This window comes from Streptococcus sp. 596553, assembly GCF_900411395.1.
Taxonomy (GTDB): Bacteria; Bacillota; Bacilli; order Lactobacillales; family Streptococcaceae; genus Streptococcus; species Streptococcus mitis_BA.
Genome location: NZ_OXCQ01000011.1, coordinates 1 through 52,700, shown reverse-complemented (window position 1 = coordinate 52,700; position 52,700 = coordinate 1). Strand labels below are relative to the sequence as shown.

The following is a 52,700-nucleotide window of genomic DNA, read 5'->3' as shown; positions in this document are numbered from 1 at the left end:
GCCCTGCACATTGGTTCGTCTTGTTCAGTTTTCAAAGGTCTTTGTCACTCGCTTCTCTCAAGCGACAACTATATTAGTATATCACAGTCACTTTCGCTTGTCAACACTTTTTTGAAACTTTTTTAAACTTTTTTTCATCAAGTGTTACAACCGCAACATACCATAGTCCGTACGGGATTCGAACCCGTGTTACCGCCGTGAAAAGGCGGTGTCTTAACCCCTTGACCAACGGACCAGAGTTGTTATTTTCAACTCTTACTATTATACAGGCTTTTTAAACTTTGTCAACACCTTTTTTAAACTTTTTTTATTTTTTTGCATGAATTCCTAATGAGTACGGATGTCAAACTCTTTAAACACAATGCGTAAGTCCTTTAGCACTCTTTGACGCCCTCGGAAGCGTTCATCTCTTAAGACGCGTTCTAGTTCTTCTTGTTTCTCTTTACTTTGTTTGTTTCTATAATCTCTTAGTGTTTCATGAAAGAGATAATAATCATCTAGCCACAGACCGCCCTCACTTATACGATGACTTATATCACCCACTTCTTCATAAAGTTCTTTATTATATCTTCGTTTGTAGCTTTCTTGTTTACGGATATAGTCTAAAATTCGATTTCGAAACTTGGTTTTGAAATATTTCCTTAAACGTGGAATATCGTCTACTAGTCCTTCTTCTCTACTAATCAATTCATGTAAGCAAATCATACCCTCTTGGTTCCAATCCGATAGCTCCCACAAATGAAGGTAATATTCATTTCTACACTTGTATACAATTCCTTGGACTTCTTCATACATTTTTTTAAGCATAATCTTCCCCTTTCTAGATACAGTCTAACAGATTCAGAAACACTTTTGGCACATTTCATCCATTCTGCACCCTTTAGCTCCTCAACTGCACAAAAAGAGAGGTCTTGCCTCTCTTTGGGTCATAATTCTGCGATTTGGTTTAGGTTTACTTCTGCAACTGTGTCATTACCAAACATAGAGATAATCATTTTTACTTTGTTATTATCAATTTCTGTAATCTTACCAGTGTAGTCTGCAAAAGCACCATCAATAATACGTACAGTTTGACCAACCTCAACATCGAAATCAAATTCTTGAACAGTTTGTCCCATAGATATCAAAATGTCACGAATTTCTTGTTCCAATAATGGAGTTGGTTTTGATCTGTTCCCGTGTGATCCGACAAATCCTGTAACATTTGGTGTGTTTCGAACAACAAACCAAGCTTCATCTGTCATGACCATTTCTACAAGAACATAACCTGGAAAGCGATTTTCTTCTACTTCTTTTCTCTTTCCATTTTTTTCAACTTGCACTGTTTGTGTTGGAATTTCAACACGTAGAATATTATCCAACATATTGTAGGTTTGTGCACGTTGTAATAGATTTTCTTTTACCTTATTTTCATAACCAGAATAAGTTTGTAAAACAAACCATCCTTTATCAAAACTATCCATGATATTTCCTTTCATAAATAGAAGATTTCTAGTGTAAATAACTCCACTAGCCTTCTAAAAAATGTTAATAAATCGAATCAAACCTGAAACAATCAACTGGTCAAAAATGTAAATAATTACTACAAAGAAAGCTGTGTATTCCATGATAGAACGAAAATCTCTCCAGCTTTCCTTGCGAGTTGGCCATGTTGTGTCTTTAAGAAGTCTAAAAATATCTCCAATAAAACGCATCGCTCTCTCCTATCTCGTTTCTCTGTGTGTAGTGTACTTACCACAATGCTTACAAAATTTATTTACTTCTAGCCGTGTAGGCTTGGGGTTTCCACTAATCTTGATTGAATAGTTTCTCGAACCACAAACCGCACAAGCTAGGCTTGCTTTTTTTAGTGCCATAACGCCTCCATCCTATCTATTATAACAAGAAAGCTAGGCTTTGACAAGCATCTTAGCGAAATAGATTGACTACCGAATCCCATATCGTTTGAGCCTTTTCCTTAATCTTAGCATCCGAGATAGCCCGACTAGCCTCATCTACTAGACTTTGCGCACGTCCTCGAATATCAGACAAATTATCATCTGTCTGGCTATTATCATTGGTTTGTACTTGTCTTTTTGTGTTAGCTGGTGCAATTCCATTTTTCTTATATGCATTTTCAACTGTAAAGGTACTTCCTGGGGTATAAGGTAAAATGGTATTTGCAATATTTCTGAAGACATGGGCTGCACCGTTTGAAGTAGATCCTGCTAGATAGTGATTTTCATCAGTGGTCGGAAAACCAAGCCAGTGACTAATCACCACATCCGGAGTATAACCAATTACCCACTGGTCACTTGTGTATTCTGGATTAAAAACTGCTTCGGTTGTACCAGTTTTCCCTGCCATGACATAATCTGCAGGCGATGAACTAATACCAGTACCGTTGGTGAAAGTCCCCAACATCATACTGGTCATCTTATCAGCTACAGACTTATCAATCACCCGTTTTTGTGAATTTTTATGGCTCGCAATAACCTGACCACTAGCATTTTCAATTCTACTAATAAAATGAGCTTCCGGCATTAAACCTTCATTTGCAAAGGCAGCATATGCTTGAGCCATTTGAAGAGGATTGGTTTCGACACCACTTCCCAAGGCGACACCAAGAACACGGTCTACCTTTTCCATGTTGAGTCCAAATTTTTCGCCTGCCTCAAAAGCCTTATCAACACCCAAATCATTAACAGTAGCAACAGCAGGTAGATTAAGCGATTCTGCCAAGGCTTGATACATAGGAACTTCTCGACTCGTTTTGATTCCTGCATAGTTATCTACCTTATAGCTGTTATACTGCATGGTATGGTTATCCAAGAGCTTATTCAAAGCCCAACCTGCCTCAACTGCTGGCGTATAAACAACTAAAGGCTTAATTGTAGAACCAGGGCTACGTTTTGATTGGGTTGCATAGTTGAAATTCCGGAATCCAGTTTTATCATTGTCAGCAACTTGACCGACAACTCCACGAACTCCCCCTGTTTTCGGTTCGAGAGCGACACTTCCTGATTGAGCAAATGTTCCATCCTCTGCCCTCGGAAATAGCACTTTATTTTCATAGACAACCTGCATATTTGCTTGGTAGTTTTGGTCCAGCTCTGTGTAAATGCGGTAGCCATTATTGACAATTTCTTCCTCTGTTAGATTATACTTGGAAACGGCTTCGTTAACCACCGCATCAAAGTAAGAAGGATAGCGGTAATCAGAGATTTTTCCTTCATACTTATCGTGCAATTGCGAAGTCATATCAACTTCTGCAGCTTCGGTTTCTTGGTTTTTATCAATATATCCTGCTGCAACCATATTTTGTAAGACAGTGTCGCGACGATTAGTCGAATCTTGTACGGAATTCAAAGGATTATACAATTCCGGTCCTTTGAGCATCCCTGCCAGAGTCGCAGCTTGATCCAGACTCACCTCTGATGCAGAAACTCCAAAGTATTTCTTACTCGCATCTTCTACACCCCACACACCATTTCCAAAATAAGCGTTGTTAAGGTACATGGTTAGAATTTGATCCTTACTATATTTTTTGGTTAATTCTAAAGCAAGGAAAAATTCTTTCGCTTTTCTCTCAACGGTTTGATCCTGTGACAAATAGGCGTTTTTAGCTAGCTGCTGGGTAATAGTAGATCCACCACCTGAACGTCCAGCAGTGACAATCGCCAAGAAGAAACGACCATAGTTAATCCCGTCATTTTTATAGAAAGAGCGGTCTTCTGTCGCAATAACGGCATTCTGCAAATTTTTACTGATATCAGTCAATTCAACGTAGGTTCCCTTTTGACCAGACAAGGCACCAGCCTCTTTTTCTTCACGGTCAAAAATGATAGTCCGAGTTTTCAAGGCGTTTTGCAAATCGTTAACATTGGTTGACTTAGCTACAGCAAACAAATAGGTTCCAACTAGCAAGCCTGCACTCAAACCTAGTATAAGGACAATCTTTGTTAGATGATAGCGACGCCAGAATTTTCGAATTGGACCTACTTGGGCTAATTTTTTTCGATCACTACGAGAGCGACGTAAGCTAGTAGAATCAGAGTCCTCTGATTCACTTGTTTCTTTTTTAAAAAGAGAAAGAAACTTCTCAAATAATTTATCTAATTTCATGCGTTTATTTTATCATCTTCATCATAGGAAGACAAGAATTTAGCTATTTCCTATCCAAATAAGGCTTTTTTTGTTACAATATCTGTATGAAATTCACTTTTACTTTACCAGACTCTCTACCTCAAATGACGGTAAAGCAATTACTTGAGGAACAACTCCTCATCCCTAGAAAAATCCGTCATTTTTTGAGAATCAAGAAACACATTTTGATTAATCAGCGAGAAGTTCATTGGAACGAGACGGTGAAGCCTGGAGATGTTTGCCAATTGACTTTTGACGAAGAAGATTATCCCGAAAAAGAAATTCCTTGGGGCAACCCAAACCTCATTCAGGAAGTTTATCAAGATCAACACTTAATTATTGTCAACAAACCAGAGGGGATGAAAACGCATGGTAATCAGCCAAGCGAAATCGCCCTTCTTAACCATGTCAGTGCCTATGTTGGCCAAACCTGCTATGTCGTTCATCGTCTGGACATGGAAACCAGTGGTTTGGTTCTCTTTGCCAAAAATCCTTTTATCCTGCCTATTCTCAATCGCTTACTGGAGAAAAAAGAGATTTCTAGGGAATACTGGGCACTAGTTGATGGAAATATCAGCAGCAAAGAGCTTGTTTTCAGGGACAAAATCGGACGTGATCGCCATGACCGCAGAAAACGAGTAGTTGATACAAAAAATGGGCAATATGCTGAAACAAATGTAAGCAGATTAAAGCAATTCCCAAACAAAACTTCCTTGGTTCGTTGCAAACTAAAGACCGGGCGAACCCATCAGATTCGTGTGCACCTTTCGCATCATAACTTCCCTATTTTAGGCGACCCTCTCTATAATAGTAAAGGAAAATCAAATCGACTTATGCTTCATGCCTTTCGACTTTCCTTTACCCATCCACTTACATTAGAAAAATTAAGCTTCACTGCCCTTTCAGATACTTTCGAAAGAGAAATAAAAAAGAATGGATGATTGTGTCATCCATTTTTAAATATTTAAAAAGCAAGACCAGAGGCCTTGCTTTTCTATCGACTCAAGAATTATTTAGCGATTTTTGCGAAGTATTCAAGAGTACGAACAAGTTGTGCAGTGTATGACATTTCGTTGTCGTACCATGATACAACTTTAACCAATTGTTTACCGTCAACGTCAAGAACTTTAGTTTGAGTTGCGTCAAACAATGAACCGTAAGACATACCTAGGATATCTGAAGATACGATTGGATCTTCAGTGTATCCGTATGATTCGTTTGAAGCTGCTTTCATAGCTGCGTTCACTTCGTCAACAGTAACGTTCTTTTCAAGAACTGCTACCAACTCAGTTACAGAACCTGCTGGAACAGGAACACGTTGAGCAGCTCCGTCCAATTTACCGTTCAATTCTGGGATTACAAGACCGATAGCTTTTGCAGCACCAGTTGAGTTAGGAACAATGTTTACAGCACCAGCGCGAGCACGGCGAAGGTCACCACCACGGTGTGGTCCGTCAAGGATCATTTGGTCACCAGTGTAAGCGTGGATAGTAGTCATCAATCCTTCTACAACACCAAAGTTATCTTGAAGAGCTTTAGCCATAGGAGCCAAGCAGTTTGTAGTACATGAAGCACCTGAGATAACTGTTTCAGTACCGTCAAGAACGTCGTGGTTAGTGTTGAATACAACTGTTTTAACGTCGTTTCCACCAGGAGCAGTGATAACAACTTTTTTAGCTCCACCAGCGTGCAAGTGTTTTTCAGCAGCTGCTTTCTTAGCAAAGAAACCAGTAGCTTCAAGAACGATTTCTACACCGTCGTTAGCCCAGTCGATTTGTTCTGGATCACGTTCAGCAGAAACTTTGATGAATTTACCGTTAACTTCAAATCCGCCTTCTTTAACTTCAACAGTACCGTCGAAACGACCTTGAGTTGTGTCGTATTTCAACAAGTGTGCAAGCATGACTGGATCTGTAAGGTCGTTGATACGAGTAACTTCAACACCTTCTACGTTTTGGATACGACGGAAAGCAAGACGACCGATACGTCCGAAACCGTTAATACCAACTTTAACTACCATTAGTGATTTCCTCCTTATGAAAATCATGAAATTTTTATTGTGAAAAGAGTAACTTGAATCACTACAAATCACCTTTCAACAAACCTATTATATAACTATTTGAGTTGAATTGCAAGTACGGGCATTGTTTTTCTATGTTAGTTTCTTTTTAAGACTGTAAATCAAGGAAATCCCTTACTATTCATATCGTAGCGATTCTACAGGATCCATTTTACTAATTTTACGTGCTGGGAAGTAGGCTGAGACATAGCCAAGTAAGAGAGCGAAAGCTAGAGTTCCTAAAACAGATAACAAATTTAATTCAAAAACCTTCGTGATGGATGGGTAAAAGTGACTTACAATCACATTCGCCAAACTTCCCACCCCTTGTGCAACCAAAAATGCCAGCAGCAAGGCAATGCCTACAATCCAAATAGCCTCGTAAATAAAAATCCCTTTGACATCGCGATTTTGATAACCAACTGCCTTCATGACACCTATTTCCTTAGAACGTTGCATGATATTGATGTAAATGATGATACCAATCATGACCGCTGCTACCACAATAGCTTGTGATGAAAGTACAATCAACAATCCCTGAATGACACGAATAAAAGTAATCACAATATCAAGAACCTTCTGTTGAGAAAGAACAGTATACTTCTTGTTTTTCTGCAATTCTTCTGTTATCGCTTTTGTTTGTGATGGATCTTTGAGTTCCAAGATAAAATAAGATACAGCTTTTGTAAATCCAGCCTCTTTCAAAATCGTTTCCATTTGATGAGACGGCATGAAACTGTTGCTGTCCTCCAAGTCATCTTCATCATTGATTACACGTACAATCTTTGTTTGAAATTGAGCAGTCTTGCTAGCTTCAGCATCATTTTCTACAATGCTGGCTGAGACTGATTTGCCAATAATATCACTAGCTGTCAGATTTTTTCCTGTCTGTTCATTCCAATTTTTTAGTAAACTGCTTGGAATCGTCAATCCCTGTTCATTTGAATCAGTATAGAGGGAACCGGCTAATACTTTGTCCGCCTCATTACTACTAACAGAGATACTTGTATCCTCATAGAGACTCACCACTTGAGCATAAGAAGGCATCGTTTGACTCAGATCCATTTCTTGACCATCTATAGTAATATTTGACATGATCATCCCAAAAGGACTCTCCAAATATTTAATAGTTTCTTTGCCAACTGTATCCGTGATATAGTTCTTATCATCTTGGTTCAAAAAGCCTCGTCCAACATTTTTTGTGTTTAAAGCAATCTGAACTTGAGAAGGGATTTGACCTCCATTCGTATTTTCATCAATCATCGAAATCAATGCATTTCCCAAGCCGAAAGAAATTAAGACTCCTACAAAACCGATTGAAGTTGCTAGCGCAATCAATAGGTTACGCCACTTTCTTTCCATAAAGTTATTTAAAGAAAGCTTGAATTTATTTTTCAATGATAATCCTTTATTTTTTGACTTCTTCAACGACTTCACCATCCTTCATTTTGATAATCACATCTGCATATTCGGCAACCTCTGGATTATGGGTTACAATCAGTACTGTTTTCCCTGTTTGGGCTAATTTTTTAAATACTTCCAATACCATTTCTTGGGATTGAGAATCCAGCGAACCCGTTGGCTCATCTGCTACAATCATATCTGGCTGATTTACCAGTGCACGCGCGATTGCTACGCGTTGCTTTTGCCCGCCAGAAAGCTGTTTAACATTTTTAGCTACAAAAGGCTCCATGCCTAAGTTACTTAATTGCTCCTTTGCAATCATTGTCATCTCCCTGTCAGATAAATCTTTGACATAGAGAGGTAATTTGACATTGTCCAAGACAGACTGATGAGGAATGAGGTTAAAGTTTTGAAACACAAATCCAATCTTATCTTTACGAAATTGAGTTAGTTCAATCTCTGATAAGTCACGGAGGGATTCCCCTTTAAACTCTAAATCTCCTTCATATTGTCTATCTAAACCACTGATGATGTTTAGTAGACTGGTTTTGCCACAGCCTGACGGACCATAAATCGCTGTAATTTTACCTTTTGCAATCTGCAGGTTTATATTTCTTAGAGCCTGCTCTTGATGTTTACCGTCCAAAGTGTAAAACTTTGAAATATTTTTAATGGATAAAATGGACATTCTTTCCCCCTTATTTAAAACTGTTATCGTCATACATCATAATTATAGAAAAGCCTTCAAGCGACATCAGCACTGATTGCCACTATGAACCTACTGCTTAGAATTTTTTCTCTATTGCCTAGTTTGCTTCTGGATGTATATCAAGTAATACTCTTCGAAAATCAAATTCAAACCACGTCAACGTCGCCTTGCCGTACTCAAGTACAGCCTGCGGCTAGTTTCCTAATTTGCTCTTTGATTTTCATTGAGTATAAAATTCATTGTAACAAAAAAGCGGCATTCCCTCAATGACAGAAATGTCACTCCTATAAAGCATTTAACAATACCTTTCTAAGTCTTCGCTCCATTCCTTATCTAAACTAACGAGTAACTTCTCATTACCAAACATCCTCGCCATCATTTTTGCTTCTTCATACTTTTGTTTGGCTGTATCATAATCCGTCTGAATATAATATTTCCACTCCACCATCAAGACAATCGGTTGTTTTTGAAAATCTCGTGTTTTTTGCCCTATTTTATTTAAGGTCTTGACTGCCCTCTTAAAATAATGAAACAGCCCCATAATTTCTATACAAGCTAAAGAAGCTAACAAGGAATCTCTAAGTAAGTCCAAACAATCGAACTCTATCTTATCAACCTGAGAACTTAGTTTGTCATGAAAACAAAGAATGGTTTCATGCTCAGATTCTTTTATCTCACCCATATTTAAACCATCCATTAACTGACAGTTGAAATACAGTCTCAGTTTCAACAAGTCCTCAGCCCTATATACATCTCTGGATAGTAAATCTTGAAGACTGTCCTCAATCACACTGCTTCCATATAAAGAATTACTAGTCATTCTCACTGCATCTATAGCTTGAAGACAATCCACTAGCACTTTCTCATCACGTGGCAAATCATCATAAAAGCTCTCAAAAATCTCATCAAAATATTCTTCCTTTTGTTCTTGCAACTCCTTGTCTCCGTAGTCAGGGTGATGTAAAAGAAAGTACTTTAATTCTTGATAACGCTTGGGTAATTCCTTATAATCTGGCATCAAGACGTAGGACGGAATTTCTAATCGATCTGCAATATATTCTAGTGTTTTTATCGTCGGGCGAAATTCTCCTTTTTCAATCCGCACCAACTGACGCACTGATAATTCAGACTCATCCCCGCAAAAAACTGGACGACTAAGTCCTTTTTCTTCTCTTAAGCCTCTTACTTTTTCACCAAAACTGTTCATTCCTTCGGTTTTCTCCTATATTTTAAAAATATAATTTTTTATATTCTATCATAGTTTGGTGAAAACGACAAAAAAGAGACAGGAAATTCCTGTCTCTAGGCTGATAACAATTATTTACGGCGTCCTGGTCTTTCTTTGTAGCCATAGTAAGAATCTTCGATGATTTCTTGCATGTGGTCAACCATTGGAAGACGTGGGTTAGCTGGTGAACATTGGTCTTCATAAGCAAGGAAGGCCAATTCACGTGAATGCTCTTTCCATTCTTTTTCATCAATTCCTTGTGCTTTGAAGTTCATTTGGATACCTACGCGCTCACCAAGTTCGTAGACAGCTTTTGCGTAAGATTCCACACCTTCTTCTGGAGTAGAAGCTGGAAGGCCAAGCATGCGTGCGATATCTTGGTATTTTTCATCTGCACGGTAGTAGTTGTACTTAGGCCATGTTGCTGTCTTAGCTGGACGTGTACCGTTGTAGCGGATGACGTATGGAAGCAAGATAGCATTTGTACGACCGTGGATTGTGTGGAATTGCGCACCAATCTTATGAGCCATTGAGTGAGAAATACCTAGGAAGGCATTGGCAAAGGCCATACCAGCAATAGTTGAAGCGTTATGCATTTTCTCACGTGAGTGGAAGTCTGCATTCTTAACTGAGCTTTCAAGGTTTTCGAATACAAGCTTGATAGCTTGAAGTGCAAGACCGTCAGTGTAGTCGCTAGCCATTTGTGATACGTAAGCTTCAGTCGCGTGGGTCAATACGTCCATACCAGTATCAGCAGCAACAAATCCAGGAACTGTCAATACCAAAGCAGGGTCTACGATTGCCACAGTTGGTGTCAATGAGTAGTCAGCGATTGGGTATTTACGGTTATTCGCTTTATCAGAGATAACGGCAAATGGTGTTACTTCAGACCCTGTACCAGATGTAGTTGGAATCGCGATGAATTTAGTCTTCTTACCAAGCAATGGGAATTTGAAGGCACGTTTACGGATATCCATGAATTTTTGAACAAGGTCACGGAAGTCCACTTCTGGTTGTTCGTAGAAGAGCCACATTACTTTAGCAGCATCCATTGGAGATCCACCACCGAGAGCGATGATTGTATCTGGTTTGAAGGCACGCATAATCTCAGTACCACGGTTGACAGTTGTGATATCTGGATCTGGTTCTACATCAGCAAAGATTTGGTAAACAACCTTATTGCGACGAAGGTCAAGTTGCTCGATGATACGATCAAGGAAACCAAGCTCTACCATGGCATGGTCAGTAACGATCATGACACGTTCAACGTCACGACATTTTTGAAGGTATTGAATTGAATCACGTTCAAAGTATGTTTTTGAAGGAAGTTTCATCCATTGCATGTTATTTCTCCGTCTTCCGACTTTTTTGATATTCAAGAGGTTAATGGCACTAACGTTATCCCCAACTGAGTTGCGTCCGTAAGAACCACATCCAAGTGTCAATGATGGCAAGAAGGCATTGTAAACGTCCCCGATACCACCGAAAGTAGAAGGTGAGTTACAGATAACACGAATAGCTTTAACAGCTTTACCAAATTCTTTAGTCAATTCTTCGTCAGCTGTATGGATGGCTGCTGAGTGACCAAGACCGTTAAATTCAACCATTTGACGAGCCTTAGTAATACCATCTTCACGGCTTTCAGATTTCAAAACTGCGATAACTGGTGACAATTTTTCACGAGTCAATGGCTCGTTTTCACCAACTTCTTTACATTCTGCAGCAAGAATGTTTGTTCCTTCTGGAACTGTAAATCCTGCTTGTTCTGCAATCCAAGTTGCTGGTTTACCAACGATGTCAGCGTTCAATTTTGCACCAGCACAGTTTTTGCTGTTTGCTTTCACGCCGAAGCAGAATTCTTCAAGAAGAGCTTTTTCTTTCTTGTTTACAAAGTAAGTGTGGTAAGATTTGAACTCTGCTACAAATTCATCGTAAATTTCTTTGTCAATGATAACTGCTTGTTCAGATGCACAGACCATACCGTTATCAAATGATTTAGACATAACGATATCGTGTGCTGCTTGACGGATATTTGCTGATTTTTCAACATAAGCTGGAACGTTACCAGCACCTACCCCAAGAGCTGGTTTACCACATGAGTATGCGGCTTTAACCATAGCATTACCACCTGTTGCAAGGATTGTTGCAATACCTTCGTGGTTCATAAGGGCACTAGTTGCTTCCATAGATGGTTCAGTGATCCACTGTACACAGTTTTCAGGAGCTCCAGCTGCGATAGCTGCATCGCGGACGATACGAGCTGCATGAGCAGATGATTCTTGTGCTGATGGGTGGAAAGCAAAGACGATTGGATTACGTGTCTTCAATGAAATCAATGATTTGAAGATTGCTGTTGATGTTGGGTTTGTTGTAGGAGTAATACCACAAACAACACCAACTGGTTCAGCAATCAGGGTCAATCCTGTTACATCGTCTTCTTCAATAACACCAACTGTTTTAGTGTGGCGCATGTTGTTTACTACGTGTTCACAAGCAAACAAGTTCTTAGTTGCCTTATCTTCGAATACACCACGTCCTGTTTCTTCAAAGGCATGTAAAGCCAATTCTCCGTGGGCATCCAAAGCTGCTACTGACGCTTTAGCTACGATGTAGTCAACCTGCTCTTGATCCAACTTACGCATTTCTTCAAGGGCAACTAGAGCTTTTTGCACCAATCCATCGACATGCTTTTCAGCAGCGAGTTTCTTTTCCTCTGGTGTCACAGTTTTTTTATCAGCCATATTTTCCTCCATAGCTTTCAAGGATTCAATCCTTTGTTAATTTTTTCACAAGTTTATTATAACGTATTATTTCAACTTTGTAAACAGTTTCATAAACATTTCACAAAGAATTTTTAGCACCTTGTGAAATGTTTGTTATTTTCTTTGCTTATCAAGTTTTTTCTTTAGAGTTTGTGAAATTTATTTCAAATATTTTTTTATTTCACAAACTTGCTTGGAAGAGAGACTTGGAAAGAAAGGGATTTGCAGGTAAGCGCTTACTTTAACATTCTAACAATACCTCCTTTGATAAGGAGGCTTTATTTTTGTTGAAAAACGCCTTGTTTAAAAGTCCCTTCATAAACGACTTCTTGTTCTGTTGTTAGTTTTCCTTTTCCTTCAGCCTGACCATTTACAAAATCACCTTCGTAGGTCCAGCCTTCTTTGGATTGAAAGGTGCCTTTTCCGTTGAAGGCTCCATTGTTGAAACCACCTGTATATTGGTCTCCATTTTGGAAGGTAATGGTACCTTGCCCATTCATTTTACCACGGACAAGACTGCCATCGTAAACAATCGTTCCATTATCAAGCTTTAGAACACCTTTTCCGGGAATATTTAGAAAAAAGACGAGTACAGCACAGAAAACAATGGTAACTACTGCCAAAAGCTCTAAACGTGGACGAGTCAGATAGACACGATACTTTTCGTAAAAATTCTTAAGATTTTCCACCTTCACTCTCCTTTTCTAAACGTTTTAACCAAGCTTGACAACCCTCCTGAACACGCTGATAGGTTTCCTCAAAATCTCCTGTATACCAAGGATCTGGAACACTTTCAGATGCAAATGAGTAAATCTTATCTTGACAGTCTACTGGACACATCTGACGTAAGTCAGAAACATTTGAAGCATCCATGCCGATAATATAATCAAAGGCTTCAAAATCTTCCTTACTAATCTGAAGCGATGTTTTGGCTTTGTTATAAGGAATCTCATACTCTTGAAAAATCCCTTGAGTTCCCTTATGAATCGGATTGCCATGTTCCCAAGAAGAAGTCGCTCGACTTTGGATTTCATAATTATCTGTCATTGATTTCATCACAAACTCGGCCATAGGGCTGCGGCAAATATTTCCTAGACAGACAAAGACTAATTTTTTCATCCCATTTCCTTTCTTTTATAGAAAAACGGGAGTTCGTAATCCCGTCTTATTTTTCAATTGCACCTTCGAGTGAAGCTGTTTCTTTAAGTGGTAATACGGTCTTGATAGCAGCTAGTTCAAAAGTCAAGTAAACTCCATCTACATCAAGAACAATTGTTTTCTTCTCCGTATCTACTTCATCGACTGTTCCATAAAGTCCACCGATTGTAATCACTTCATAGCCTTTTTGTAGTTTATTCAAGCTTTCCATACGTTTTTGCGCTTGTTTCTTTTGAGAGCGTTGCGTAAAGAACATCAAGCCCACCATAGCCACAAGAATGATTAAAAATGTATATTGTGATTCCATTATATTCTCCTTTGTCTTTTACATAGGACTACTATATCAAATTTCGGCTACTTTTACAAGATTGTACCTTACTTTTCTGGTAAGAAAAACCAGAGCTTACGCCCTGATTTTTAGGATTATTTCAAGTTTTGAACCACTTTTACAAGATTTTCTACAGTAAAGCCATATTCTGCCAATACTTTTGGTGCTGGGGCAGAGGCTCCGAAGGTATCAATACCGAGAACGGCACCATCGAGACCAACGTATTTGTACCAGTTTTGACTTGCACCCATTTCGACTGCAACACGACGGCGAACTGCATTTGGAAGAATTTCTTCCTTGTAAGCTACATCTTGTTTATCAAAGACATCTGTAGATGGCATGCTGACTACGCGGACTTTTTCACCTTGACTAGCCAATTCTTTGGCAGCTGAGACAGCAAGATTGACCTCTGAACCTGTCGCAATCAAGATGGTATCAAAGTCTGCTGCATTTTCATAGACAACATAGGCACCTTTTGCAACCTTGTCGAAGTCTGTTCCCTCTTCAACAGTCAAGTTTTGACGTGTCAAGACAAGGGCAGTTGGTGTTTTCTCACTTGTCACTGCAAGGTACCAAGCTGCTTGCGTTTCACGCGCATCTGCTGGACGGAAAACGTTTAGATTTGGCATGGCACGAAGACCTGCCAAATGTTCCACCGGTTCATGCGTTGGACCGTCTTCTCCAACTGCGATTGAATCGTGGGTAAAGACATAAGTCACAGGAAGACCTTGCAAGGCTGACAAGCGGACAGCTGCCTTCACATAGTCAGAGAAGACGAAGAAAGTTCCACCGTATACACGAAGTCCACCATGAAGGGCCATCCCGTTCAAGATCGTTCCCATTGCAAATTCACGAACACCAAACTGAATGTTACGGTTCAAGCGATTGGCATCGTCTTGAAGTCCGTCAGTTTTGATATAAGTCATATTTGAGTGAGCTAGGTCAGCTGATCCACCTAGGAAGGTTGGTAACTTAGCTGCCACAACATTCAAGGCATCTTGGCTTGAATTACGAGTTGCTTGAGAGAAACCATTTTCTAAAGCTGGGAAGTCTGCTGGAGTCACTTCAACTGGATCACGTCCATCAATAATGGCTTCTACTTCTGCAGCCAATTCTGGATGCGCTTCTTTATAATCAGCAACTAATTTTGTCCAAGCTTCATAAGCTGATGCGCCACGGTCTGCAACATGTTCTTTGAAATCATCATATACTTGTTCTGGGATTTCAAATGGTTCATAGTCCCAACCAAGTGCTTGGCGAGTTGCTGCAGTTTCATCTGCTCCAAGAGGAGCACCGTGTACAGCATTAGTTCCTTGTTTGTTTGGAGAACCGTATCCAATCACAGTCTTCACTTCAATCAAAGATGGTTTGCCTGAAGCTTTAGCTGTTTCGATAGCAGCTTGGATTGCTTCCAAGTCTGTTCCATCTTCAACCAAGGCAGTATGCCAACCGTAGGCATTGTAACGGTCACGAACACTTTCTGTAAAGGAATCTTTTGTCTCACCATCCAAGTTGATGTCATTTGAATCATAAAGAACAACCAACTTGTCTAGTTTTTGCAAGCCTGCGTATGAAGCCGCCTCACTTGAAACACCTTCCATCAAATCTCCGTCTCCACAAATAACGTAAGTGTAGTGGTCAAAGATATTGTAGCCTTCGCGGTTATATTTAGCTGCCAAGAAACGTTCTGCTTGGGCAAAACCAGTAGCAGTTGAAATCCCTTGACCTAGAGGACCTGTCGTAGCATCAATCCCTGCTGTATGGCCAAATTCTGGGTGACCTGGTGTTTTTGAACCCCATTGACGGAAACTCTTGATTTCATCCATGCTGACATCTTCAAAACCAGAAAGGTGAAGAAGGGCATAAAGAAGCATTGAACCATGACCGGCTGAAAGAATGAAACGGTCGCGGTTAATCCAGTTTGGTTGAGCTGGATTGATACGAAGTTGTTTTGTAAAGAGGCTGTAAGCCATCGGAGCTGCTCCCATGACCACACCTGGGTGACCTGAGTTGGCTTTGTTGATAGCGTCAATACCTAGGAAACGAATTGCATTAACAGATAGATTTGACATAGAATTTCCTTTCTATTTGAGGTGATTATTAGATCACACATTCTATCTTACTATTATATGAAAAAATACATAGAATAGCAATTAAACAATTCGACGCTAGATAAGTCTCCTATTTTCTACTCTCTGGTCGCCTGATAATAGGGAAGCAAGCGTTCATAAGCTTCTTCTAATTTTTCTAAAATCACTTCTAATGATTGATTTTCTATAAAAGAAACATCTGCCTTAACTAAAACTTTTCGGATTTCCTGATTGGATAGTTTATTTCTTAAAATTTGACGATTTTCTTCGTTCGCCTCCCACCGTTGACTTTGGCCATCAGAGTAGGCTAGATAATAAATTCCTTTAACGGTTGGAATGTCTAAAACCTTGGCTTGTTTCTCCAAAGTTTGCTCATCCTTCTTACGTTCGATAAAACTAACTTCAAATGACACTCCAAAATCAGAAGAGCTTCCATACAAACGAAGAGCCAACATAGGCTCTGTCACTTGTCCGTCTCTCTGTAGATAAACCCAAAAATGTGGTCGCAAACGCTGCGCTTGGTTCATCCACTGGCTAGTCTGTTGAAGTTGCCATTCTGGATGGCTTGCTTGAAAGGCTTTAGCCAGTTCTGTAAAAGCCTTTCGTGCCTCTTGACCTTTGTGGCGCAATGCCAGCATCTTCTCTCGCTCTGCTCCCGCTTTATCAGGATTACGGTACTGGATCCCTGCAAAGTCTAAATAATCTCTTATCTTATTCAACATCCGTTTCATCTCCTCTAGCTAGCAAAAAATCAGGTCAAGCCTGATTTTACTTATTCTGTATCTACAACGACATAGCGATTTGGCTCGTCACCTTCAGAGTAACTGGTCACGCCATCCATACGTGAAATAATACGGTGGATAATCTTGCGTTCACTATTTGACATAGGATCTGTTTGATGACTACGTCCTTCTTCTAAAACACGAGTCGCCAATTTTTGAGCATAGGTCTGCAAGACTTCTGCACGGTGTTCAACATAATCATTGACATTGATTGTAATGTAGAAGGTTCTTGAATAGCGGTTATAAAGATAATTTTGAGCCAATAGTTGCAAGGCTTTCAAGACTTTACCGTGGTAGCCGATAATACGACCTGGTTCGTTAGTGTCAATTTGCAAATTGATACTACGACGGTTATAATCATTTGAAAGCGTGGCTTCAACATCCATGTCATCCACAATCGCTTGAACATAGGCAGTCACATCCGTAGCCACCTGGGCAATATCAAAGCTCGGCTCAACTTTCAAGCCCATCTCTGTCAAGTCTTGATTTTCAGTTTGGTCTTGCTCAGTTTCAAGGTCATCAGCGCCCGCTTCTTCCCTCATCGCTTCCTCGATTTGAAGTTCATTTAAAATCTCAATGTGACCAGTTTCTTCTAAGATAGTGCTGGCATGTCTTTCATGTTTTAAGATTTCGGCCTTGACTTCATCAGAAATACCTTGACCTTCCTCTTCAATCTTTTTAATTGCTTCTACAACATGACCCAAGTCAACAGTTGCTTCACTGACTGTTTTAACAGGCTCATTCAAATCATTGATTTGTTTTGGAACTCCCTTTACAGCTTGTTGGTTTGCTTTTACAACAGTCGTTTCACTAATAGCTTCAATGTCAACCTGAGCTGGTTTTTTACCAAATAAACCAAGAAAGCCCTTTTTCTCCCTAGAAATGACTTTAATATGTGCCTTCTTCCTTGGAATATCTAATTCTTTCAATCCTTTTTGGATTGCTTCTTCAACAGTTGAACCTGTAAATACTACCATTACCAGATTCCTCCTTATTATTTCGTTTTCTGAGCCTTTTTCTTGGCTTTTCTTTTTCTATTTTCCAAATCTTTTTGTGCCTGTACTAGAGCCTTGCGCTCTGCGATAATCTTGAATGGATTGTTCAAGAAATAGGTTTGCAAGACTTGGTAAGCATTGGACACTGTCCAGTATAGGGCGACTCCACCTGGTGCATAAACTGCAAAGATAAAAATCAAGACTGGAATCCCATACATCATCGCAGTCGTAGCCCCATTACGCTCAGACAAGGCTTTGTTGGACAACCAAGTACTTAAAAAGGTGAATACTGCTGCTAAAATCGGAAGAACAAGGGTTGTATCTACACCACCAAGGTTAATCCATAAGAAATGACCTGTCTTCAAAAAGTCAACTCTTGATAGAGCTTGGAACAAGGCTAAAATAACCGGCATCTGAATCAAAATCGGCCAAAGAGAATCTGACTGTCTGACACCCATTTCTTTAAAGACTTTACGCATTTCCTGCTCTAGCTTGGTTCTGCTTTCCATATCTCGACCTGGATATTGTTCTCGAAGCGCCTTAATGCGTGGCTGAGCTTCCTGCATTTTCCTAGAAGCCACCATTTGCACTTGGAAGACTGGCAAGAGCACTGTACGAATCAAGACCGTAAAGAGAATAATCCCCACTCCGATACTGATATCAAACGATAAAAAGCGAATGATTTCCGCAAAGGAGTAAACAAATTTACTCCAAAAATCAGCCGAATCGGCTGTAATATCACTAGTTGCCCCATTAGTCGCACAGGCTGTCATGATTAACAGAGACAGTCCTAGCAAACTAGTCAACTTTAGTTTCTTTTTCACTCCCATTTCCTTCCCGGTAAATCTTTGATAATTTTAATACATGGAGTAGATTTTTCTCCATCTCTGCGTATTCCAAGGTTTCAACCCCTTTTCGAGCAATGACAACAAAGTCTACATCTTCTACCAGACTCCCTTTTGCATTCTGGATAATATGTCTAATTCGTCGCTTGATTTGATTTCTAGTGACGGCATTCCCCAGCTTTTTGCTAACTGATAGACCTACTCGAAAATGGTTTTTCTGGTTTTCTAATTGGTAGACAACAAATTTGCGATTAGCAAAACTTGTCCCTTCCTTGAAAATTGCCTTAAAATCTTTCTCTCTTTTTACACGAAAGTTTTTCTTCAAAACTCAACTCCATCTATTAAATTACTACTATTATACCATATTTTTCAAAAAAGCCAATCATAGCAAGGTTTTGGACAATTTCATCAGAAAAAGGAGCCGGAAAATCTCTTTCCCAACTCCTTGTACGGAATATTTTTCTGATTTTAGTTATTTTTTCAAGCGTTCAACATCACGGGCAATGACCAATTCTTCATCTGTTGGAATAACCAATACACGGATCTTCGCTGCATCTGTTGAGATGTCTCCTGTCACACCAAAGACATTCTTTTCTGGATCAACATCACAGCCAAACCAAGAGATACCTGAAATAACATCTTCACGTACATCGGTTGCATTTTCTCCTACACCCGCTGTAAAGATAATAGCATCTGCTCCGTTTAGGACTGCGAGGTATTGACCGATATGTTTTTGGATACGGTCAACATACATTTCATAAGCCAAGCTAGCATCATGATCTCCTGCTTCTTTCGCAGCAATCACATCACGCATATCACTAGAATTAGCAGAAACTCCCAAAAGACCTGATTCACGATTAAGGACGCGACTAATGTCTTCAGGCGTGTTAAAATCCTCTGTATATTGCATTAAATAAGGAATGATAGCTGGGTCAATATCTCCTGTACGAGTACCCATCATCACACCACCAAGTGGAGTGAAGCCCATTGAAGTATCGACAGATTGACCATCCTTAACAGCTGTAATAGAAGCACCATTACCGATGTGGCAAGTAATCAATTTCAAGTCCTCTAATGGACGGCCCAAGAGTTTTGCTGCTTCTCCTGCTACAAACTGGTGACTTGTACCGTGGGCACCATATTTACGCACCTTGTTTTCTGTGTAATATTTTGTTGGTAGAGGGTAGCGATAAGCTTTCTCTGGCATACTTGTGTGGAAGGAAGTATCAAAAACAACTACACTCGTAATGTCTGGCAACAATTCCTTGAAAGCACGAACACCTGCCGCATTGGCTGGATTGTGAAGAGGAGCCAACAAGCTCAACTCTTCAACTTTTTCTAAAACATCTCCTTCAACGACTGTTGATTCTTTGAAATATTCTCCACCTGCAACAACACGGTGACCAACACCTGTAATCTCGTCATAAGCCTTGATAATATCGAAACGAATCAAGTCATCCAATAAGATTTTAACAGCTTGTGTGTGATTTTCGATATCCAAAATTTGTTGTTCAGAACGGCCATCAAATTTTACAGTTGAAATTGAATCTTTCAAACCGATACGTTCAATCAAACCTTTCGCCAATACTTTTTCTTCTGGCATTAAGTATAATTGCCATTTCAAACTTGAACTTCCTGCATTGATTGCGATTGTTTTTGTCATTATCAATTACCTCTTTTAAGCGTTTTCAACTATTATAACAAAATCTATTTTATATTTCAGTACCTTGAGTCCATTTTTGAAAATTTTCTTTAAATTTCATTAAAACACTTGCATCTTGCAAGCTAGCAAGTGGATAAACAAAAGGCTCTACTGCTATTTCATTTTTCTTCTGTAAGATAAAAATAGTCTTAGATTGGTTGGCATTAGCAAAGAGATTTTCAGGCAGACTGATGATAGCAACCAGACTTGCCTCCTCTTTCAACCAGCCTTTCAACAAATCACTTTGAGGGCTGGTCAACAAATCACTCGGAGCGAGAAAAATAGCATATCCATCTGACTTGAGGTACTTAAGCCCTTGTTCCATGAGCAAGTGATGGGCGTAAGTATGTTCTTGACTAGAAGCAACTTGATGGCGCGACGCAACGGCATCATCAGGATAATAGCCAACAGGCAAGTCGCTGATGACCACATCACTTTCTTTGAGCATTTGTGGACGAACGGCATCTCCTTGGACAAAGCCAGCCTGCAAACCAATTACATCTGCCATGCTTGCTGCCAAATCAATCAGCAAATCATCCACTTCCATTCCCAAGTAATCCACCTTTTTATCAAGCGAGGTCAAGAAAGTAGCGCCCAGAATTCCCATGCCAGAACCCATTTCGAGGATAGTGATTTCTTCCTCTTTAAACAACTCTTCCACAATAAACACCAAAAGTAAAGCCATAGCATCTGGTGTAAACTGGTGATTTGCCTGCAAGGGTTCTGTTTGCCCAGCCTTCATCAAGAGAAATTGGTAGGTCTTGAGCCATTCTTCTTTGCGAAGCGCTAAACGCTTAAGAGCTTGATTGTTCCCTTTGACCTGCTCTAGCTCAGTTTCACCGTCCAGATAGATGCTATTTTGCTCCACCAAGGCGTCATAAAAGTTGGTCGCCAAATCACTTTGAATGACTTGGACATTCTCTAGTAAATACGTATAAGCTTGTTCAATTTTTTCAAAATCCATATTCCTATCTTATCAAATTTCCCTTCTTTTTTCCATCCTTATAGAAAAATCACTCCCTGACTAGGCGAGTGATTTTTGGGCTACTGTAAAAAAGAGTTCTGAATAATTTCCTTGAAACAGGTCTTCAGCGCTATAGAGGATCTGACTATGCACAGATGAAAAACCATGCTCAATTAGCCTGTTTTCCAGTTCAGCTAAATCAAATCCATGATGGTTAGCTTCTGTCTTGATAAAATCAGCAACGAGGAGTTGTCCATCTTCCTTCAAATGTTGATGAAACAGTGAGAGAGCCGCATCCAAATCAGGCATATGATGAAGAACCCGACAAACAACAATGAGGTCAAATTGCTGCTCCAAGGGATTTTTCAATAAATCTTGCTCCAAAAACTGGATATTCTTGATGTCTTGTCGCTCCGCTTTCAAACGAGCTTGCTCCAGCATTTTCTCTGAAATATCCACCAATGTTACAGACTTTGCTTGTTTGGCCAGAGGCAAGGCTAATAGCCCCGTCCCTCCACCGAAATCCAAAATTTCTTTGTCTGATAGAAGATCAATCTGTTTCTCGACTGCTTGACAAACCAAGTTTGCAAGAAAGATATTTTTAGGGGAATCGAAAGTTTCTGCTTTGTGGTTAAAATCATGTTTCATATTTTTAGTTTAGCACAAAGTAGCTTGATTAGCTAGGAATTCTCTTTCTTTTCAGGCTTCTCTTCTGATTTTTTCTTCTCCGCTTTTTCGCTTGAATCGGTCGCTACCTCTTCCTTTTTATCCTTTTTCTCTTCTTTGATTTTGACTGAAGGAAAGATGAATTCATATTGTCTCTTAGGCGTACGAACCCTTGTCACCAAGTTTGTTTTCTTGTTTTGATAGCTTACCTGACCCAGATTAAAGACCTGTTCCCCGCTTTCTTGCTCGGCTTTATCCTTGGTTCGTTTAGCCATGGCAAAAGCAATCAGTTTTTCTTTATTCAAAGCATAGTCTTGATAGTGGGCGACTTGTCGGTTCAAGTAAAATTGTAACAAAAGACTAAAAATGGCTGCCATGCTGACTGCATAGAGGAGAACACCTGCCTTAACTTTTTTCTTTTTCCACACGATAGATGAACTCCCTTTCTAAGCCTTTTTGGAATTGAAAACGAAAGCGCACCAGTTGATTGTCCTCTGTAATCTGCGCAGATTTGAGACCATAAACCATAGGCTGATAACCCCGTCCACTGGCATCGGTTTTCCGAAAATCGTCTGACTTTGACTTACCGATGGCGATGTCCTTGCCATCCTGCTTCATATAAATGCGATTGTCTTCCACTTTTTCAAACTGCGAACGGTCTAATTCTGCCTCCAGCTGGTCCACAAACAAGAGCCACTCTTTTTGTTCGCTTTGTTGCTGGTAGCGGACTTCTGAAATGAGGAGCTGACTCATGGCTCGAAAGAGGAGTAAGCTTCCACTGATGACAATGAGGGCAATCAGGGATTCTAATAAGGTAAAAGCCTTAACCTTATGGCTCTCTGATAGCCAACAACTGTTCTGAACCATGATAAACCTCCAATCCCTTTTCGCTAGAAAACACCTGAATCTCAACTCCATTTATGTTTACCTGATTTTGACCTGTCTGCAAGGCCATCTTAGCGACACGCACAACTTCTTCCTTTTGCAAGATTTTTGCTTCCTCTTGCCTATTTTTCTGAATTTGTCCCAAAAGGAGGGTCGCAATGCTGGCAAAGATAGCTAGAGCGACCACTGCTTCCAGTAAAATCACTGCCCTAATTTTTTGTTTCCTTAATGCGTTTAATTTTTCCATTTCCTAGATATAACTGATAGCGAATCATTCCTTTACTGGTCTGAAATTCAACCTTAGCCAGGGACGAATTGCCCCCAGTTCGGTCAAATGTGATACTTTGTCCCGATGGTGCCTGAATTCCTTTAGGAACTGTCAACTTTTGACTGCCATTACTGATTGTCTGCCCATCTAAGTTTAGACTAGTCTTTTGCTGACTAGCTACACTGCGTTTTTGGGTTTCCCGATAGAGTTCTTCAAACTCCATAAAGAAAATCTGCTCCTCTACCGCTGCAAAAGTGGACTGAACAGAGCCTGACAAGCCCAAGGCTACGATACTCACAAGTCCCAAAACCAAGAGACTTTCCAGCATGGTAAAGGCCTTAATCTGCAACGGTTTGACTGGTATTTTGTTTAGCATGGTATTCTTTATAAGCTTTAGCCTGTTCTTCTGTGATTCGCCCATCTGCTTGTAACTTGCTTAGGCTAGCATCTTCATTTTTATCCAAGCTATAAAGCTCTGCCTGGCTTTCCACCACCTTAACAACAGCAGCTTTTCCTTTGTCGTTGACTGCTTCTTTTTGTTTGGTCAGATTAGGTACAAAGAGCAAGAGAAGCACGCTGATGATGAGCAAGACCACCAACATTTCCACAAGTGTGAAAGCCTTCACTTTCACTTTTTTCAAGAATGTCATCATTTTTTTCATTTTAAAAATTTACCTCCATATTGTGATACATGGGCATGAGCATTGCCGCATAAAGTAAAACGATAATCAGAGCCACAAAGATAAAGACCAGTGGCTGCACCAAATTCATGGTGCGGTTGACTCGGGTAAAAAAGGCTTCCCAAGTTTTTTCAGCATAGATTTCCAACTCACTACCCAGCTTGGACTTGACTTCCCCATACTCGATGATGAGACTCAATTCCTTCCTAAAGAAAGGATAGGTTCCTATAGTTTGAGAAAATTCTCGACCATTTTGGAGAGCATGAGCCAAATCTTGACCGATTTCTTTAAAGAGCTGGGAACCTTGTTCCTGCATCATCTGAAAAATCTGCGTCAACTCCATTCCCTGCGAAATCATATTCCCCCACTCACGCGCATAATAGGCTGTCAAATAAGTCTGCACAAAGATTCCAAAAAAGGGAAGGCGTGCTAAGATAGAAAAGACACGCATCTTAGAACTTCTTTTATAAAAAGTGAGTGCTAAAAGGACACCTACTGAAACAAACCCTACCATTCCTAGAAAGATTTGTGGCAGATTTCCGATAATTTGGGTGGCAATATTGCTGCTATCCAGTTGTGGTAGTAGATAGTTCCGTAGTCCCAGCATAATTAAGAGAAGAAAACCCAGCAAAATCAAGGGATAGGTCGCTACTTCAATTAATTTTTTCTTTACCTTGGCCAGATTGTCTAGATATTCTTCTATCTTTCCCAAACTCAGGTGGAGATTTCCATGGACTTCCGCTAGGGATAACTGAGTGACAATGGCACTTGAAAAGCCCAAACTTTCCATCATTTCTGAGAATGATTTCCCTTGAGACAAGCCCGTGCGCATCTGGGTCACACACTGCTTGTCCAATAAGGCACTCCTATCTAAAAAGGAGATGGTCTCCACCAGATGAAAACCACTGGAAAAGAGATTGTTAAACAAGGTGATGATATTTTTTTGCTTAGCTGTAGCTAATTTTTTCCGTTTCAGCCTGAAGACTTGTGATATGTCCATCTTTAAGAAGCTGGTCAATCTGTTCATTCCAGCTAGTTGGCTGGTGTTCTTGATAGTCTTTGTTGGCAAAGTCAACGATTCCTCCTCCCCCGATTAATCTCTGATAGCAGACTCCTTGCAGAACGACTGCCAATTCCTCCTCACTCACACCCAACTCCAACAGGCGCTCATAAACACCTCGAATACTCTTGGCGTGAATGGTTGAAAAGACTGTCGCCCCTGTCAAACTAGCTCTGACCACTGCACGCGCCGTCTCGCTGTCACGAATTTCTCCGATAATCAAGAGATCTGGTCGATGACGCAAGGAAAGTTTGATTAGATTTTCATAGGTCAACCCGATTGCTTCGTTCAACTGCAACTGGAGCATGTCGTCCTGCTTGATTTCTACAGGGTCTTCGATGGACATGACTTGTTGCCCTTTAAAGAGAGATTTAGCCAATTCGTGCATCAAGGTTGTCTTGCCACTTCCGACTGGACCAGCAAAAAGATAGAGTCCCCGTTGCCTGTACTGCTTGCCCAGTTCTTCAATATCCTGAAACCAAAAATGCAAATCCTGCTCCTCATCATGCAACAAGCGAATAACTAAACTCTCGTGCCCTCGATAATCGCCTACAGTAGATAGACGTAGAGATGCCATCTTCTGGTCATAGGCATAATCACAGGAACCCAGTTGACTACGTCGCTTTTCTCCCACATTCATACCCGCCACAAACTTGAAGTGGCTGATGACGGCCGCAAACTTTTCAAAATCATAACAACCAATTCTACAGCGCTCGTCTCCCACCCTCATATAAAGCTCATAGGCGTCTAACTTGGGGACAAAATAAATGTCTTGCGCTCCTTTTTTCCGAGCCGAACGAATGATTTCTTGTGCAATTTCTTGAACCATACTTACCTCCTCACCTATACTATTCGCAAAGATTTGGAAAAATAAAAAAAGCAACTCCAAAAAAGTTACTTTTTCTCTATTTTAATTTCATACGGCAAGAACGGTGCCTTTCCTTACCGGTTTGTTTTTCATAGCCTGGGCGTAGTTTTTCATCTGGAATAACCTGCTCATCCTGTAAAAGAGCCAAAGAATGGTATTGTTGTAAATACTCATCACATTCATCACACCAGCGTTGGTCTTCTGGATCCCAAAAAATGGTCATCAAATCACTTCTACTTTTATAAAGAGGAGATTCTTGTTCTAATTTAAACCAGCAAGTTTTGTAGTATTTGAGAGCATCATAATACTGGTCAAATTTCTTACTAGCTACAATATCTTCTTCCCAACCTTCTAAGAACCACCACGGTTCAAAATCTCCGTACATTTCTATAACACGATACATATTCATTCATTCCTTTGTACCGTATATTATAACCAATTCCGCCAAACAAGGAAAGAAATATGCTCATTTCTTAATTTTTTGATAAAAAATCCAGTCATCTGATGGATAACTGAATTTCTATTTACTTGTGTTCCAAAATCTTTTTACTACCTAGGCTTCAGAAATATCGTTTTCGATAATAACCTTAATGGCATGGTGGTCTGCTGCCTTACTGAAAACTTCATAGGCTTTTTCAATTTCACTGAGTTTGAAATAGTGAGTTACCAATTTTTCTGGTTCAATCTTATGACTTTCAAGAGCTTTCAACAATTGTGGAGTGGTATTTGTAGATACCAAACCGGTTGTTACATTGATGTTGCGAATCCAAAGTTTGTCTAAATCGAATTCAACTGGTTTACCATGTACACCACAGTTGGCAACTGTTCCGTCTATACCGATAATCTTTTGACAGAAATCAAATGTTGCAGGAATACCAACAGCTTCAATAGCGACATCCACACCACGTCCATCTGTCAAATCATAAATTTCTTTAATGGCTTTTTCAGGATCTGAAGAATTAACCTTATGAGTCGCACCAAATGATACAGCAGTTTCCAAGCGGTTATCGTCTAAGTCCACCATAATCAATTTAGCTGGTGAATAGAATTGAGCTGTCAAAAGAGCTGCTAAACCAACTGGTCCTGAACCAATAATGGCTACACTACAACCAGGTTCTACTTTCCCTTTCAAGACACCAATTTCATACCCAGTAGGCAAAATGTCTGATAACATAACCAAGGCTTCATCTGACAAGTCTTCTGGAGTGTGGTAAAGAGTGTTATCTGCATGAGGGACACGTAGATATTCAGCCTGCATACCATCAATCAAGTGACCGAAAATCCAGCCCCCTTCGTCTTCACAGTGGGCATAAATTCCTTTTTTACAGTAGTAGCATTTACCACAGGCACAGACACAAGAAATCAAGACCTTATCGCCTTTTTTGAAGTTAGAAACTCCTTCCCCAACTTCTTCAACAATCCCAATCCCTTCGTGACCAAGAATGGTACCACTTTGGCAAGCAGGAACATCCCCTTTGATAATATGGAGGTCTGTTCCACAAATAGTAGTTTTTACGATACGTACAATAGCGTCTGTTGGCTTGCGAATCACTGGTTTGTCTACATCAACAAAAGAAGCAAGTCCTGGTTTAACATAAGTATAGGCTTTCATAAAGCACTCCTCCTTTTTTATTTGTACTATTTATAATATAATTGTAAACCTTTTCATTTGCTTGTTCAAGATTTTTTGTGATATTTTTAACTTTTTCATTTACCGGTAAAGCAATGTAGATAAGAAAGCAGAAGCTAATCTCTAACTTCTGCTTTCTCTCTTATGCTTGATAACGTTTCACACCGTCTAGGTAGGTTGCTACCAATTCCAAATCTTTATCTAATACGATGAAGTCAGCGTCGTAGCCTTCACGGATTTGCCCACAGACATCATCAATGTGAACAGATTTTGCTGGGTTGAGGCTGGCCATCATGACTGCTTCATGCGGATTCGCAATTCCCCATTCAACAACATTTTTCAAACCGTCTTTAAGTTTGAGGATAGAACCTGCCAAATTACCAGTAGATTTGAGACGTGCAGTTCCATTTGCTACTACAACAGGGAATTCTCCCAACATATAGTCACCGTCTTCAAGCCCACCAGCTGTCATACAGTCCGTAATAAGAGCGATGTTTTCTGTCCCCTTTTGCTTAAGTAAAATCTCACAAGCTTTTGGATCTACGTGATAACCATCACAAATCAATTCTGCGTAAGTATGTGGGAGCTCATACATAGCTCCTACCATACCTAGTTCGCGGTGTGTTAAACCACGCATCCCATTATAGGCATGTACCCATACACTAGCTCCAGCATCAACTGCCTTCTTAGCTTGTTCAAATGTCGCATCTGAGTGTCCAAGTGCAACTGTCACACCTTCACCTGTAATAGTACGTACAAAATCTTCCACCCCATCACGTTCTGGTGCAATAGCGATCTTATTTAGCATCCCTTTTGCAGCATCCTGCCAAGAATGAAACTCCTCAACACCCGGGTCTCTCATATAAGTTGGATTTTGTGCCCCCTTAAAAGTTTCTGTGAAATATGGACCTTCATAATAAATCCCACGAATCTTAGCACCACTTGCTTCTTTATAATGGTTTCCAAGATTTTCAGTGACTGCAAGCAATTGCTCATAAGTGGCTGTTAAAGTTGTGGGCAAGAAACTGGTAACACCGGTACTAAGAAGTCCTTCACTCATAGTATGCAATGTACCTTCAATGTTGTTGTCCATCACATCTACACCTGCATATCCATGAATATGAGTATCCACAAGACCTGGTGCAATGCTATAACCAGTATAGTCAAGAACCTCTGCTCCTTCAGGAATTTGATCCACATGTTTCCCAAATTTGCCATCAACAAGTTCTAAGTACCCACCGCGACGAATGCCAAATGGATAGAAAAACTGATCCGCTTTAACGTAATTAGGCATAATAATGACCTCCTTAAAAGATTGATTCTACAATTTATTATGTCAATTACATTATAAACCTTTCTTTTTTATTTGTAAATGGTATAGACCTATTTTCCGGAGATATTTTAAAAGAGCTGGATTTCTCCAACTCTTTTCTCTGTAATACAGGTTATTTTGATTTGACTGGCTTGTCTTGAGCCGTCTGCAAAGCTGTGGCAATCGTATCTGCATACAATTTAGCTCCTGCTTCAATAGTGCTAGTGTCACTTCCGAAATGGACTTGGTCTGTTCCTGCCCAGATTTCTGGATGTTCTTTCGCAACTTGATTCCAATCAGCAACTGTGATATAAGGTGTCTTCTCTGCCAATTCTCTCATATAGGCAGCAGCCTTCTCAACGATTGCATAGGTCTCTTTTGTTTTATCTCCTTCATAAGGTGTCACCAAAATCATATGGTGGCCCTTAGGAAGATTTTTTACGATACTATCCCAATCTTCCTTGTAATTTTCAGGATTATTTACCCCAGTCGCAATGACCACCATCTTAGGTAAAAATTTATTCTGGCTATTATTTAGCATGATTTCATTGGCAGTCTTAGTTGTTCTGCTAACTTGTGCATTAATCTGTGCTCCAGGAAGAGCTGTCTGCAAAGCTGTATTTGCCCTTAGAGCCACCGAATCACCAATTAACATAGTACCATCAGCAATTCCTAAACTATCAGCTTCTGCCCGTTCTGCCATCACCTTGGTCTGGCTAATATTTGTTGCAGCTTGCTTCAAGCCATTGACAGTTAAATCTGTCTCAAACGCTCCCACTTGTGGTGCCAACAAAGTTACTAAGAGGACAATGAAGGCCAAGATTCCTGTACTTGTTGCAAGGATTGTTTGAATATAAGGCAGGGGACGAAGAGTTTGTAAAATAGGTGTGCTCTTTCCTGCAATCCAAGGTTCCAATACATAAAATGAAAGACTGGCAAATCCATAAGAACAAATCAAAGTCAGTAACACAGCAAAAAGATTTGATGTCAACTGTGAGAAAATGATATAAAAAGGCCAATGGAAGAGATAAACTGCATAGCTAGTATCTGCTAAAAAGCTGATCATCTTTGGCTCCTGCATGTTAGGAGTCTTTTCATGTAAGACACGCACTGCCAGAATCATAGCAAGAGCTGCAAGACTGGCAAGCAAGAAGCCTATAAGATAGGCAAAAAGATAAGTGAATTTGACAAAGAAGGTCAAAATGAGTAAGAAGCCAAAACCTCCGGCAAAAATCAACAAGGTCTTTCGTAAATCCCAGATTTTATCCAACTGCTTGACGAGGGAAGTCGTCTGACGAACGCCTACAATAGTTGCTAGGATACTTCCCAAAAAGAATGGATAGACATGAGTTAAACTGGAGAAGTAAACAGAGGAATAAGAGGTTACTAGAAAACTACCAATAAACATAGAGAAGAAGCTGATCAAGAAGGCAACAGCAGACAAGAGAAAGACCATCCCCTTCAACTGACCATTTGATTTAGCCTGTTTGGATAAGAACCAAACTGCCAATCCCCAAAGAATATAGTAGTGAACCTCAACGGCCAAGCTCCAATTATGAACAAACAAATGAGGAATGAACTGAGATTCATAACTCCCACCTGTTAGAAGTTCATAGAAGTTGGTCATAAAGCCTAAAACACCCGCAATCTGACCGCCAATTCCAGCCACATAATCTTGCCGAACCAAGAAAGTAAAAGGCATGGTCACCAAGACCATCAAAACCACAGGTGGCACAATCCGATAAAAACGTCTCCTAAAAAATCCTATCAAATCAATCTCATGATTTTTAGAAAATTCTTCGATGAGTAGAGCTGTAATCAGGAAACCTGAAAATGTGAAAAAGACATCTACCCCGAAAAATCCTCCAGGAAAGATCGTCTGAAAGAAATGATACAAGAGTACCAAAAGTAAACCTGTAATCCTAATCAAGGAAAACCATTTAATGCGCATACGAGTTTATTCTTCCTTTCATTGTACACTTTATTCTATCAAAAAAAGAAGAAAAATCCCAAGAGAAAACTTAGGATTTTTAGCTTATATCTATTCCGTTTTAGAAATTACGCCCTGACTTATTATAGCCATATTTTTCAACAAAATACTCACGGAATTCCAAGAGATTGTCATCCATGATGGCTTGTCGCACTTGCTTCATCAGGTTAAGCAAGAAGTAAAGATTGTGGTAGCTAGTCAAGCGGATACCAAAGGTTTCATCAGCCTTGAGCAGGTGACGAAGATAAGCGCGTGTATAGTTCTTACATGTGTAGCAATCACATTCAGGATCCAGTGGTGTAAAGTCCTCAGCAAACTGGGCATTTTTGACAACCAAACGTCCCTGACTAGTCATACAAGTCCCATTACGAGCGATACGAGTCGGCAAGACACAGTCAAACATATCTACCCCACGAATCACCCCATCAATCAAGCTATCTGGCGCTCCCACACCCATCAAATAGCGAGGTTTATTTTCAGGCAGCAGTTGAGTTGTAAAGTCCAAGACTGCATTCATCTCTTCGTGGGTTTCTCCCACCGCCAAACCACCGATAGAGTAACCTGGAAAGTCCATGCTGACAAGGTCATGAGCTGATTGGCGACGCAAGTCTTCAAATCCTGCCCCCTGCACAATCCCAAACAAACCTTGGTCATGTGGACGACGGTGAGCCTTCAAACCACGCTCAGCCCAACGACTGGTACGCTCGATTGATTTCTTAACGTAGTCGTATGGTTGATAAAACTGAGGACATTCGTCAAAGGACATCATGATGTCTGAGCCCAGATTATTCTGAATAGAGATAGCTTTTTCTGGTGATAGGAACATCTTAGAACCATTGAGATGGTTTTTAAAGGTTACCCCTTCTTCTGTGATATTACGGCTATCTGCTAAGGAATAAACCTGAAAACCACCACTATCCGTCAAGATTGGCTGGTCCCAGTTCATGAACTTGTGGAGACCGCCTGCGCGTGCAATGAGTTCATCTCCAGGACGTAGCCAGAGATGATAGGTGTTTGATAGGATAATTCCCGAACCCATCTCCTTCAATTCTTCAGGCGACTGAGTTTTGACAGTGGCTTGAGTTCCAACTGGCATAAACATAGGTGTCGGGAAGGTACCGTGGGGAGTGATGATTTCGCCCAGACGAGCTCCCGTGTGTTTTTCTTTCTTAATCAAACGATATTTGATTGGTGAATCTGACATTTTTTACCTCCGAAGCTGGGAAAGACAGTCCCAGTTCATACTTTGTGCCCAAGGGCATACTGTATGATTTTATCAAAAAAAGTAGGAACTGTCACGAACTATGGTATAATAAGAGAATGAACTATCCAAAAATTGATTTAAAAACAATTCGTCAGGAGTCAAAACATTTTCAGGCTGAAAATCCCCGCCTCTTTCTCGTCTATCTTTTACCTAGTATACTGGTCATCTTGTCTGGCTTCCTCAATCCCTTAGAGCGCATCAACGAGAGTGTTTTAGAACAACCCGTTTTAAGCGTGTTTGGCCATGTATTCCAAGCATACCTTTTTCCTCTATTAGTCTCCTTTATCGGGACTATTCTTTTGACCAGTTCCGTCTATGCAACACTGACACTCATGAAAGATTCTAAAACGGAGCCATCTGTAAAAAACAGCCTAGCTCTCTTTGATGAGGAGCGCTTTTCTCAAACCTTTTTGACCCTACTTCTCAAACGTTTCTATCTCTTTTTATGGAGTATCCCTAATTTACTTGGGATTTACTTCCTATTTTATAGTAGCTTTTTAGCCAAAAAATTCGTCACCCTACATCCTGAGTTTCCAAATCTAGATCTCTCATCAGTTGAAACCGAGCGTTTCCTCATGACCTTTGGTCTTTATTTTCTAGCAAGTATCCTCTTGATGATTGTCGGAAATAGTCTCTATATTCCACAATACTATGCCTATTCTCAGGTAGAATTTCTCCTCTGTGACACTCTAGACTTGGGACAAGCCAAACCAGGACAAATCCTTAAAACCAGCCGTTTCTTAATGAAAGGTTACAAATTTCAGAGCTTTGTCCTAGACTTACAACTCCTTCCTTGGTATTTCCTCAATTGGATTACCTTTGGGATTGCTAGTTTCTCACTCCTACCCTACATTCAAATCAATAAAATAATTTTTTACCGAGCAGTATTGGCTCGAAAACGTCCAAAAGCTTGAAGGTTTTCCCTCAAGCTTTTTTCTATCAATGAGTTTCTCCGCCTACCAACTTGAGGTCCTGATCTCCATGTTCGATAATGGCGCCGATTGCCGCTTCTATCCCTCGCCTAATATCCACTAAACTCATAGCTGGGGTAGTCGGTCGATTCACCACCTGTTCCATCATATAAGGAATATGCATAAAACCCGCCTTAACATGTGGAAATTTCTTTTCTACCAAATAGAGGACTTGATACATCAAATGATTGCAGACAAAAGTCCCTGCCGTATTGGAAACAGAGGCCGGCAATCCCTCTTTTTTTATAGCTTGAACCATCGCTTTAATCGGCAAACTACTAAAATAGGCCGAGGCACCGTCTGGACGAATGGGAAGGTCAATCGGTTGATTACCTTCGTTATCAGGAATGCGTGCATCGTCTTGGTTAATGGCCACTCGTTCAGGTGTCAAGCTAGATCTTCCACCTGCTTGCCCAATACAAAGGACAAAATCAGGTTGATAACGACTCATCTCTTCTTCCAATACTTGAGCCGATTTGTGAAAAACTGTCGGCAGCTCTAGCCAACGGACCTCAGCATCATGGATTTCAGCTGGTAAACCTTTAATGGCCTCCAAAGCTGGATTAACCTTTTCCCCTCCAAAGGGCTCAAAACCTGTCACTAATACTTTCATTTCTAACTCCTCAAAACCAATTCAATGAGACTTTTTTCTTAAAAACAAGTATAACATATTTCCCTTATTCTGGAGTAAAAAGGACTAGAGAGGCTAGGATTGATTTTTGAGTTTATTTAAAGAATAAAATACTAATCAAGGCCAAAATAGCTGGTCCACCTTGCTTCAAAATAATTTTCTTATCTGCTGTGAGAGAGCCATAAGCCGCAGCACCAATCACAAATAAAACAAAAATAGTCACAATTTCTAAATTCTGCGAGAAATAAATGCCATACAAGAGAAAGACTCCTAGCAAAGCATTATAAATCCCTTGATTTTTAAACAATGAACTTACTGACGGACGAGCCAGTTCTTCCTTGTCCATGTTAAAGACACGACTAGTCGCTTCTGATTGCGTTGCAATACTTTCCAAATAAAAAATGTAAAAATGCTCCAAAGCAACAATCGTTGCTAAAATGATTGTAATAATTGACATCTATTTCTCCTTAAATTTCTATATTCTCAATACCCAAAACCAATTTATTTAATAAACGGTTGAGCTCTGTTCTCTCAGACTCTGTTAAGATACTTTCCATCGCTTCTTTAACCTTGATATGCTGCAGAGGCGGATTCATCACTAACTGCTCCTTGGCATACTTCGTAGCCTCTACCAACACTTCCCGCTGATTTTCAGGATTACGATGACGCTCCACCAAACCTTCCTTTTCCAAAATCTTGAAATGTCGGGTCAAAGCAGCCTGATCAATCTTCAAACGCTCCTGAACCGCCATTTGGTTACAAGGAGAATGCTCCAGCAAAAACAGTAACATCTGATACCGTGTCAAACTAATCCCAAGTCTTTTTTCAAACAATTGCGTACTCGCTTGCTCAGACAAGCGGAGTTGATAAAGTAAATCTTGAATCTCTATCATTTCTTCCTTCTTTCTATTGATTTATCAATACTTGACTAATCAATTATAATGCAAAGCAAAATAGATTGCAAGAATTATGATTCAATCATTACAAAATGGTAACTTCCATTTCCCATTCATATTGATACTCAATGAAAATCAAAGAGCAAACTAGGAAGCTAGCCGTAGGTTGCTCAAAGCACAGCTTTGAGGTTGTAGTTAAAACTGACGTGGTTTGAAGAGATTTTCGAAGAGTATGACAAAGAAAAAACGAACGAGACTCGCTTCCTATCACGAAAGCTATATCTCATTCGTCAAAATGATATTACAAAGTCTGGTTTATCCATTCATTGAAACGTGAACGTGATCATAGTGATTTTCTGTCACGCTACCACGGTCTGGCATTGGATTCCAAGTATTAGCTGGCCCATATTTGCTATCGAATGGAGCATAGAAACGTTGTTTCCAGATGATGTAACTAATTCCACGGCTAGCCATGTTTTGAATAGCGTATTCTGCAATCTTATCCCCTAGTTCTGAGCTTTCTGGTACCATAAAGTCGATAGCCAAACCTTTTCCGTGATTCCACTGTCTCCTGGACGGTAACCACTAAAGGATGTGATGCCAAACAAGTTAGCAATTTCTTCTTTAAAGGCAGCTGTTTGTGGTTGAAGACCTGCATTTTCAGATTTCGCTACTGCCAATCCAGCATAATCAGGCGCAGCTGGAGCTGTGTAAGTTGTTGAAACTATCTTCGTCTCTTCTGGTTGATAAGTAGAAACTGTTGGTGTATCTTCATTTAATGAGACTTCTTTTTCTTCTACGGGCGCTGTAGTTGCTTCTACTGCTGATTCAGCTTGAGGACTTGCTTGTGCTTCCTGTTTTTCAGCTTGAGGTGTTACCTGAGAAGCTGCTTCTGCAACTGCACTACTTGTTTCGGCTATTTGCTCCTCTGGGGTAGAAGTCTCTGTAGATGGTGCCACTTCTTCTGAAGCAGTCACTGTCTCTGTAACTTCTGAACTTGTTGCTACTTCTTTTGTACTTGTAGTTTCTACCGCTTTTGGAGATTCTGCAATGGGTTGAGAAAGATCTGCAACTTGAACAGTTTGATCATCTACGGTTACTTGATTGCTTGTCAAATCTGCTGTTGCAGTTGTCACTTCTTCACTAGAAGCTGCTCGAGGAGTTTGGATTTCAACTTCTGTTACTTCTTCAGCTTCATTAACAGTCGTTGTCAAAACAGTTTCTGGGAAAATCAAGTCCATATTAGTGATTTTATTCAAATTCGCAAGAACTGTAACATCTACACCCAGGGCTTCTGCAATGGTGCTCAAGGTATCACCGTACTGAACGGTATAACTTGTTTTGTTGTCCGTTTTAGTCAAATCGTTTTGGATTTGCTCAACACTACGTGCAGTCCAAAGGACTTCTTCTGCTTGAGTTGCCAATACTGGGGCAAATGACAAGGCTACTGTTGAGGCTAATAATATTCTTTTCTTCATTCTTTCAAATTCCTTTCAAATGAATACCTGTCTATGATAACACAAAAAGAGCAGAAAAAAAGCCCTCTCGGGCCTATTTAACAGAACTGTCTATTCGTTGTAACAAAATCGATTACTTGAAATAGTTTGTTAAGTCTCTGTCACAAAACTGACACAATCTTATCGTTACTTACTCTCAAAAATATGAGGAATGTCTGTTAGTACTTGAATCCTATGATTGCCTTCATAAGTTGACTCTAAAAAGTTGATACTTCGAATCCCACTATTCTGGGCAAATTCCACATCCAGAGTCCGATCCCCTATATAATAAGTTTTCTCAGGATTCAGCTGATACTTGTCTAGTAGATATATGGTCGCTTCTAGACTTGGCTTGCGCGCAAAGCCACTCTGACTGGTTAGAATCTCTGTAAAATAGGACTCCAACCCCAAGTCTCTGAGAATGGCAAAAGCATTATCTCCTTTATGAGTGTAGACAAACTGTTGAATTCCTACTTGGTCTGCCCAAGTTAGCACATCACGCGCACCTGGCATCAAAACTACCTGAGCATTCTTCTCAGCCAAACTCTGGGCACGCACCTGATTTAGCACTTCCACATCCAGTTTTCTCTCTTCCGCCACCTGCACAAGCAAATCCTGAACAGAATACTTGAGGATAAACTCTCTCACCTGCTCCTTATCATAAGGAATAGAAAACTGAGCAAAAGTTTCCTCAATCCCTGACAAAATTGCTTCATAAGAGTCCAATAAAGTCCCGTCTAAATCCCAAATAAAAGCTGTTTTTTGCATTTCCTATCCTTTCAATCTCATATAGCGCTGGTAACGATAACGTAGAAATAACCAGCGAAAACCATTATCCAAAAGGGTTCCGGCCCAAATACCGGGCAAGCCCCAACCAAGCACAATCCCCATCAGATATCCTGTTCCAATACGGATACACCACATTCCTATACTTGTCGCATAAAAGGGAAGCCGAGCATTGCCCAAACCCTGCCAGACTGCTGTATAGATGACTGTTCCTATCGTCATAGGAGTACCAAGTAGTGAAAACAGTGTCACTAGAACACTAGCCTCAACCGCTAGAGGATCAGTCGTATAGAGATGAGTTAGTGGTACACCCAAGGCATAGATACTGAAGGTCAAGGGTAACATGAGGACCAGAGAAAGCCAAAAGGTTTGCTTGCTCAAACTAGCTACTCTTTCCCAATTATCCTCTCCAACTGCTCGGGCCACTAGCATGACCGTTGCCGTAGCGACGCCAAAGGCAGGCATGTAGTTAAACTGGGTCAAGACTTCTCCGACTGCATTCCCAGCAACTGCCTCCGTTCCAAAAGAAACGACCAAGGCAATGATAACGACATCACCAGCCCGCATCATAAGCCGCTCTCCAGCTGCTGGCAAAGCTAAGATCAATAGTTCCTTATCTAAACCAAAAGTCGGTTTCTCAAAAGGCAGCTTTAATTGCGACCATAAAATCACAAGACCAACCAAACGAGACAGAATAGTCCCCCAAGCAACACCAGCTATCCCCATATCCAGAACAAAAATAGCTAGACTGGAAAAGAGAATATTCAAAGCATTTGACAAGAGACTAACATAAAGAGGCAAACGTGGATTATGCGTTGCACGAATCAAGGCTCCCAGACTAGTCATTAAACCTAAGAGAACAATCGATCCGCCTACCAAAGATAGATACAGTCCACCACTCTCAGCTACATCCCTCTCCGTCCCCAAAAGTCCTAGCATCTCTTGCCCAGCGAAGATGGACAAAAATCCTAAAAGGAAACTTACTAGTAAGGTAATCTTCAAGGCTTCAGTCACATGATATGCTAGCATAGATTGATCCTTCTGCCCCAAACTTTTTGAAATAACACTGGAAATAGCAGCTCCCAGAGCGATGAAAATCGCCTGGTAAATCGTGATAATATTGCCAGCTACTGATACACCCGAAATGGCTATCAAGCCCAAATGGGCTACCAAGTAACTGTCCACCATTCCCATGAGCATCTGCAAAAAGTTTTCGCCCATAGCTGGCAAAGCAATATTAAGAATGTCTTTATTTTTCTTAAACAATCCTTCCTCCTGATGAAAAGAAACTCAGTTGGTTTCCCAACCGAGTTTACTCCTTCCGTCTTAAAGTCCTAAATAAGCCTCAACCGCTGCTTGCATATCCGCAGCCGCCACAGTTGTCTTGTGACGAACTGGCGCTGTTTCAAGGCCATCAACTGCTGATGGCACAGCCACTCCTGAGATTTCATGCAATTGAGCCAAAGCTTCAAAGTCAGTTAAGCCTGCTTTTCCTGTTACTGCTTCGACTGCAACCACTGGGAACTTGTAAGGACTAGCTGTTGAAGCAATCACTGTCTTAGTCACATCGTCAGTAGCCACTTGGTATTTCTTATAAACTGCCGAGGCAACCGCCGTATGTGGATCCTCGATATAAGAATCTGACTCATAAACACGCTTGATTTCTGCCGCTGTTTCTTCCTCAGTCGCATATTCAGCTGCAAAGAGGTTAAGAATCTCTGCATCAAAGTCTGTCAACTCATATTGTCCTTGCTTGTTCAAGGCATTCATGAGTTCAGCTGTTTTAACCGCATCATTACCCAAAAGATGGAAAATCAAACGCTCCAAGTTTGAAGATACCAAGATATCCATAGATGGACTAGTTGTTACCTTAAACTCACGCTTCTTGTCGTAAACACGTGTCTTGAAGAAGTCTGTCAAAACATTGTTGTCATTTGAAGCACAGATTAATTTGCCAACTGGTAGGCCGATTTGTTTGGCATAAAAGGCAGCCAAGATATTTCCAAAGTTTCCTGTTGGTACTGTGAAGTTGACCTTATCACCAGCCACAATCTCACCAGTCTTAACCAACTGAGCATAGGCATAAACATAATAAACAATCTGTGGTACCAAACGACCAATATTCATAGAGTTTGCAGATGAAAATTGCAACTTGTTTGCAGCCAATTTTTCACGAAGAGCCATATCGTTAAACATATGCTTCACATTTGTTTGCGCATCGTCAAAGTTACCATCAATAGCAATAACATGAGTATTGTCGCCAGTTTGAGTGGTCATTTGCAACTCTTGTACCTTGCTGACACCATCCTTTGGATAAAAGACAATAATCTCAGTACCAGGAACATCCGCAAACCCTGCCATAGCAGCTTTCCCAGTATCACCAGATGTCGCTGTTAAGATGACAATCTTGTTCTCCAAACCATGCTTCTTAGCAGCTGTTGTCATAAAGTATGGCAAAATAGACAGGGCCATATCCTTAAAAGCAATTGTTGAACCATGGAAAAGTTCCAAGTTATATTGCCCGTCTAATTTCACTAATGGTGCGATAGCTGGAGTATCAAACTTGCTATCGTAGGCATTGTTGATACAGTAGTCCAACTCTTCAGCTGTAAAGTCATCTAAAAATGCTGACAAAACTAACTTAGCAACTTCCTGATAAGAAGCATCTTTCAATTTGTCAAAGTCCAAATCTACCTTTGGATAAGTAAGCGGTGTAAACAAACCACCATCCGTCGCCAAACCTTGCAAAATTGCTTGGCTAGCAGTTACTGTATTTTTCGCATCACGCGTTGATTGATAAACTAATGTCATTACTCTCTATCCTTTATCTATAGTCTCTTCCATTATATCATGATTTTTCAGAAAATTCTCCCTTTATAAAAGAAATTATAGTCCCAATTCTTTCTTCAAAGGCTCTAAATAGATCATTTCTTGCTTATTTCTCATCACTAGCCCTTCTTCAGCTAGCAGGAGTAAGTCTTTGGAAAATTCAATAATCGCAGTTTCTTCCTGATCTGTAAGCTTTTTCTTAGAAAATTGTCGTCTTAAAAATTTGTAATTTCTCCCAAATTCTTTAAAGAAAGGTGCTGTTTCTAAGTAAGCTACTAACTTATCTAAATTAACCAACAATCCCAAGTGAAAGGCAGCAGAAGCGAAAGTTCTATCAAGTGGCTGTGTACACACACTACGAAACTCAACTGTTCCTCGAGTCGTTAAGTCTTGGTACTGGTAACTACGATGAGTTTCAAAATCCTTCTCTTGAGGGTAAATAAGAATCTCATCCCCATTCAGAGCAAAAGCTTGGATTTCAGATGTAGCCAAATAGTCCCTTGCCTGAATCGGATAAAAATAATAGGTTTGTCCATCACGTTCCGCAGTAAAAATCGCAGAATGATCTAGATAGTCAAAAAAATCATCCTCACCGTTAAAGAGTCTAGCATTAACCCCAACATTTTCTGGATAGAGACCATGCATGGATTCTTCCCAGAAAATATCCCTTGAAATTTTCGTATCCCAATCTGCACCTGAAAACTCAGAATTGGCAAATAAATATGCCTTAACTGCTTCAATTTGAGTAAAAGCATTCATCACACGTAAGTAATTGGATTTTGAAACATCCAGCTGAACCTGACTCCCACAGATAAAAGCACCATATTCAGGGAAATGATGTAAATCTGATTTAGTCACATTGCTACTCAAATTCAAATAGTCCATCAACATCTGATAGCGTGGATAAGCCACTGGACAATTCTCATTTTTATCCCAGTTGGGATGAATACCGCAACCAACGATAGCATGATTGGATTCGCCTAATTGTCTCTGAATTACATTCATATAATTATTGAAACGATTTTCGACCTCTTGAATCGTTTCAGCCTTACCAAATGCAAACTCAATCGTTGTATAGGAAACTTCAAATAAAATAGCATCCTGACTTATCGGATCTACTAACTGGATAGGATTGCCAAAATCATCTACCTTTGCTACAGTGAAATCAAAATAAGAAACTAAATATCGGAATAAGTGCTTGATAACTTCAACATCTGTAGCATCCCCTTCCAAGTTTACAACAGGATATTCCAGCTCAACTCCAATAAACAATTCAGGATTTTCTTTAATATTTTTCAAATACCGATGTTTTAATAAATCGATAGAACGAGACATACTATCCTACTCTTTCTTAATCTAAATAAAATTTGAATAACTATTATTATACCAAAAATAACATAAAAAAGGAACGAAGACTTACAACGTTCCTTATCGCTATACTATACCGGCGGCCAACAAACTAGCGTTAAAATAAGTTAAAATAAATAAGTAAAAAGCGTTCAAATCAAGATATTATCACACGCTAGTTAGTATTGAAATTAAGGAAATTGACCAGCGGTTGACCAAATAAATTTTTAGTTTTTACTGTAATTTCAAAGTTAAAAAATTTAATAATTACAATTTTTGATACATAGTTCGATACCGTGTTCGGCGCAATTGGTATAGTCCAGTATTCATTCTCAAAACTAGTTTAAATAGCGTAGTCTTTTAAACTAGTTTTGTGAATCCAAAAAATCTTCCTACATATGTAAGAAGATTTTTTAATTATTCTACAATTGTATAATCGCCACTATCTAACAAATCTATTACTTTTTGGACAAACTGAGTTGAAAGTAAATCTACTATATCAGCTCCATGAGTTTGAAAATTCTCATCTATTTCTTTGACTTCTAATTGAGTATTTTTTTCTGCCCTTTCTTCTGTAATTGGGGTATGAAAACTATATTCACCAATTTCATAATAAAAGAAATAAAAATATTCTTTCTCACCCAAGCTATAATCAAAAAACTCAACTTCCCTATTTCTATCGTAGTCATAATAACTATTTTCCCAAGTTATTTCATTTCTTTTTTCATCATATAGTTTTGCATAATTTTTTTGATAACTATAGACACGTTGTGTTTTCTCCCCTACATACTGTTTATGAATTAATTTTGGGCTGAAGTTTAATAATAAATCTTCTTTCATGCTAGAATATTTTTGTTTCTGTTCTTTTGCATTTTCAATATTATTTTCTTTGTATTTGTAGAACCCAGCTTGCTTATAATCTTCTATTTTATCTCGATAGTTTTTTGCTCTTTTATTAACAGAATATATACATTCTGCAATAATTTGATTTGTTATTTCTTTATTCTTAATTAAATCAGTATATTTCTTAGGAGTTCTCATTTTTTTACCCTCACATTATTTCTTTCTTCTAATATATTTTAACAAAAAATCTTCCTACTTGTAGTAAGAAGATTTTTTATTTCTTAGCCTATTCAGTAAATTGGTCTATCCTACCCACTCACCGTTAGCATTGACTGTATAGCCATCTGGTGTAGTGGTGTTTACTGCTAGAGCTCCTGAACTGTAGGCATAGTACCATTTACCAGAAACTGTAAACCAGCCTGTTTTCATAGCACCTGACTGGTCAAGATAATACCATGAGCCATTTTCTTTAACCCAGCCTGTAGCCAGTGAACCTGAGTTGTTCAAATAGTACCATGTACCGTTGTCTTTTACCCAGCCTCTAGCCATTGAGCCTGAGTTGTTCAAGTAATACCATGTGCCACCAGTCTTGACCCATCCAGTTTGCATCCAACCTGCGTGGTCAAAGTAATACCAAGTACCCTTGATTTGTTCCCAGCCGTTGGTTGTATATGAACCGTCAGCATGTTTGTACCACCAGCGACCAGCTGACTCAATCCAGTTACCAGCTTGTGAAGCTTTTGAGTCTTCTACTTTCTTGATTTCTGTATCTGTTTTCTTATCCGCTTGTTTCCCTGCAAGATACTCCAGATACCAACCTGATAAATTGTAGTAGTCTTTTCTTTCAGCCTTGACTAACTTATCAAACTCTTCTTGGATTTCAGCTAATTTAGCTTGTTCAGCTTGCAATTTAGCTGTAACGGCATCAAATTTTTCTTGTGCCAATTTTGCAGAAGATTTTGCTTGAGTCAATTTTGTTTCTAAATCAGCTACTTTTGCTTGCGCATCTGCAAGATTCTTATCTGCGTTTAGATAAGCACTCAATTCTGTTGCAATTGCTTTCGCATCTGACACCAATTGGTCTTTTTCTGCATGTAGTTTTGCTTGTTCGTCTTGAAGAGCTTTTAACTTGTTTTCTTCTGCTTGCAATTTTGCTTGCGCATTTGTAAGAGCAGTTTCAGCATCTTTTTGGGCAGTTTTAGCTGTAGCTAGTTCATCTTTAGCTGTTTCAAGAGCAGTTTGTTTTTCTGCTTGGCTTCTTGAGAAGTTTTCAACAGCTGTTTCAGCAGTTGCTTTACGTTCTTGTGCATTTTTCAAAGCAAGGTTTGCTAATTGCAAGTTCTTTTCAGCAACTTCTGTTTGAAGTGGACTAGCTGATTTGTTTGCCAATTCTTTTTCAGCATCTGTTTTCGCGTCAAGTGCAGAAGCATATTTGCGTGAAGCTTCTGCCAATTCTGCTTTAGCATTTGTAAGAGCAGTTTGAGCTTGGCTGTTTTGTTTTTGTGCTTCAGCTAGTTTTGCTTCAAGTTGGGCAAGGTCTTGGTTGAGGTTGATTTTATGTTTACCATCGCTACCAAATGAGTTGACAAACCAACGTTTACCATTGATATTAGCGACAGTCATTGCAACACCACCACCGTTTAGGTTGTTATTCAAATGTCCCCAATTAGCATGTTTATCAAGGAATGAATAATTTTTGAAAGCACGTAATGCAGAATTTTTCAAATCTTGCATTGTTGAAATATCATCACTAGCATAAATTGAAGCTAAGTTTTCTACACCATTGTTTTCGCGAATATGACCAGCCATAGCAGGGTCAGTTCCACGAGCTTCATAGGCTTTTGCCATTTTCTTGCTATGTTCAAGTGTATCTTGAGCAGCATAAGCTCTATATGTTGTAGGATATCCCATATTTTCTTGCAAGACATTTACTAATTTAGCATAGAAATCACTAACTTCAGCAATTTCAGCATCTGTTAAATTATCAATATCCACTTTACGGTTGGCATCGTTTTTGTTGAAATCAACTGTAAGAGCTTTATACATTTTAGCAGCTGTAAGCATCATTAAACGATTAGCTTTACCATCTTCTTTCCAACTGTTATTTGCATAATAGCTAAGTGCATCTTTAAATGTGATATAGTTCTTATCAAGACCATAGTAAGCTTTTTCTTCATCTGTCAAATGGTGAACTGGATTTCCCATATGAATAACAGCTTCACCAGAGCGAGCTTTTTCTGCATCCAAGGAAGTTTGAGCTTCTTTTTCTTTAGACGCTGTAGCATCTGCTTTTTTTTGGATAGAATCCACTTTATTTTGGTCGGCGTCCATCATTTCTTTAGCTAATTTCAAGGCGTCATTTTTGACATTCACATTGTTCTCAGCTTGTTTGATGGCATCTGCGCGGTCACTATCTGCTTTCTTAGCAGTTTCGACAGCTGTTGTTGCGCTTGAGATATTGGCATTGGCTTGTTCAATATCTTTTTCAGCTTGGGTAAGTGAGGCTTTTGCTTCGCCAAGTCCTGAACCATTTAGCGCGTCTTCAGCTGATTTTACATTCGCTTCTTTAGCGGTTACTGTTTTATCCGCTTCAGCTTTCTTACTTGTTGCGCTTGCAACGTTAGCTGTTTCACTTGCTACAGTTTCAGTTTGTGCTTTAATCGCTTCAGTAGATGCTTCAGTTGCTTTTTGATTGGCTTCTTGAGCTTTTACATTAGCGTCTTGTTTAGTTTTTGTAGCAGTGATATTTTCTTCTGTAGCATTTGCTTTAACAGCTTCCGCTGACTTCAAGTTCTCTTTAGCGCTTGTCAAAGCAGTTTCGGTAGTTGTAACAGCTTGGTTAGCAGAAGTAGCTTCAGCTTTTGCTGTTTCACTTTCAGCTTCAACTTGCTTAACAGTAGACGCTTGAGCATCAAGAGAAGGCTTGACATCAGAAGATTTCTTCACTTCTGGTTTTGCGTCAGCTACAGGTTTAGAAACAAGAGCTGGTTCATTGACAGCAGTTGCATCAACTGCTGTTGTAGTAGTTGCTTCTTGAGCAAATGCAGTTCCACCAACAGACGCAAGCGCAATAGCTGTTGAGGTTGTGAGGGTTTTCAGTTTCTTCATCATTTTCTCCTTTGATGGCTGATAAAATGAGCTAATTTTTATAGTTTTACTACACTATTTTATCATTATATGGTGTAATGTTCAACACTTATATAGTATACAAGTGTAATTTGTACTACTTATTATTTATAATGTTTATCTTTAAAATAATATTAGGTAAAGGTAAAAACTATGAATCAAAACAACTTACAAACATTTATTGCAAAAAGAATTAGATATTTGCGACTAACCAAAGGACTTAGCCAAGAAAAACTTTCTGAACTGGCTGGTTTGGGTTCTAAACATATACATAATATTGAAAATGAAAAATATAATTTTCAAATACAAACGTTAAACAAAATCATAACGGCTCTTGAGGTAGATGAAAAAACATTTTTTAATTTCGATTTTCCAGAAAAGAGTAAAGAAATTGAAAAGATTATTAATCAACTTGAACAAATACCAGAACCACAAAAAACAGATATAATTGATGCAATAGCAACCTTATTGAATAACATAAACAACCGCTAAAAATTCTAGCGGTTGTTTTTTTTACATATCTAATTTTTTCAAATCTGCGCTCATTTGTTCAGTAGATATCATAGTTTCTTCTACTTTCTCTTCTGATTCTCTAAAATATTCTTCATCAAATTTTACAAAATCAAATCCATATTTGAATAAATTTTTGTTGTTCTTTCGATATCCTAAGCGTTCATCTTGTCTTCTCTGAATCTTATCTAAACCACTGACAAATTTTGAAACTTGTTCAAGTATCATTCTTTGTTCTTCATCCAAATAATGTTCTAATACTTGCCCCTTTTCTAGTACTACTTCATTCAAGGATTTCTTTTGTATAATACTTGTTCTATATTCTCTATAATCAGCATTCAAAAATAAATTTGAATGCTGATAAACCTGAATTCCTAAAGAATCTTCTGTTTTCTTGTTATCAAAAATAACTTCTTTATACACTCGCTCCGCAAAATCAATTATTCTATTATCTAATTTTTTCAAATAATATTTTTTTTCAATAAAGAATTCTTTAAATACTCTATAAAATTTTTCTTCTACTTCTTTTTGATAAAGTCTTGAAATAACTTTAAATAAATTCTTATCAAAAATATCAAATGCAACAATACCATCAGATAAGTCTGCTTCGATTTCTTTTTTAGCTAATTCACTTGAAAACAAGACAGACTCTTTCAAAACTTCGAGCATATTTGATTTCAATTGTTGCTCTCTAATTGTTTTAAAATCAGAAGCGTTAATAGATTCAAAAACAATTAAATAAAAGATTGAAGGGAGCAATTTCTTCCAGTCTTCTTCATTACCCCACAGCAATTCAGAAATACTTAAATTCATATTCTTAGAAAGCAACTCTAAAACATTTTCAGAGAGATGACTTCGACCATCTTTCATTAATCGACTCATTTTTTGCTTAGCTGTCTCTTTGTTTCCTCCATAGTATGCAAACATATCAGATACTTTTCCAATTCTTTCATCATGTAGAAACATATACCAATAATATTTTTTTCCTTGCTGTAACTGTTCAGCTTTAAAATTTTTGATTTTTTCAGGTACTGCATCAATCGTTGAACGATTTATAAACTCTACTGTGTTTTTAAACATTTAATGTCCTACTTTCTATAAGTTTATATTTAGAGTATAACACAATAGATTGTACGTTGCAACCGATTTTATAATTTATTTTCAAAACTTTATTGTACAACTATTTCTTCCTTTATATATACTAGTTTTATATTACATAATTATTTTAGTTGTATCATAGTTCTTTGAATATCCTTTTGTTTTATTTCAATTCAATACAATTAGATTTTTGATATACTTATCTTGTGAATGATGAATCACTTAATTTCATTTCATGTCACATGATTAAAATAGTTGTATGAGAATGTTTTTAAATGTCTGTTTTTTCTCTCAATCGACAGTCAATCTTAATCATGATACACTTAAAATGTAAATAAAGAAGGTTCAAATATTTACAAGAAAGCTTTAAAAGAAAGAACTAGCTTCAAGCTAGTAAAGGTAAAACTAATGGAAAAATTATTGCAAACAGGCTTATTTGGAAGCAATTCAAAACAATCAGGCGATTCAATTGTAAACGACCGTCGTACTGCCCCAGCTCTTACTAATATCTCAACTTGCGTAGCTGTTAGCGTTACTGAGCCACAGCCATTCTTCCCAATTATCGGTTTTGAGAAAAATAGTAATGGTAAAAACGCCCCAGTCTTTTCAGACAAATCAATCGGCTACGAAGTGTTTCTTTCGATGCCTCGCGATGACGGTTCGGTTAAATTGATTAGTCTTGTTGTTCCAAGTTTGGAGATTGCGAACAAGATTCAGTTTAGACATTTATATCAGTTAGTCAATCCCAGAGGAAAAAACAAGTATAAAAGTTATGATGTTATAGAAGTTTGGGCTGAAGATGTCAACGAAGTTAGTTTAAAGTAAAGAGGAAATAGATATGAAAGACATTTTTAAAGAATTAGATGATTTAACAGCTTTAGACTTGCCCATTGAACTACGAAAGATTTTATCAGCATACATTAATTCTGAAGTTGAAGGACGAGTTTCATCTTTCGTGAATTTGAGTCTAGTTTACTCAGATGGACGTTACACTGATTTTATTCGCTCGTATATGTATTTGGAATTCAAGCGCCGCAACATGTTAAATGAAATGAAAGAGATATGTAGGTATTTATGATTAGGTACAGGTTAAATGAAAATACAGGTCATTTAATGCCGAATTTCCCAAGTTTTGTAACTCTACTCCAAATTTTTGGAGTTGGGTTACTATCGGTTGGGATTGTTGTTAGATGGTTAGTATTTAAAGGAATAAGTATTGGTATTTTAAAATTTGGATTCATTTTTGAAGTAATGGGAATAGCTGTCTTGCTTTGGGTTAATCTTGTTTTACTGGTTCGATTTGTTTTGAGACTATCAAAAATTGGCTCAATATCTTTATACTATCAATTAAGATTGATAGAACGACAGACACACAAAGCATTGTTAGATTCAGTAACTGCGAATCGCAAAGTTGGTAGCAAATTCATAGATGTTAGTAAAGCGCATGCGAGCTTCGAGAAGCTAAGCAGGCGCATCACGGTTAAAATCAAAAAATTAGCTGACCAGACTAATGAAGATTTAGAAAAGTTTGCGGAAATGTTATCAGCTTGTTTAGTGGGTAAAAATCGTTCTTTGATTGTTTTAGATTATTGGTTAAGTGAAGATAATACAGAGTTTATTTACTTATTAGATGATATTGTGGAAGCAAAAGCAAGACAGCTACGACCTAAAAGTATAACAGAATTAAGACCGTCAAATGATTTTGAAATAACAGTTGAAGAAGGCTTAACATTTTCACTTCTAAAAAATATTCACGCTCTCATAGTTGGAAACACATCCAGTTCTAAGACAACATTTTTGAAATCGTTACTCTCTCAAGTTTTTATGTTTGATTCAGAGGTTGATTTAACAATCTTAGATGTAAAATCGGAGTTTAGTTCATGGGAGTTTCTTCAAAAAGGTGTGATTCTTTCTGATAGTGAAGAGATTTTAGCATATTTTGAAGAATTGTTGGAATTAGTTATGAAACGTGAAAAAGAAATTGCAAAATTATCAGCACGTGATGACATTACTGGCGCAATTTTTGTGAATTTCGGTAAAGAGATGAAAATGAAGTTGTGTGTTATCGAAGAGTATTCAGCTATGCTTTCGAGCATTACAGATAATAAGATGAGAAAAAGGGTTCAAGATTTGGTTTTGTCCATTGTGTCTCGCTCTCGCTCTAGTGGTGTCTATATCTGTATCTGTATGCAACAACCGCGTTCTGAGTTGCTTTCAACAGCTATTAGAGATAACTTAGGTGTTCGTATCTGTTTGTCAAATGGCGCTATAACGGACGAATTGGCTCGCATGGTATTTGGAGAAACAGATAATATTGATAATCATGCGCCCAGATTTGCTGGCTATATCATGACTAGTGATGGACAGTTCAGCAAACCACGGAAATTTTGGAACATTAATCTACACGAACACGGTTTGGAAAAGATTAGTACATTTAAAAGAGCATTCTTATACGGTCAACGATTAAGAAAAAAGCGTGAATAATGGGTTACTAGCATTCATGGGGGTCTAGTAATGACCCCCTTCCCACCCCAGAGCAATTAGAAGAAGGAGTTATGTTATATGATTCAATGTGATGTTGATGAAATTTCATTTGTATTTTTGCCTGATTTCAATGAAATGATGTCTAATTATGAAGCATTTGCTTCTAATATCTGTTTAAAAATTGATGAATTATTGGAATTAGAAAAGTACACGGTTAACTATAAGTTAAATGAAAAAGGATTTGCAGGCTACAATTATATTGTCAATTTTGATGAATTTGAAATTCTGTTATGTTTTAACACGGATAGCCCAAGGATGGGAATTTTTCTCAAATTCTCGGGTCAAGGTTTAAAACATTACATGAAACGAAGGGACGAAGATAATCAAAAAATTTCGTATCGTCAATTAGTTCAAAAAATTTTTGAATTAGAAAATTATTTTAGCGGTAGTTGTAGAGTTTCAAAAATTGATTTTGCGATTGATTTTATAGATGAAGGTTTGAAAGTGAATCAGATTCATCAGGAGTTAAATAAGTCAACAATAAAATCAAAATATGTTGACAGTTTTACAAATACAATCAAATTGAGAAAGAATCAGTCAAATATCAGCACTATCAATACTAACAACAGGGTAGAAACAATTTATGTTGGTAGCAAAGCAAACAAGGGAAATTCTCTACTTCTGCGCATCTATGATAAAAAACTGGAACAGGAGAAAAAGAAAGGTATCTATTATGACGAAGCCCTAAAATGTCAAGATTGGGTGCGATTTGAAATGTCAATTAGGCAGGGTTACGCTAATCAAACTGGTCTAGATATTTTAAAATGTAGAAACGATAAAGAACTATCGAGCCTGATTTTTCAACGATTTACGGACAAATATTTATTTTTCAAAAATGATGAATTATGGGATATTTCAAAAGTTATGTTGGAATATGTTTCAACCGATTTTGATTTATTGAGGTCAAAACCAAGGCGAAAAAATGACTTATTAGCTACCTATATTTACTTATTGAAAAACAGTGGTTTAGAATCGTTTTTATACAAGATTCAAAAAATCTATGGTGAGGAAGCAATTTCTGAATTTTTCAAGAATGTTTTGATTCATTTCAAAACAAAGTATAAACCCTCTCCTGATACGATTATATTTTTAAATAATCGAAAAGATGAACTAAAGAAAGAAAAGAAGCCGTGGGATGTATTCAAGTAAAACGATGAAAGGAAAACTTATATGACGGATAAAATCTCAATTAAAATAGAAAATTTGGAAGTGAATCTTCCTAAAACACACATTATAGTAGAGAAAGATGAATATCTTGACTTAAAGAAGCAAGCCTCAAAAGGGAAATATATTAGCTTAGATGATGTCTTAAACATGTTATCAGTATCTCGCCCTTGGTTATTAAAACATGTTCTTTATCAGCCTGATATTCGCTCAAAAATCGATATTGATAAAAACAAGGATGGTTTTGTGAAATATCCAGATAATCAAGGCGGACGGTACTACTTCTTAGCCAGCAAAACAAAACAATTTTTTGAAGAAAACTTTGCAGAAATCTTTAGTTTATGATACGATAATCAAGATAATATCTTGGTTATCGTCTTTAGAGAAGAGGTAATCATGTCAGTTTCATTCAGAAAACGAGGAAAGAAGAATTTATGGGATTATAGAATTTTTGATAAAAATAAAAAGGTAGTTGCTTCAAATTCAGGCTTTAAAACAAAAAGAGAAGCAGAAATTGAAGCGTTAGCTCTTGAGTTAAAATTGCTCAATGGTGCAATAATTGATAAAAATATTACATTCTATGCTCTATGGGAAAAGTGGTTAGAATTAACAGTTAAACCACTCGGAAAAGCAGAGTCTACATTTAATAAACATTTATTGCGTGGTAAGTTTATCAAAGAATATTTCAAAGACAAACCAGCTTTAAAAATTAAAGCAAGCGAATACCAAGGTTTTATAAACAAGTACGCTGAAACAAATTGTCGTGACAATGTTAGTAGAATGAATGCGGAAATTAGAAATGTGATTGTATTTGCGAAACGAGATAAGCTTAATATAGAAGATTTTACTGAAGGTGTCATTATTTCAGGTCGTCCCCCTAAAAAAAGAAGAGATGAAAAATATATTCATAGCTTTGATGACTATCAAAAACTAGTAACATATTTAGAAAACAATCTTGATTTAACTACTTCTATAGTTCCATATTTACTATTAATTCAACTAAAAACAGGAATGCGTGCAGGAGAGGTTGCAGGTCTCACATGGGATTGTGTGTTGTGGGAAAATTCAGAAATCAAAACTTATAGACGATATGATACAGCTAGAAAACGATGGGCAAACCCAAAAACAGAAGAATCAATCCGTACAATTCCTGTTGATAATGATACTTTAACTATTCTAAAAAAATTAAAACAAGAACAAACTGTATTCATTGAAAACGGTACAATTACAAATAACGAAAATATGATTTTAGTAGATTTGAATTATAAGATTGTAACAAATGCAGGAATAAATAAGCATCTAAAACAAATTTTAAAAGATTTGAAAATTTATCCTCAAACTATGACAAGCACAGGTCTGAGACACACGTATTGTTCAACAATGTTAGCAATGGGTGTTGATATTTGGGCAGTCTCAAAATTAATGGGGCATCGAGATATTAAGCAAATAACTGAAACTTACGGCCATCTGATAAAGGAAAAAGCAGATATTGAAAATAACAAAGTTCGTGCTGTTTTGACGAGTTTAGTTAAGAAATAGAATTATTGACCAAAAGTTGACCAAATCAAAAAGGAACGCCGATTTATCAACGTTCCTTAACTCTATACTATACCGGCGGCCGGGGTCGAACCGGCACGTCCTTGCGGACACTGGATTTTGAGTCCAGCGCGTCTGCCAATTCCGCCACGCCGGCAAATAGTAACTGGGGTAGCTGGATTCGAACCAACGCATGAGGGAGTCAAAGTCCCTTGCCTTACCGCTTGGCTATACCCCAATAATATAAAATAGGCGAGTGATGGGGATCGAACCCACGCATGCCAGAGCCACAATCTGGTGTGTTAACCACTTCACCACACCCGCCATAATTCTATTAACACGGGCAGTAGGAATTGAACCCACACTGAAGGTTTTGGAGACCTTAGTTCTACCTTTAAACTATGCCCGTAAAATGGAAGGGGAGGGATTCGAACCCCCGAACCCGAAGGAGCGGATTTACAGTCCGCCGCGTTTAGCCTCTTCGCTACCCTTCCAAAATATATAAATGGCGCGAGACGGAATCGAACCGCCGACACATGGAGCTTCAATCCATTGCTCTACCAACTGAGCTACCGAGCCTTATTGCGGGAGCAGGATTTGAACCTACGACCTTCGGGTTATGAGCCCGACGAGCTACCGAGCTGCTCCATCCCGCGTTAATATAAAAGGAGGATGTGGGATTCGAACCCACGCACGCTTTTACACGCCTGACGGTTTTCAAGACCGTTCCCTTCAGCCGGACTTGGGTAATCCTCCAAAATAGTTTATACGGGAACAAGCCCGTGTCCTATTAGTGAACAGATAATATTCCAATCCCCTACTAATGGACTAAACACTATGGGCACGAGTGGACTCGAACCACCGACCTCACGCTTATCAGGCGTGCGCTCTAACCACCTGAGCTACGCGCCCAAGTTAAAAACTTGGTACAAAGAACAAAGTTCAAAGCGGGTGACGAGAATCGAACTCGCGACAACAGCTTGGAAGGCTGTAGTTTTACCACTAAACTACACCCGCTAAAATGGGAGTTAACGGGATCGAACCGCTGACCCTCTGCTTGTAAGGCAGATGCTCTCCCAGCTGAGCTAAACTCCCTAGAGCTAAGCGACTTCCATATCTCACAGGGGGCAACCCCCAACTACTTCCGGC

General features: G+C 38.8%; 51 protein-coding genes, 12 tRNA genes and 1 pseudogene. 8 read left to right on the top strand and 56 right to left on the bottom strand.

Translation table 11 applies throughout. The features are described from left to right. Positions 1–163: 163 nt before the first annotated feature. The 6 genes from DSY56_RS09835 to pbp2a all read right to left on the bottom strand — a co-directional run bounded on the left by DSY56_RS09835 (position 164) and on the right by pbp2a (position 4,104). Positions 164–235, bottom strand: a tRNA-Glu gene (locus DSY56_RS09835). 92 nt (positions 236–327) lie between these two features. Next, on the bottom strand, positions 328–807 hold the full coding sequence (locus tag DSY56_RS09830; RefSeq protein WP_112445386.1) for a sigma-70 family RNA polymerase sigma factor: 480 nt from the start codon (positions 805–807) through the stop codon (positions 328–330). Between the two features lie 119 nt (positions 808–926). Further along, a complete protein-coding gene (nusG, locus tag DSY56_RS09825) occupies positions 927–1,463 on the bottom strand; it encodes a transcription termination/antitermination protein NusG (protein ID WP_000376734.1) in 537 nt (178 codons plus the stop codon). 54 nt (positions 1,464–1,517) lie between these two features. Then, positions 1,518–1,694: a preprotein translocase subunit SecE gene (gene secE, locus DSY56_RS09820; protein WP_001210991.1), complete on the bottom strand. Its 177-nt coding sequence runs from the start codon at positions 1,692–1,694 to the stop codon at positions 1,518–1,520. A 9-nt stretch (positions 1,695–1,703) separates the two neighbouring features. Further along, positions 1,704–1,856, bottom strand: coding sequence for a 50S ribosomal protein L33 (gene rpmG / locus DSY56_RS09815; protein ID WP_001809375.1), 153 nt, complete (start codon positions 1,854–1,856; stop codon positions 1,704–1,706). Between the two features lie 52 nt (positions 1,857–1,908). Further along, positions 1,909–4,104 (bottom strand): penicillin-binding protein PBP2A, encoded by a 2,196-nt coding sequence (gene pbp2a, locus DSY56_RS09810; protein WP_112445384.1) that lies wholly within the window; start codon positions 4,102–4,104, stop codon positions 1,909–1,911. Between the two features lie 86 nt (positions 4,105–4,190). Between pbp2a and DSY56_RS09805 the strand changes: the two genes are divergently transcribed. Continuing rightward, positions 4,191–5,066 carry an RluA family pseudouridine synthase gene (locus DSY56_RS09805; RefSeq protein WP_112445382.1) on the top strand — a complete coding sequence of 292 codons (876 nt, stop codon included), beginning with the start codon at positions 4,191–4,193 and terminating at the stop codon, positions 5,064–5,066. 68 nt (positions 5,067–5,134) lie between these two features. Here the strand turns inward: DSY56_RS09805 and gap are convergent, their stop codons facing one another. The 28 genes from gap to tgt form a co-directional block, all read right to left on the bottom strand. Further along, positions 5,135–6,145: a type I glyceraldehyde-3-phosphate dehydrogenase gene (gap, locus tag DSY56_RS09800; protein WP_000260662.1), complete on the bottom strand. Its 1,011-nt coding sequence runs from the start codon at positions 6,143–6,145 to the stop codon at positions 5,135–5,137. 177 nt (positions 6,146–6,322) lie between these two features. Then, a complete protein-coding gene (locus tag DSY56_RS09795) occupies positions 6,323–7,624 on the bottom strand; it encodes an ABC transporter permease (protein ID WP_173270347.1) in 1,302 nt (433 codons plus the stop codon). Continuing rightward, positions 7,593–8,276, bottom strand: coding sequence for an ABC transporter ATP-binding protein (locus DSY56_RS09790; RefSeq protein ID WP_049522022.1), 684 nt, complete (start codon positions 8,274–8,276; stop codon positions 7,593–7,595). Before DSY56_RS09790 ends, DSY56_RS09795 begins: the two co-directional genes overlap by 32 nt. A 316-nt stretch (positions 8,277–8,592) precedes the next feature. After that, on the bottom strand, positions 8,593–9,504 hold the full coding sequence (locus tag DSY56_RS09780) for a helix-turn-helix domain-containing protein (RefSeq protein ID WP_112445380.1): 912 nt from the start codon (positions 9,502–9,504) through the stop codon (positions 8,593–8,595). A 110-nt stretch (positions 9,505–9,614) separates the two neighbouring features. Next, positions 9,615–12,266 (bottom strand): bifunctional acetaldehyde-CoA/alcohol dehydrogenase, encoded by a 2,652-nt coding sequence (gene adhE, locus DSY56_RS09775; protein ID WP_000763955.1) that lies wholly within the window; start codon positions 12,264–12,266, stop codon positions 9,615–9,617. A 299-nt stretch (positions 12,267–12,565) separates the two neighbouring features. Further along, positions 12,566–12,976: an MORN repeat-containing protein gene (locus DSY56_RS09770; protein WP_020902388.1), complete on the bottom strand. Its 411-nt coding sequence runs from the start codon at positions 12,974–12,976 to the stop codon at positions 12,566–12,568. Then, positions 12,963–13,406 (bottom strand): low molecular weight protein-tyrosine-phosphatase, encoded by a 444-nt coding sequence (locus DSY56_RS09765; protein WP_112445379.1) that lies wholly within the window; start codon positions 13,404–13,406, stop codon positions 12,963–12,965. The genes DSY56_RS09770 and DSY56_RS09765 overlap by 14 nt, the downstream gene beginning before the upstream one ends. A 46-nt stretch (positions 13,407–13,452) precedes the next feature. Then, a complete protein-coding gene (gene yajC, locus DSY56_RS09760; RefSeq protein WP_000445810.1) occupies positions 13,453–13,752 on the bottom strand; it encodes a preprotein translocase subunit YajC in 300 nt (99 codons plus the stop codon). A gap of 116 nt (positions 13,753–13,868) precedes the next feature. Beyond that, positions 13,869–15,845 (bottom strand): transketolase, encoded by a 1,977-nt coding sequence (gene tkt, locus DSY56_RS09755; RefSeq protein WP_112445377.1) that lies wholly within the window; start codon positions 15,843–15,845, stop codon positions 13,869–13,871. 116 nt (positions 15,846–15,961) lie between these two features. Further along, positions 15,962–16,585: a hypothetical protein gene (locus tag DSY56_RS09750; RefSeq protein ID WP_050971502.1), complete on the bottom strand. Its 624-nt coding sequence runs from the start codon at positions 16,583–16,585 to the stop codon at positions 15,962–15,964. A gap of 50 nt (positions 16,586–16,635) precedes the next feature. Then, the gene (gene jag / locus DSY56_RS09745; protein ID WP_050243354.1) at positions 16,636–17,622 is read right to left on the bottom strand and encodes an RNA-binding cell elongation regulator Jag/EloR; all 987 of its coding nucleotides are present in this window, start codon (positions 17,620–17,622) and stop codon (positions 16,636–16,638) included. A gap of 17 nt (positions 17,623–17,639) precedes the next feature. Beyond that, positions 17,640–18,464, bottom strand: coding sequence for a membrane protein insertase YidC (locus DSY56_RS09740; protein ID WP_200832434.1), 825 nt, complete (start codon positions 18,462–18,464; stop codon positions 17,640–17,642). Continuing rightward, entirely contained in the window at positions 18,439–18,810 is a 372-nt protein-coding gene (rnpA, locus tag DSY56_RS09735) for a ribonuclease P protein component (protein ID WP_112445373.1), read from the bottom strand. Before rnpA ends, DSY56_RS09740 begins: the two co-directional genes overlap by 26 nt. Positions 18,811–18,957: 147 nt before the next feature. Beyond that, the gene (locus DSY56_RS09730; protein ID WP_112445371.1) at positions 18,958–20,148 is read right to left on the bottom strand and encodes an acetate kinase; all 1,191 of its coding nucleotides are present in this window, start codon (positions 20,146–20,148) and stop codon (positions 18,958–18,960) included. Positions 20,149–20,197: 49 nt separating this feature from the next. Further along, complete coding sequence (locus tag DSY56_RS09725) at positions 20,198–21,151, bottom strand: class I SAM-dependent methyltransferase (RefSeq protein WP_112445369.1); 954 nt, start codon at positions 21,149–21,151, stop codon at positions 20,198–20,200. Between the two features lie 60 nt (positions 21,152–21,211). Beyond that, positions 21,212–21,799: a class I SAM-dependent methyltransferase gene (locus DSY56_RS09720; protein ID WP_164226417.1), complete on the bottom strand. Its 588-nt coding sequence runs from the start codon at positions 21,797–21,799 to the stop codon at positions 21,212–21,214. 32 nt (positions 21,800–21,831) lie between these two features. Next, positions 21,832–22,245 carry a competence type IV pilus minor pilin ComGG gene (gene comGG, locus DSY56_RS09715; protein WP_112445367.1) on the bottom strand — a complete coding sequence of 138 codons (414 nt, stop codon included), beginning with the start codon at positions 22,243–22,245 and terminating at the stop codon, positions 21,832–21,834. Next, positions 22,223–22,684 (bottom strand): competence type IV pilus minor pilin ComGF, encoded by a 462-nt coding sequence (comGF, locus tag DSY56_RS09710; protein ID WP_112445365.1) that lies wholly within the window; start codon positions 22,682–22,684, stop codon positions 22,223–22,225. The genes comGG and comGF overlap by 23 nt, the downstream gene beginning before the upstream one ends. Continuing rightward, positions 22,647–22,949: a competence type IV pilus minor pilin ComGE gene (gene comGE, locus DSY56_RS09705; protein WP_191994109.1), complete on the bottom strand. Its 303-nt coding sequence runs from the start codon at positions 22,947–22,949 to the stop codon at positions 22,647–22,649. The genes comGF and comGE overlap by 38 nt, the downstream gene beginning before the upstream one ends. Then, the gene (gene comGD / locus DSY56_RS09700) at positions 22,912–23,346 is read right to left on the bottom strand and encodes a competence type IV pilus minor pilin ComGD (protein WP_164226418.1); all 435 of its coding nucleotides are present in this window, start codon (positions 23,344–23,346) and stop codon (positions 22,912–22,914) included. The genes comGE and comGD overlap by 38 nt, the downstream gene beginning before the upstream one ends. Beyond that, positions 23,309–23,632 carry a comG operon protein ComGC gene (gene comGC, locus DSY56_RS09695; protein WP_112445359.1) on the bottom strand — a complete coding sequence of 108 codons (324 nt, stop codon included), beginning with the start codon at positions 23,630–23,632 and terminating at the stop codon, positions 23,309–23,311. Before comGC ends, comGD begins: the two co-directional genes overlap by 38 nt. 1 nt (position 23,633) lies before the next feature. After that, complete coding sequence (comGB, locus tag DSY56_RS09690; RefSeq protein ID WP_112445357.1) at positions 23,634–24,650, bottom strand: competence type IV pilus assembly protein ComGB; 1,017 nt, start codon at positions 24,648–24,650, stop codon at positions 23,634–23,636. Continuing rightward, positions 24,598–25,539, bottom strand: coding sequence for a competence type IV pilus ATPase ComGA (comGA, locus tag DSY56_RS09685; RefSeq protein ID WP_112445355.1), 942 nt, complete (start codon positions 25,537–25,539; stop codon positions 24,598–24,600). Before comGA ends, comGB begins: the two co-directional genes overlap by 53 nt. Positions 25,540–25,615: 76 nt before the next feature. After that, the gene (locus tag DSY56_RS09680) at positions 25,616–25,981 is read right to left on the bottom strand and encodes a DUF1033 family protein (protein ID WP_045606653.1); all 366 of its coding nucleotides are present in this window, start codon (positions 25,979–25,981) and stop codon (positions 25,616–25,618) included. Between the two features lie 150 nt (positions 25,982–26,131). Next, entirely contained in the window at positions 26,132–27,190 is a 1,059-nt protein-coding gene (locus DSY56_RS09675; protein WP_049510020.1) for a zinc-dependent alcohol dehydrogenase family protein, read from the bottom strand. A gap of 160 nt (positions 27,191–27,350) precedes the next feature. After that, a complete protein-coding gene (gene nagA, locus DSY56_RS09670) occupies positions 27,351–28,502 on the bottom strand; it encodes an N-acetylglucosamine-6-phosphate deacetylase (protein WP_112445353.1) in 1,152 nt (383 codons plus the stop codon). 151 nt (positions 28,503–28,653) lie between these two features. Continuing rightward, positions 28,654–30,471, bottom strand: a complete 1,818-nt coding sequence (locus DSY56_RS09665) for an acyltransferase family protein (protein WP_112445351.1) — start codon at positions 30,469–30,471, stop codon at positions 28,654–28,656. A gap of 100 nt (positions 30,472–30,571) precedes the next feature. Next, positions 30,572–31,714 carry a tRNA guanosine(34) transglycosylase Tgt gene (tgt, locus tag DSY56_RS09660; protein ID WP_001285237.1) on the bottom strand — a complete coding sequence of 381 codons (1,143 nt, stop codon included), beginning with the start codon at positions 31,712–31,714 and terminating at the stop codon, positions 30,572–30,574. Positions 31,715–31,830: 116 nt separating this feature from the next. On the opposite strand from tgt, the gene DSY56_RS09655 reads away from it, so the two are divergent. After that, on the top strand, positions 31,831–32,688 hold the full coding sequence (locus tag DSY56_RS09655) for a DUF975 family protein (protein WP_112445349.1): 858 nt from the start codon (positions 31,831–31,833) through the stop codon (positions 32,686–32,688). Positions 32,689–32,713: 25 nt separating this feature from the next. Here the strand turns inward: DSY56_RS09655 and pcp are convergent, their stop codons facing one another. The 10 genes and pseudogenes from pcp to DSY56_RS12765 all read right to left on the bottom strand — a co-directional run bounded on the left by pcp (position 32,714) and on the right by DSY56_RS12765 (position 44,681). Further along, positions 32,714–33,358 (bottom strand): pyroglutamyl-peptidase I, encoded by a 645-nt coding sequence (gene pcp / locus DSY56_RS09650; RefSeq protein WP_112445346.1) that lies wholly within the window; start codon positions 33,356–33,358, stop codon positions 32,714–32,716. A 112-nt stretch (positions 33,359–33,470) separates the two neighbouring features. Then, the gene (locus tag DSY56_RS09645; RefSeq protein ID WP_112445344.1) at positions 33,471–33,833 is read right to left on the bottom strand and encodes a DUF1304 domain-containing protein; all 363 of its coding nucleotides are present in this window, start codon (positions 33,831–33,833) and stop codon (positions 33,471–33,473) included. Positions 33,834–33,843: 10 nt separating this feature from the next. Then, positions 33,844–34,269, bottom strand: a complete 426-nt coding sequence (locus DSY56_RS09640; RefSeq protein WP_200832431.1) for a MarR family winged helix-turn-helix transcriptional regulator — start codon at positions 34,267–34,269, stop codon at positions 33,844–33,846. Positions 34,270–34,587: 318 nt separating this feature from the next. Further along, positions 34,588–35,750: pseudogene (locus DSY56_RS09635) on the bottom strand (LysM peptidoglycan-binding domain-containing protein). 165 nt (positions 35,751–35,915) lie between these two features. Beyond that, positions 35,916–36,536 (bottom strand): HAD family hydrolase, encoded by a 621-nt coding sequence (locus tag DSY56_RS09630; RefSeq protein WP_112445343.1) that lies wholly within the window; start codon positions 36,534–36,536, stop codon positions 35,916–35,918. 3 nt (positions 36,537–36,539) lie between these two features. Further along, positions 36,540–37,820, bottom strand: a complete 1,281-nt coding sequence (locus DSY56_RS09625; protein WP_112445342.1) for an MATE family efflux transporter — start codon at positions 37,818–37,820, stop codon at positions 36,540–36,542. Between the two features lie 60 nt (positions 37,821–37,880). Further along, entirely contained in the window at positions 37,881–39,365 is a 1,485-nt protein-coding gene (thrC, locus tag DSY56_RS09620) for a threonine synthase (RefSeq protein WP_112445340.1), read from the bottom strand. Between the two features lie 75 nt (positions 39,366–39,440). After that, the gene (locus DSY56_RS09615) at positions 39,441–40,718 is read right to left on the bottom strand and encodes a gamma-glutamylcysteine synthetase (protein ID WP_112445338.1); all 1,278 of its coding nucleotides are present in this window, start codon (positions 40,716–40,718) and stop codon (positions 39,441–39,443) included. 429 nt (positions 40,719–41,147) lie between these two features. Beyond that, positions 41,148–41,771 carry a hypothetical protein gene (locus tag DSY56_RS09610; RefSeq protein ID WP_112445336.1) on the bottom strand — a complete coding sequence of 208 codons (624 nt, stop codon included), beginning with the start codon at positions 41,769–41,771 and terminating at the stop codon, positions 41,148–41,150. 105 nt (positions 41,772–41,876) lie between these two features. Further along, positions 41,877–44,681 carry an SEC10/PgrA surface exclusion domain-containing protein gene (locus tag DSY56_RS12765; protein WP_441348937.1) on the bottom strand — a complete coding sequence of 935 codons (2,805 nt, stop codon included), beginning with the start codon at positions 44,679–44,681 and terminating at the stop codon, positions 41,877–41,879. Positions 44,682–44,852: 171 nt separating this feature from the next. On the opposite strand from DSY56_RS12765, the gene DSY56_RS09600 reads away from it, so the two are divergent. Next, a complete protein-coding gene (locus DSY56_RS09600; protein ID WP_112445332.1) occupies positions 44,853–45,191 on the top strand; it encodes a helix-turn-helix domain-containing protein in 339 nt (112 codons plus the stop codon). Positions 45,192–45,212: 21 nt separating this feature from the next. Here DSY56_RS09600 and DSY56_RS09595 read toward each other — a convergent pair whose 3' ends face one another. Beyond that, entirely contained in the window at positions 45,213–46,289 is a 1,077-nt protein-coding gene (locus tag DSY56_RS09595; RefSeq protein ID WP_112445330.1) for a hypothetical protein, read from the bottom strand. A 426-nt stretch (positions 46,290–46,715) separates the two neighbouring features. Here DSY56_RS09595 and DSY56_RS09590 point away from each other — a divergent pair, with 426 nt between their 5' ends. The 5 genes from DSY56_RS09590 to DSY56_RS09565 all read left to right on the top strand — a co-directional run bounded on the left by DSY56_RS09590 (position 46,716) and on the right by DSY56_RS09565 (position 51,554). Next, positions 46,716–47,132: a hypothetical protein gene (locus DSY56_RS09590; RefSeq protein ID WP_112445328.1), complete on the top strand. Its 417-nt coding sequence runs from the start codon at positions 46,716–46,718 to the stop codon at positions 47,130–47,132. Between the two features lie 249 nt (positions 47,133–47,381). Continuing rightward, positions 47,382–48,791, top strand: a complete 1,410-nt coding sequence (locus DSY56_RS09580) for an FtsK/SpoIIIE domain-containing protein (RefSeq protein WP_112445324.1) — start codon at positions 47,382–47,384, stop codon at positions 48,789–48,791. A gap of 78 nt (positions 48,792–48,869) precedes the next feature. Then, the gene (locus DSY56_RS09575) at positions 48,870–50,000 is read left to right on the top strand and encodes a replication initiation factor domain-containing protein (RefSeq protein WP_112445322.1); all 1,131 of its coding nucleotides are present in this window, start codon (positions 48,870–48,872) and stop codon (positions 49,998–50,000) included. A 21-nt stretch (positions 50,001–50,021) separates the two neighbouring features. Beyond that, positions 50,022–50,360, top strand: coding sequence for a DUF771 domain-containing protein (locus tag DSY56_RS09570; RefSeq protein WP_112445320.1), 339 nt, complete (start codon positions 50,022–50,024; stop codon positions 50,358–50,360). Positions 50,361–50,411: 51 nt separating this feature from the next. Beyond that, the gene (locus DSY56_RS09565) at positions 50,412–51,554 is read left to right on the top strand and encodes a tyrosine-type recombinase/integrase (RefSeq protein ID WP_112445319.1); all 1,143 of its coding nucleotides are present in this window, start codon (positions 50,412–50,414) and stop codon (positions 51,552–51,554) included. A 70-nt stretch (positions 51,555–51,624) separates the two neighbouring features. Here the strand turns inward: DSY56_RS09565 and DSY56_RS09560 are convergent. From DSY56_RS09560 to DSY56_RS09510, 11 genes are all read right to left on the bottom strand, one after another. Then, positions 51,625–51,708: transfer RNA gene (locus DSY56_RS09560), tRNA-Leu, on the bottom strand. Positions 51,709–51,717: 9 nt separating this feature from the next. Continuing rightward, positions 51,718–51,789, bottom strand: a tRNA-Gln gene (locus DSY56_RS09555). A 13-nt stretch (positions 51,790–51,802) separates the two neighbouring features. Continuing rightward, positions 51,803–51,875, bottom strand: a tRNA-His gene (locus DSY56_RS09550). A 14-nt stretch (positions 51,876–51,889) separates the two neighbouring features. Then, a tRNA-Trp gene (locus DSY56_RS09545) sits at positions 51,890–51,960 on the bottom strand. 4 nt (positions 51,961–51,964) lie between these two features. Further along, positions 51,965–52,045 (bottom strand) — tRNA-Tyr (locus DSY56_RS09540). 12 nt (positions 52,046–52,057) lie between these two features. Next, positions 52,058–52,130, bottom strand: a tRNA-Phe gene (locus DSY56_RS09535). Positions 52,131–52,133: 3 nt separating this feature from the next. Then, positions 52,134–52,207, bottom strand: a tRNA-Met gene (locus DSY56_RS09530). A 10-nt stretch (positions 52,208–52,217) separates the two neighbouring features. After that, positions 52,218–52,307, bottom strand: a tRNA-Ser gene (locus DSY56_RS09525). 82 nt (positions 52,308–52,389) lie between these two features. Next, a tRNA-Ile gene (locus DSY56_RS09520) sits at positions 52,390–52,463 on the bottom strand. 34 nt (positions 52,464–52,497) lie between these two features. Next, positions 52,498–52,568 (bottom strand) — tRNA-Gly (locus DSY56_RS09515). Positions 52,569–52,573: 5 nt separating this feature from the next. Further along, positions 52,574–52,646, bottom strand: a tRNA-Val gene (locus tag DSY56_RS09510). Between the last annotated feature and the right edge of the window lie 54 nt (positions 52,647–52,700).

What these genes read in the sequence shown, in the direction of transcription:
- DSY56_RS09830 (WP_112445386.1), bottom strand. Translation starts at nt 807, where the DNA reads ATGCTTAAAAAAATGTATGAAGAAGTCCAAGGAATTGTATACAAGTGT.
- nusG (WP_000376734.1), bottom strand. Translation starts at nt 1,463, where the DNA reads ATGGATAGTTTTGATAAAGGATGGTTTGTTTTACAAACTTATTCTGGT.
- secE (WP_001210991.1), bottom strand. Translation starts at nt 1,694, where the DNA reads ATGCGTTTTATTGGAGATATTTTTAGACTTCTTAAAGACACAACATGG.
- rpmG (WP_001809375.1), bottom strand. Translation starts at nt 1,856, where the DNA reads ATGGCACTAAAAAAAGCAAGCCTAGCTTGTGCGGTTTGTGGTTCGAGA.
- pbp2a (WP_112445384.1), bottom strand. Translation starts at nt 4,104, where the DNA reads ATGAAATTAGATAAATTATTTGAGAAGTTTCTTTCTCTTTTTAAAAAA.
- DSY56_RS09805 (WP_112445382.1), top strand. Translation starts at nt 4,191, where the DNA reads ATGAAATTCACTTTTACTTTACCAGACTCTCTACCTCAAATGACGGTA.
- gap (WP_000260662.1), bottom strand. Translation starts at nt 6,145, where the DNA reads ATGGTAGTTAAAGTTGGTATTAACGGTTTCGGACGTATCGGTCGTCTT.
- DSY56_RS09795 (WP_173270347.1), bottom strand. Translation starts at nt 7,624, where the DNA reads ATGGTGAAGTCGTTGAAGAAGTCAAAAAATAAAGGATTATCATTGAAA.
- DSY56_RS09790 (WP_049522022.1), bottom strand. Translation starts at nt 8,276, where the DNA reads ATGTCCATTTTATCCATTAAAAATATTTCAAAGTTTTACACTTTGGAC.
- DSY56_RS09780 (WP_112445380.1), bottom strand. Translation starts at nt 9,504, where the DNA reads ATGAACAGTTTTGGTGAAAAAGTAAGAGGCTTAAGAGAAGAAAAAGGA.
- adhE (WP_000763955.1), bottom strand. Translation starts at nt 12,266, where the DNA reads ATGGCTGATAAAAAAACTGTGACACCAGAGGAAAAGAAACTCGCTGCT.
- DSY56_RS09765 (WP_112445379.1), bottom strand. Translation starts at nt 13,406, where the DNA reads ATGAAAAAATTAGTCTTTGTCTGTCTAGGAAATATTTGCCGCAGCCCT.
- yajC (WP_000445810.1), bottom strand. Translation starts at nt 13,752, where the DNA reads ATGGAATCACAATATACATTTTTAATCATTCTTGTGGCTATGGTGGGC.
- tkt (WP_112445377.1), bottom strand. Translation starts at nt 15,845, where the DNA reads ATGTCAAATCTATCTGTTAATGCAATTCGTTTCCTAGGTATTGACGCT.
- DSY56_RS09750 (WP_050971502.1), bottom strand. Translation starts at nt 16,585, where the DNA reads ATGTTGAATAAGATAAGAGATTATTTAGACTTTGCAGGGATCCAGTAC.
- jag (WP_050243354.1), bottom strand. Translation starts at nt 17,622, where the DNA reads ATGGTAGTATTTACAGGTTCAACTGTTGAAGAAGCAATCCAAAAAGGA.
- DSY56_RS09730 (WP_112445371.1), bottom strand. Translation starts at nt 20,148, where the DNA reads ATGACAAAAACAATCGCAATCAATGCAGGAAGTTCAAGTTTGAAATGG.
- DSY56_RS09725 (WP_112445369.1), bottom strand. Translation starts at nt 21,151, where the DNA reads ATGGATTTTGAAAAAATTGAACAAGCTTATACGTATTTACTAGAGAAT.
- DSY56_RS09720 (WP_164226417.1), bottom strand. Translation starts at nt 21,799, where the DNA reads ATGAAACATGATTTTAACCACAAAGCAGAAACTTTCGATTCCCCTAAA.
- comGF (WP_112445365.1), bottom strand. Translation starts at nt 22,684, where the DNA reads ATGGTTCAGAACAGTTGTTGGCTATCAGAGAGCCATAAGGTTAAGGCT.
- comGE (WP_191994109.1), bottom strand. Translation starts at nt 22,949, where the DNA reads ATGGAAAAATTAAACGCATTAAGGAAACAAAAAATTAGGGCAGTGATT.
- comGD (WP_164226418.1), bottom strand. Translation starts at nt 23,346, where the DNA reads ATGCTAAACAAAATACCAGTCAAACCGTTGCAGATTAAGGCCTTTACC.
- comGC (WP_112445359.1), bottom strand. Translation starts at nt 23,632, where the DNA reads ATGAAAAAAATGATGACATTCTTGAAAAAAGTGAAAGTGAAGGCTTTC.
- comGB (WP_112445357.1), bottom strand. Translation starts at nt 24,650, where the DNA reads ATGGACATATCACAAGTCTTCAGGCTGAAACGGAAAAAATTAGCTACA.
- comGA (WP_112445355.1), bottom strand. Translation starts at nt 25,539, where the DNA reads ATGGTTCAAGAAATTGCACAAGAAATCATTCGTTCGGCTCGGAAAAAA.
- DSY56_RS09680 (WP_045606653.1), bottom strand. Translation starts at nt 25,981, where the DNA reads ATGTATCGTGTTATAGAAATGTACGGAGATTTTGAACCGTGGTGGTTC.
- DSY56_RS09675 (WP_049510020.1), bottom strand. Translation starts at nt 27,190, where the DNA reads ATGAAAGCCTATACTTATGTTAAACCAGGACTTGCTTCTTTTGTTGAT.
- nagA (WP_112445353.1), bottom strand. Translation starts at nt 28,502, where the DNA reads ATGCCTAATTACGTTAAAGCGGATCAGTTTTTCTATCCATTTGGCATT.
- DSY56_RS09665 (WP_112445351.1), bottom strand. Translation starts at nt 30,471, where the DNA reads ATGCGCATTAAATGGTTTTCCTTGATTAGGATTACAGGTTTACTTTTG.
- tgt (WP_001285237.1), bottom strand. Translation starts at nt 31,714, where the DNA reads ATGTCAGATTCACCAATCAAATATCGTTTGATTAAGAAAGAAAAACAC.
- DSY56_RS09655 (WP_112445349.1), top strand. Translation starts at nt 31,831, where the DNA reads ATGAACTATCCAAAAATTGATTTAAAAACAATTCGTCAGGAGTCAAAA.
- pcp (WP_112445346.1), bottom strand. Translation starts at nt 33,358, where the DNA reads ATGAAAGTATTAGTGACAGGTTTTGAGCCCTTTGGAGGGGAAAAGGTT.
- DSY56_RS09645 (WP_112445344.1), bottom strand. Translation starts at nt 33,833, where the DNA reads ATGTCAATTATTACAATCATTTTAGCAACGATTGTTGCTTTGGAGCAT.
- DSY56_RS09640 (WP_200832431.1), bottom strand. Translation starts at nt 34,269, where the DNA reads ATGATAGAGATTCAAGATTTACTTTATCAACTCCGCTTGTCTGAGCAA.
- DSY56_RS09630 (WP_112445343.1), bottom strand. Translation starts at nt 36,536, where the DNA reads ATGCAAAAAACAGCTTTTATTTGGGATTTAGACGGGACTTTATTGGAC.
- thrC (WP_112445340.1), bottom strand. Translation starts at nt 39,365, where the DNA reads ATGACATTAGTTTATCAATCAACGCGTGATGCGAAAAATACAGTAACT.
- DSY56_RS09615 (WP_112445338.1), bottom strand. Translation starts at nt 40,718, where the DNA reads ATGTCTCGTTCTATCGATTTATTAAAACATCGGTATTTGAAAAATATT.
- DSY56_RS09610 (WP_112445336.1), bottom strand. Translation starts at nt 41,771, where the DNA reads ATGAGAACTCCTAAGAAATATACTGATTTAATTAAGAATAAAGAAATA.
- DSY56_RS12765 (WP_441348937.1), bottom strand. Translation starts at nt 44,681, where the DNA reads ATGAAGAAACTGAAAACCCTCACAACCTCAACAGCTATTGCGCTTGCG.
- DSY56_RS09600 (WP_112445332.1), top strand. Translation starts at nt 44,853, where the DNA reads ATGAATCAAAACAACTTACAAACATTTATTGCAAAAAGAATTAGATAT.
- DSY56_RS09595 (WP_112445330.1), bottom strand. Translation starts at nt 46,289, where the DNA reads ATGTTTAAAAACACAGTAGAGTTTATAAATCGTTCAACGATTGATGCA.
- DSY56_RS09590 (WP_112445328.1), top strand. Translation starts at nt 46,716, where the DNA reads ATGGAAAAATTATTGCAAACAGGCTTATTTGGAAGCAATTCAAAACAA.
- DSY56_RS09580 (WP_112445324.1), top strand. Translation starts at nt 47,382, where the DNA reads ATGATTAGGTACAGGTTAAATGAAAATACAGGTCATTTAATGCCGAAT.
- DSY56_RS09575 (WP_112445322.1), top strand. Translation starts at nt 48,870, where the DNA reads ATGATTCAATGTGATGTTGATGAAATTTCATTTGTATTTTTGCCTGAT.
- DSY56_RS09570 (WP_112445320.1), top strand. Translation starts at nt 50,022, where the DNA reads ATGACGGATAAAATCTCAATTAAAATAGAAAATTTGGAAGTGAATCTT.
- DSY56_RS09565 (WP_112445319.1), top strand. Translation starts at nt 50,412, where the DNA reads ATGTCAGTTTCATTCAGAAAACGAGGAAAGAAGAATTTATGGGATTAT.